Source organism: Nocardia vermiculata NBRC 100427 (assembly GCF_001613265.1).
In the GTDB taxonomy this organism is placed as follows: domain Bacteria; phylum Actinomycetota; class Actinomycetes; order Mycobacteriales; family Mycobacteriaceae; genus Nocardia; species Nocardia vermiculata.
The window spans coordinates 1-57,671 of the sequence record NZ_BDCA01000034.1 but is presented as its reverse complement, the minus strand read 5'-3'; the positions used below and the strand labels follow the sequence as shown (position 1 = coordinate 57,671).

The window sequence follows — 57,671 nt, the reverse complement described above, 5'->3', positions numbered from 1 at the left end:
AGAAGTGGATGAAGTCCGGGTGGTCACCGGGGCCCCACCCCAGCGCGCATGTTGCGTGGACGACCGGGAAGCCGAGGACATCTCGGTAAAAGGTGATGGTGGCGCGCGGATCGAAGGTTGGGAACGCCGCGTGGTCGACGCCCCGCACCGTGTGCGCTAGCGGCCTGTGCTCCGCGGATGTCATCTGCGTACTCCTCTCGATGACGAACTCTGCGTGGGAAGCGTAAAACGACCCTGTCATATCTGTCAATATTCTGACGCATATGTCAGACCGGCTTAGCGTACTGGCACACAAATATGACGTTGGGTTATCGCCAGCCATCGCGAAGGAGATGCGGGATATGACGAGAACACCTCTGGACTTCGCTGTCGGCGGGCGCAGGATCTCCGGAATCGCGACAGACAGCGGCGCCGCAGAGACACCGCTGGTCATCGCCCTGCACGGCGGTGGCTACAACCACGGATACTTCGATGTGCCCGGACACTCACTGCTCGACATCGGCAGCGCCGCAGGGTTTTCCGTATTTGCGCTCGACCGACCCGACTACGGCGGCAGCGATCCGCTTCCCGAAGGCCGGCGAACCTTCGACGACAGCGCCACGGCCCTCTGTGCCGCGATCGGTACGCTCTGGGCCACCCACGGCGAGAACCGCCCCGGGGTGGTCCTGCTCGCGCACTCCATCGGCGCGGCGATCGCGGTGCACATCGCCGCGCGTCGCCCAGACTGGCCCTTGCTGGGCATCTCGATACACGGCGTGAGCGATCGGTCTCCCGACTACATCGTCGATACCTGGAAGAACCTCCCGGCAAGCGGCCCCGTCGAGCTTGCACCCAACCAACTACGCGGCCTGTTGTACGGACCGGAGAGAACCGTCGAGGTCGACATCGTGGAGTTGGCGAAAGGTTCGGTCGAGCCCGTCTCCCGTGAGGAGATGCTCGAAATCGTCGGGCGCTGGCCGAATGACGTGGCGAGACTAGCCGCCTCGGTCGTCGTCCCCGTGCAGTACACACTCGCCGAACACGACGGCCTGTGGATCGTCGACAAGGGCCGGGTGGCGAATTTCGCCAGGTACTTCACTTCCGCTCCCTGGGTGGACGCCAAGCTCCAGGCGGACGCCGGACACAACCTGGACCATCACCGGCTCTCCCATGCGCTGCACCTTCGGCAATCGGCCTTCGCGTCGGAGTGCGCAACGCGCGCAACCGTGGCCGCCAACTAGCATGATCCGACAACCGCACAGTCTGGCCGCGCGCCACGACCTAGACAGAGGGTGGAGATGGCAACCGCAGAGGGGCCCGAGGCACGGAAACAGACCGGTAGGCGCCCGGAGACCCGACGCGGCGCGGCTCCCCGGCGCAAACTGCTTATGAGCGAGATCATCGATCAGGCCATGCGACTGTTCGCCGAACGCGGCTACGACGGAACCACGCTGCAGGACATCGCCGATGCGGTCGGGTTGAGCCGCCCCAACCTCTACAACTATGTGAAGAGCAAAGAAGAGTTGCTCGTCGCAATGGTCGAGGCGACGACGCAGAGCGCGGCGAATTCCTTGCGAGAGGTCCGACAGCGCTCCGATCTCGACGCGGCCGAGAAGCTGCATGCGCTCGTGCGCACCCTGGTCTTGAATCGCGCCGAACAGCCGGCGCAATTCCGAACACTCGACCGCAGCGACCAGGCCTTGCCTCCGGAGATCGCGAGGAAACACCTCGAAGGCCGACGAACCGTTCTTCGCGAGGTCACAACCGTCATCGAAGAGGGCATCACCGGCGGCCGATTCCGCCCAGTCGACGTTCGCATCACAGCACTGTCGATCATCGGCATGTGCAACTGGGTAGCCTGGTGGTTCCACCCATCTTCGACGCACCCCGCCGATCCGGTGGCCGAACAGATCGCGCACAACGCGGTCGCGATGGTGGCCCAAGAGCCCGGACGCACCCCGGATGCACCGACCCCCCTCGGCGCGGTGGCACTGATCCAGCAGGACCTCGACTTTCTGACCCGCCTTCTCAGCGCAGAGGGCAGCTGAGCGATCCCCCCCCCCGCAACGGCGCGGCGCCGACAGGACTAGATGTCATCGAACACATGGTTCAGGAAAATCTGCCGCAGTGAGGGAGCAGTGAGGGATACGAGAGTCCCCACTCGCACACAGAAGTCTGGCATTTCTGCTACGCGGCCCTCCGGGTGACGAAACGTCGGCTTACGGTCCGCAACCGCGCTACCCTCGACTACCGCAGCCGCAATCTGCTCTGTTCACCCGCCGCGCCCACTCGGATGCCCGGCCGCGACCCGGGGCCGCTGGGGTGATCTGCGACAGTTTCCGATACAGATTAGAAGCACGAAATTCCGACCTATACAGGACGTCACAGGTCCACAAACAGCCACCAACAACAGCGGACAACAACCACGAAACCGCAGGTGGACGCCATTCCCGAGACAGACGCGGCAGGTCGTAAGTAGCATCGAACGCATGCGGTCGATCTGGAAGGGTTCCATCGCGTTCGGGCTGGTGAATGTCCCGGTGAAGGTATATACCGCCACCGAGGACCATGACATCAGGTTTCATCAGGTCCACGCCGAGGACGGCGGCAGGATCAAGTACGACCGCGTTTGCACGGTGTGCGGCAAATCTGTGGCATTCGCCGATATCGATAAGGCGTACGAGTCGCCCGAGGGTGACAAGGTGGTTCTCACCAACGAGGACTTTGCGAAGTTGCCTGTTGCCGAGAAGCACGAGATTCCGGTGCTGCAGTTCGTGCCGGCGGACCAGATCGATCCGATGCTGTTCGATCGCAGCTACTATCTCGAGCCCGATTCGAATACGCCGAAGGCGTACGTGCTGCTGGCCAAGACCCTCGACCAGGTCGATCGGGTGGCGCTGGTGCATTTCACCCTGCGGCAGAAGACGCGGCTGGCGGCGTTGCGGGTGCGCGACGGAGTGCTCGTGTTGCAGACGCTGCTGTGGCCGGACGAGGTGCGCAGCGCGGAATTCGAATCGCTGGACGACGTCGCGGCTCCCCGCTCCCAGGAGGTGTCGATGGCACAAACACTGGTCGACAGTATGTCCGACGATTTCGATCCCAGCCAGTACACCGACGAGTACCAGATCGAGTTGAAGAAGATGCTCGACGAGGCCATCGAATCCGGGTCCGATCGGGTCACCCGTCGCGAGGAAGCCGAGCCGGAGCAGGCCGACGCCGAGGTGGTCGATCTGGTGGCCGCGTTGCAGCGCAGTCTGGACGCCAGCGGGCGCGGCGACGAGAAGAAGTCCGGTACCCGGAAGTCGACGAGCCGGGCCTCGAAGTCGAGCGGACGGCGTACCGCATCGAAGTCGTCGAAATCCTCGAGCTCCTCGTCCGGCGGGCAGAAGAAGGCCGCCGCGAAGAAATCCTCCACCACGAGCAGCCGCCAGACCCGTAAGGGCGCCTGAACCGATTCGCGTTTCCCGCCAGTCGTGGTATACACGACTGGCTTCAACGCGCCGATTCCATTCGGGTCGGCCATACTTTGGGCGGGGGCTTCTTGCGGTTGCCGTACGGCGCACCCACCTGTTTCGACCCGGTCGGGGCCCGGATCCCGCACCACCATCTGGAGGAATTACATATGACCAATCCGTCGGACCCGAACGGCCCGTACGGTCAACAGCCGGGCTACGGTGCCCCACCGCCCGGCTACGGTGCGCCCCAGCCCGGCTACGGGGCCCCGCAACCCGGTTACGGTGCGCCGCCACCGGGATACGGTGCACCTCAGCCCGGTTACGGTGCGCCCCAACCGGCTTACGGCGCTCCCCAGCCGGCCTATGCCGCACCGCCGCCGGGATACGGCCAGCCGCAGCCCAATCCGGGTACTCCGCCCCCACCCGGCCCGGGCTATCCGCCGCCGGGCCCCGGATACGGCCAGCCCCAACCAGGTTTCAGCCCGTTCGGCGCCTATGCGGAGTGGGGTTCACGGGTGGGGGCCTACCTGATCGATGCCCTGATCGTCGGTGTTGTCCCCACCATTTTGTACATCCTCGCCGGTGTGGTGGGCACCGATGATCTGGACTGCTCCTTCGACTCCGATTCGTACAGCAGCTCGTACTCGTATTCCTCCTCGTCGGTCTGCACGGGTGGCGGAATCAACGGGTTGGGCATCGTGCTGTGGCTGGTAGCTGCGGCGGTCGGCATCGGCCTGTTCCTCTGGGTGGCCCACCAGGAGGGCACCACCGGTCAGACGCCCGGTAAGCGGACACTCGGCATCCGAGTGATCAGGGAGGCCGACGGACAGGTCCTCGGATTCGGAATGGCCGTGGTGCGCAAGCTGTGCCACATCCTCGACTCGGCAGCCTGCTACCTGGGTTTCCTGTGGCCGCTGTGGGACGACAAGAAGCAGACCTTCGCGGACAAGATCATCAGCACCGTCGTGGTGCAGGCACCGAAGTAGTCCTTCGGTCGTCGCACGGCCCCCGCTCCCCTACCCGGGCAGCGGGGGCCGTGGTCGTTCATACGCCTTTGGGCGCCCGCGCCGACATGAATCCGAACAGGTACCCGGCCACCCGCCGCATCTGAATCTCCTCCGCGCCCTCGGTGATCCGGTAGCGGCGGTGATGGCGGTAGATGTGCTCGAACGGTTCGTGTCGCGAATAGCCGAGACCGCCGTGCACCTGCATGGCGCGATCGGCCGCCTCACAACACAACCGGTTGGCCCAGTAGTTGCACATCGACACCTGTTCGGAGGCGGCGAACGTGCCGTGGTGATCCATCGTCCACGCGGTCTTGTAGATCAGCGTCCGCAGCATCTCGCACTGGGTGTGCAGTTCGACCAGCGGGAACTGCACGGCTTGATTGTCGGCCAGCGGTGTGCCGAACGGCTTGCGCTGCTTGGCATAATCCACGGCCTGATCGATGCAGTACTGCGCGGCACCCAGACTCGACGCGGCCTGACGGATCCGGTTCTCGTTGAAGAAATGCTGCACCACCGCGAGTCCGCGCCCTTCCGGCCCGAATACAGCGTCGGCGCCGACCCGCACCTCACGCAGGGTGACGCGACCGTGGTCGGTGGGCATATTGAATGTCCACAGATACTCCTCGACGGTGAAACCCCGGGAACCCGCCGGCACCAGAAAAGCAGTGATACCGGCGCCGTCACCGGACGAGCCGGAGGTGCGGGCGAAAATGAGATCTGCATCAGCGGTGTGGATCCCGGTGTTCCAGGTCTTCTCGCCGGTGATCACCCAGTCGTCACCGTCGCGTACCGCGCGGGTCTCCATATGGGTGACGTCGGAGCCGTGCTCTGGTTCGGTGATGCCGAAAGCGAAGAACTTCGTTCCGGCCGCAAGTCCTTCGACCCACTCGGATTTCTGCTGTTCGGAACCATATTCCAGCATCAACAGCAGGCCGACGTTGTTGGCGACGACGGCGTGTTCGTTCTGCAGATCGCAATGCAGGCCCAGTCCGCGGTGCGCGAGATGTTCACGGATCACGGCCATATCGAGGTTGGTGCCGCCGCGGCCGCCGAACTCCGGCGGGAAAGCGTAGCGGTAATGACCGGCCGCATCGGCTACCCGGCGCGACTGTGCCAGCAAATCCTCCCATTCCGCGCTGGGCAGGCCGCCTCGATCCCAGTCGGTGCGCGCATCCTCGCGACGATGGTCGAAGAAGCGGACGTTGTCGTCGGCGCGCTCGAGCGGGACGATCTCGCGGTCGATGAACTCGTCCAGTTCGGCGAGATAGTCGGTGAGCCCACGAGGTAAATCGAAATCCACAGCTGCTCCTGCCTTCTCGGGCGGACCCACATCGCAGGATCGGCGTTCGATCCGCGGCGCCCACCGACCGCACGCAGCTCTCACGATATCGTGCGCCCGGCCGGGCGGCGGTGTGTCCGGACGGAGAGCCGATATTGCTTCTCCCGCTGGGACTGTGGGCAGCCCGGGCGCAAGATACGTCGACGGCCGACCCGCCGTTGCGGATCGGCCGTCGAGACAGCATGATCGCCACCCGGACCGCAAGCAGCCAGGTGTAGCGAATCGCCGCGCACCGCAGTTGTGTCGGACGCGTCTCGTGCTACCGCTTGCTCAGCGGGCGTTGGCGGTGCAGCTGGTCAATGCGATGGTAGCCGGGCGCGGGCTGGCACTGCCGAGGTCGGGGAACGGCGGAGCGCTCGGTCCGAGGAACTCGATCGCCTGCTTCTCCGATTCGGTCTTGGTGGGCCCCCAGCCGACCGCGATCTTGCCGTCAGCGCCTTGTGCCACCGAACCGCAGCCGTTGGAAAAGTCCAGAATGACACGGCAATCGCCGCCACCACAGTGCGCGATGGCCGCCGAGTCCGCGCTGGGCGCATCCGAATAGTTGGCCGCCGCGGCAACGGTTCCGGAGCTGTCGGAATAGGCGATGGCACCGTGCTGATCACCGTCGGCGTGTGCGGCGCCGGCTCCGCCGACGACAGTGAGGGCCGCACCCGCCAGCACGGCCACCGCCGCGGACCGCCCCGGCCGGGTAAACATATGAGACATTCGAGAATCCACCCCGATCAGTTTGCGTACGTTGACGCAGGCGATCCTCGTCCACTCCGGCCCCGGATGTCCAATTCTCGGACCGTACGGGCGGTTTCACGATATGTTTCGCCTCGCGAAACCGCCGTCACCGGTGTCGTCAGACCGTGAACCCCAGGGCGCGCAACTGCTCGCGGCCGTCGTCGGTGATCTTGTCCGGGCCCCACGGCGGCATCCAGACCCAGTTGATCTTCAGATCCTCCACCAGGCCGCTGCGCACCAGCGCATTACGGGACTGATCCTCGATCACGTCGGTGAGCGGGCATGCAGCCGAGGTGAGCGTCATGTCGAGGACCGCGACATCGGCTTCGAGTCGCATTCCGTAGACCAGGCCGAGATCGACGACATTGATGCCGAGTTCGGGGTCGACGACGTCACGCATCGCCTCTTCCAGGTCGTCGAGCAGCTCGATCTGTTCCTGGGTGAGCTCGGCGGCCGGCGGCGCGGCGGTCTGCTGTTCGGTTTCCTGAGTCTCACTCATGAGGTTTCCCCATTTCCCGCGGAACCGCTTCCCATGGTCCGCGTGGTCTCTTCGGCCGAGGTTATCCGGACCACGGCGTCCTTGAACGCCATCCAGCCCAGGAGCGCGCACTTGACTCGTGCCGGATACTTCGCGACGCCGGCCAGGGCGATACCGTCGCCGATCACGTCTTCGTCGCCCTCGATGGTGCCGCGGCTCGAGATCATCTCGTTGTAGGAGTCGACCACCTTCAGCGCCTGCTGCACGGGTTGGCCGATGACCTGATCGGTGAGGATCGAGGTAGCGGCCTGGCTGATCGAGCAGCCCTGCCCGTCGTAGGACACATCGGCGACATCCCCGTTGTCGTCGATGTGCACCCGCAGCGTCACCTCGTCACCGCAGGTGGGGTTGACGTGGTGCACTTGGGCACCGAACGGCTCCCGCAGCCCGCGATGATGTGGGTGCTTGTAGTGGTCCAGGATCACTTCCTGGTACATCTGTTCCATACGCATTGCGATATCTCACGCCCCGTTCACTGGTAGCTCGCGCTCACCGAGTTCAACCGCCGGTCACACCGAAGAATTTCTGTGCCTTACGCACCGCGGCGACCAGCGCTTCCACCTCGTCGAGAGTGTTGTACACCGCGAACGAGGCACGTGCGGTGGCGGGCACGCCCAACCGGCGCATCAACGGCCATGCGCAGTGATGTCCGACGCGGATCGCCACACCCTCGTCGTCGAGAATCTGGCCCACATCGTGCGGGTGGATACCGTCGACGACGAACGACACCGCACCACCGCGGTCGACGTTCTCGGTCGGTCCGACGATCCGTACACCGTCGATCGCGGCGAGCCCCTCGAGCGCCGCACCGACGAGTGTGTGCTCGTGCGCGGCAACGTTGTCCATCCCGATGGCTTCCAGGTAGCGCACCGCCGCACCCAGACCGACGACCTGCGAGGTCATCGGCACACCGGCTTCGAACCGCTGCGGCGGCGCCGCGTAGGTGGTGGCCTCCATGGTGACCGTCTCGATCATCGACCCACCGGTGATGAACGGCGGTGTCTGCGCGAGCAACTCGGCCCGCCCGTACAGCACGCCGACGCCGGAGGGACCGAGCATCTTGTGCCCGGAGAACGCCGCGAAGTCGATGCCGAGATCCCGGAAGTTCACCGACATGTGCGGCACCGACTGGCAGGCGTCGAGCACGGTCAGCGCGCCGACCGCCTCGGCCCGGCGGACCAGCTCGGCCACGTCCGCGACCGCACCGGTGACATTGGACTGGTGGGTGAACGCCACAACTTTGGTTGCGGGCGACAACTCCAGCGAGTCCAGGTCGATGCGACCGTCGTCGGTGATGCCGTACCACTTCAGGGTTGCCCCCGTGCGGCGCGCCAGTTCCTGCCAGGGCACCAGATTCGCGTGGTGTTCGAGCTCGGTGACGACGATGTCGTCGCCGGGGCCCACGTGGTACGGGAACCGGTCGTCGGAGAACGAGTACGTCACCAGATTCAGTGATTCGGTGGCGTTCTTGGTGAACACGATCTCGTCGGCCGACACCCCGACGAAGCGCGCGATATCCGCGCGCGCACCCTCGTAGGCGTCGGTCGCTTCCTCGGCGAGCTGATGCGCGCCCCGGTGCACTGCGGCATTGGTGTGGGTCAGGAACTCGCGCTCCGCGTCCAGTACTGCCAGCGGACGCTGCGAGGTGGCCCCGGAATCCAGGTACACCAGCGGTTTCCCGTCACGCACCGTCCGGCTCAGGATCGGGAAATCGGCCCGGATCCTGGCGACGTCGAGTGTGCGTGTCACAGCTGTCATATCAGGCTCCCGCGGTCGCCGGCTGCGTGAAACGGACGTAACCGTTGGCGTCGAGCTCCTCGGCCAGTTCGGCGCCGCCCTCGGCCACGATGCGGCCGCCCACGAACACGTGCACGAACTGCGGCTGGATGTAGCGCAGGATGCGGGTGTAGTGGGTGATCAGCAGGACGCCGCCGTTCTCGCGCTCCTTGTAGTTGTTGACGCCTTCGGAGACGATGCGCAGCGCGTCGACGTCGAGGCCGGAGTCGGTCTCGTCCAGGATGGCGATCTTCGGCTTCAGCAGGCTCAGCTGCAGTACTTCGTGGCGCTTCTTCTCACCACCGGAGAAGCCCTCGTTCACGCTGCGGTCGGCGAAGGCGGCATCGATGTCGAGTTCGCTCATCGACTCCTTGACTTCCTTGACCCAGTGCCGCAGCTTGGGTGCCTCGCCGCGCACTGCGGTCGCGGCGGTGCGCAGGAAGTTCGACATCGACACACCCGGCACCTCGACCGGGTACTGCATGGCCAGGAACAGCCCGGCCCGAGCGCGCTCGTCCACGGACATGGCCAGCACGTCCTCACCGTCGAGCGTGATCGAACCCTGCGTCACGGTGTACTTCGGGTGGCCGGCGATGGCGTAGGACAGCGTCGACTTACCGGAACCGTTGGGACCCATGATCGCGTGGGTCTCGCCGGAGCGCACGGTGAGGTTCACGCCCTTGAGGATCTTGATGGGCTCGCCGTTCTCGTCCGGATTGGCGACTTCGGCGTGCAGGTCCTTGATTTCGAGGGTGGTCATTGCATTCCTTCTGGGCTGATGGAGGTTTCGGGCTACCGGGTGGCGCCGGCGCTAGACGCCGACGGCGGCGAGTTCGGCCTCGACGGCCGCCTCCAGCCGCTCCCGGATCTCGACGACCGCGATCTTCTGGATGATCTCGTGGAAGAAACCACGCACCACCAGCCGGCGGGCGTCCTCCTCCGCAATTCCGCGCGAGCGCAGATAGAACAGCTGCTCGTCGTCGAAACGACCCGTGGCCGAGGCATGTCCGGCACCGAGAATCTCGCCGGTTTCGATCTCGAGGTTCGGCACCGAGTCGGCGCGGGCACCGTCGGTGAGCACCAGATTGCGGTTGGCCTCGTAGGTGTCGGTGCCTTCCGCGGCCGCGCGGATCAGCACATCGCCGACCCAGACGGTGCGCGCATCGGGCTTCGACGATTTCGGGTCACCCTGCAGTGCACCCTTGTACAGCACATTCGACTTGCAGTGCGGCTGGGCGTGATCGACCAGCAGGTGCTGTTCGAAGTGCTGGCCGTCGTCGGCGAAGTACAGCCCCAGCAATTCTGCGTCGCCGCCGGGGCCGTCGTAACGCACGGTCGCCGTCAGGCGCACCAGCTCGCCGCCCAGGGTGACATCGGTGTGCCGCAATACCGCATCCCGGCCCAGCTTGGCGTGATGGGATGTGACGTGCACGGCGTCGTCGGCCCAGTCCTGGACCGCGACGACGGTCAGCTTCGCGCTGTCGCCGAGGACGAATTCCACGTTCTCGGCGTAGGTTCCGCTTCCGCGCTGATCGAGGACCACGGTGGCGGTGGCGAAATTGCCGAGCCGGATCTGCAGATGTTCGAAGGCGGTCTTGTCCGCACCGGGGCCGGTCACCCGGATCACGACCGGACGAGCCACCTCGGTCTCGGCACCGACCGACACCACGGTCGCCTGCTCGAAACCGGTGTAGGCCTGCGCGGCGATCCGGTCGGTCGGGACCCCACCCGCACCGAGGCGGGCGTCGTCACGGCCGACGGTCTCGACCGTGACACCGTCGACGTCCTCGACCTCGATACCGGCACTGCCGTCGCGCACCGCGGTGCCGTCGTGCAGGCCGCGCAGCCGGCGCAGCGGGGTGAACCGCCACGCCTCGTCGTGCGCCGAGGGGACCTCGAACGCGGCGACGTCGAACGAGGCGAACAGTTCGCCCTTGTTGACCGCGGGAACGCGGGCCTCGCCCGCGACAGCAACATTGTTCACAGGTGTACCGGCGGCATTCTTCTGCGTGCTCGCAAGCTCGCTCACTAGCCGACCGCTCCTTCCATCTGCAGTTCGATCAGGCGGTTCAGCTCGAGGGCGTACTCCATGGGCAGTTCCTTGGCGATGGGCTCGACGAACCCGCGCACCACCATGGCCATCGCCTCGTCCTCGGTCATACCGCGGCTCATCAGGTAGAACAGCTGATCCTCGGACACCTTCGAGACGGTGGCCTCGTGGCCCATCGTCACGTCGTCCTCACGGATGTCGACGTAGGGGTAGGTGTCGGAACGGCTGATGGTGTCGACCAGCAGCGCATCGCATTTCACGGTCGACTTGGAACCGTGCGCACCCTTGTTGATCTGGACCAGGCCGCGGTAGGAGGACCGTCCGCCGCCGCGCGCCACCGACTTCGACACGATGGACGAGGAGGTGTTCGGCGCCAGGTGCAGCATCTTCGAACCGGTGTCCTGGTGCTGGCCCTCACCGGCGAACGCGACCGAGAGCACCTCGCCCTTGGCGTGCTCACCGGTCATCCAGACCGCGGGGTACTTCATGGTGACCTTGGAACCGATATTGCCGTCGATCCACTCCATGGTCGCGCCCGCACCGGCCTTCGCCCGCTTGGTGACCAGGTTGTAGACGTTGTTCGACCAGTTCTGGATGGTGGTGTAGCGGCAGCGGCCACCGTCCTTGACGATGATCTCCACGACCGCCGAGTGCAGCGAGTCCGACTTGTAGATCGGCGCGGTGCAGCCCTCGACGTAGTGCACGTAGGCGCCCTCGTCGACGATGATCAGCGTCCGCTCGAACTGGCCCATGTTCTCGGTGTTGATCCGGAAGTAGGCCTGCAACGGAATGTCGACGTGCACGCCCGGCGGCACGTAGATGAACGAACCGCCCGACCACACCGCGGTATTGAGCGCGGAGAACTTGTTGTCGCCGGCCGGGATCACGGTGCCGAAGTACTGCTTGAAGATCTCGGGATGTTCCTTCAACGCCGTATCGGTGTCGAGGAAGACCACGCCTTGAGCTTCCAGATCCTCGCGGATCTGGTGGTAGACGACTTCACTCTCGTACTGGGCGGCGACACCGGAGACCAGGCGCTGCTTCTCCGCCTCCGGGATACCCAGCTTGTCGTAGGTGTTCTTGATGTCCTCGGGCAGATCTTCCCAGGTCTCGGCCTGCTTCTCGGTCGAGCGCACGAAGTACTTGATGTTGTCGAAGTCGATACCCTCGAGGTTGGAGCCCCAGCCGGGCATCGGCTTGCGATCGAAGATGCGCAGCGCCTTGAGGCGAATGTCGAGCATCCACTCCGGCTCGTTCTTCTTCGCCGAGATATCGCGCACGACATCCTCGGACAGGCCGCGCTTCGCACTGGCGCCTGCGACATCCGAATCCGCCCAGCCGTAACCGTAGGTCCCCAGCGAGGCGATGGTCTCCTCTTGGGTCAACGGCTGATTCTGGGTGGCATCGGATTCACGGCTCGCCGCGGTGGTCGACGTCATTCGGCACTCCTTCCGGAGTCGTTCGGAGCTCCCGCTGCGGGCTGTGCAACGGTGCGGGTATCGGGCTGAGCGGTACTCGCCGGAGAGGGGTGAGCGCTGCTCGTCGGGGGCACGGACAGAGGAACATGGGTGGTGCAGGCGCAGTCCCCGTTGGCGATGGTCGCCAGGCGCTGCACGTGGGTGCCGAGCAGTTCACGCACGGCTTCGAGTTCGGCCGCACACAGCTCCGGAAACTCCTCGGCCACATGTGAGACCGGGCAGTGATGCTGGCATATCTGCACCCCGGAACCGACCTCACGGGTGGTGGCGGCGAAACCGGCGTCGTTGAACGCCTCCGCGATCTCCTCCGCCTTGGTGGCGGTCGCGGAGGGAGTGCTCCGGGCCAGGCGGTCGATTCCGGAGATGATCACACCCACCCGCCGGCGGGCGAAATCCATGACCGCCTTGTCTCCGCCGAGTTCCCGCAGCTGCCGCATGGCGGCACCGGCGAGGTCGTCGTAGGCATGCCCCAGGCGGCCACGCCCGGTGGCGGTGAGCTGGAACTGCTTGGCGGGACGACCACGGCCCTGCTGCTGCCACGGCGCCGAGCGGGCGGACCTGGCCTCCCCCGATTCGATCAGGGCATCCAGATGCCGACGCACTCCCGCCGGGCTCAGGCCCAGCCGGCGCCCGATCGCGGTCGCGGTGATCGGCCCCTCCTCCAGCAGCAGCTGGACGACGGCGGCCCGGGTATGTCCCTCACCGGCGGCCGCAGGCGCGACGGAAGGCCGGACGTCGCGTTCACGCCCGGTATTCACCTCGTTCCCCTGCAAACCCACGGTTTTCACAACATCAGTGTGACGGAATTCCTTCCAGCATTCTAGTAAGGGTGCCCTGAATAACCCCTGTACACGGCTGCGACCTGGGCACGGACCAACGGTTTCACCCACCCCGAGGGGCCGCGCGACGGGGTGCCGACCTGCGGTAACCCGCGTCCCGGAGGCAGCGCTCGACCGGTAGCCGGATCAGCGTGCGATACACCACAGCGCGGCCCCGACGGCGTGATCGGTGGGCGCCGCCGCCCCGGCTACCCTTGTTCCCCGTGGCGGTTGTGGCAGGCGCATGGCGCAAGAGCATCGGGGTCGGACGCCGGGCACTCGGCTTGGATGTACCGGCCTCGGAACACACCGTGGCGGTGCTACACACCACCGAAACCGACGCACCCGGTCTCGACGCGCGAGAAACCGCCCAGTTCGGCCGGATACGCCTGCTCGGCGCCACCGGATCGGTGCTGATGGCGATCAGCGCCCTGGGCGTCGCGGCCCAGCCGGTGCTGCAGAACCCGGTTTCCGGAGTACGGGTGATCGGCGTGTTCGCCCGCTGGCAGACCTCCTCGCTGGCGCTGTGCATGATCGGCACGGTCTTCGTGGTCATGGCCTGGCTGCTACTCGGCCGGTTCGCCGTCGGCGGCCTGGGCGGCTCCCCGGTCCACCGGCTCAGCCGATCCCAGCTCGATCGCACGCTGCTGCTGTGGATCATTCCGCTGTCGATCGCGCCACCACTGTTCTCCAACGACGTCTACTCCTACCTCGCACAGAGCGAGATCGCCGCGCGCGGGCTGGACCCCTACGAGGTCGGCCCGGCAACCGGACTGGGCCTGCACAACGTCCTGACCTACAACGTGCCCAACATCTGGCGCGACACCCCCGCCCCCTACGGGCCACTGTTCCTGTGGATCGGTCGCGGCATCGCACATCTGACCGGAGACAACATCATCCTCGGCGTCTGGGCGCATCGGCTGCTGGCGATGGCGGGGGTGGCGCTGATCGTCTGGGCGCTGCCCCGCCTGTCGCGTCGCTGCGGGGTGGCGCCGGTAAGCGCGCTGTGGCTGGGCGCCGCCAATCCGCTGGTGCTGTTCCACCTGGTCGCCGGCGTACACAACGACGCGCTGATGCTCGGACTGATGCTCGCCGGTATGGAATTCTGCCTGCGCGCCCTGGACACCGCACGAAGTCCCGGATTCGGCGGATTCGACCAGCACGGCTGGGCCCTGTTGATATTCGGAACCGTCGTGATCACGCTGTCGTCGTCGGTGAAGCTCACCTCGATCATCGCGCTCGGATTCGTCGGCATGGCACTCGCCCGACGCTGGGGCGGCGGGATACGCAGGATACTGGCGGCCGCCGCGGTGCTCGGCGCGATCGCGCTCGTCGCGACCTTGCTGGTCAGTTATGCCTCCGGTCTGGGATTCGGCTGGACCCACACCCTCGGCGTCGCCGGCGCGGTGCGCAGCTGGATGTCGATACCCACCGCCATCGGCATCATCACCGGATTCGGTGGCGTGCTGCTGGGATTGGGCGACCACACCACCGCACTGCTGTCGATCACCCGTCCGATCGCCGGCGCGGTGGCCGCCTTCATCACCGTGCGCATGTTGATCGCCACCTGGACCGGGCGCCTGCACCCGGTGGGTGCCATGGGGGTGTCGCTGGCCGCGATCGTGCTGCTGTTCCCGGTGGTGCAGCCGTGGTATCTGCTGTGGGCAATCGTGCCCCTGGCCGCATGGGCGACGACTCCCGCGTTCCGCGTGCCCGCGGTGATCTTCTCCGCGGTGGTGAGCGTGATGCTGATGCCGCGCGGGGCCGATTTCGGTGTCTTCCAGATCATCGAGGCCGCCGTCGCCGTGGTCGTCGTGTCACTAGGATTCATCGCGGTGACCCGGAACCTGTTGCCGTGGCGTAATCCCGCGGGGGTGTCTGCTCCGTCACAGCCGGGTCCGGCATACGGTGTCTCATCGTGACTGACTCGGCCGTCCGCATCGACGGCGTCGTGAAACGCTACGGCGGCACCACTGCCGTGGACGGGATCGCCTTCGAGGTGGAGCGAGCGCAGGTACTGGCACTGCTCGGCCCCAACGGTGCCGGCAAGACGACCACCGTCGAGATGTGCGAAGGCTTCCTGGCTCCGGACGAGGGTTCGGTGCGAGTTCTCGGCCTCGACCCGATGGCCGACAGCGACCGGCTGCGCCCACGCATCGGCGTGATGCTGCAGGGCGGTGGCGCCTACCCCGGCTCACGCGCCGGCGAAATGCTCGACCTGGTCGCCTCCTATTCCGCCGACCCGCTGGATCCACAGTGGCTGCTCGACACCCTCGGGTTGCACGATGCGCACCGCACCCCGTATCGGCGACTGTCCGGCGGCCAACAGCAACGGCTTGCCCTCGCATGCGCCCTGGTGGGGCGGCCGGAACTGGTATTCCTCGACGAACCGACCGCCGGTATGGATGCCCAGGCTCGGCACCTGGTCTGGGATCTGATCGATGCGCTGCGACGCGACGGCGTCGGCATCCTGCTCACCACGCACATGATGGACGAGGCCGAACAACTCGCCGACCGGCTGGTGATCATCGACCACGGCCGGATCGTCGCCGCCGGCACGCCGGCCGAGGTCACCTCGACCGGCGCCGAGGGGCAGCTGCGCTTCACCGCCCCGCCGAAACTCGACCTCACCCTGCTGGAGTCCGCCCTGCCCGAAGGTTTCGCGCCGTCGGAGACGACACCGGGCTCCTATCTGCTGCGCGGAGACATCACCCCGCAGGTGCTGGCCACCATGACCGCCTGGTGTGCGCGCATCGATGTGCTGCCCACCGATATCCGCATCGACCAGCGCCGGCTGGAGGATGTGTTCCTCGAACTGACCGGACGAGAGCTGCGCGGATGATCGAGTCAGGCCCGGAGGAGGCAGCCTGCGTAACCACGGAGGGCCCTCGAGCATCCGCCGAAGGACACAGCATGAACGAGTCAGGGCCCGGAGGAGCCGGCCTGCGTAACCACGGAGGGCCCCTCGAACATCCGCAGAAGGACACACCATGACCCGGACCGCCGATCGTTTCACCCCGGGCACCTTCAGCCCCGCACCACGCCCGGCCCCGCGCGCGGCGATGCTGGCGGCGCAGACCCGGATGGAACTGCGACTGCTGCTACGCAACGGCGAGCAACTGCTGCTGACCATGTTCATCCCCATCACGCTGCTGATCGGGCTGACCCTGTTACCGCTGGGCGACAGCTTGGGTGAACACCACAAGGTGGACCGGATCGTGCCCGCGGTGATGATGGTGGCGATCATGTCCACCGCCTTCACCGGCCAAGCCATCGCTGTCGGATTCGACCGGCGTTACGGAGCCCTGAAACGGCTGGGCGCCACCGCGCTACCGCGCTGGGGCATCGTCGGCGGCAAGTGCGCGGCGGTGCTGATCGTCGTGGTACTGCAATCGATCCTGCTGGGCCTGATCGGCGTCGCCCTGGGCTGGCGGCCTTCGATCGGCGGGCTGCTGCTCGGTGCGATCGTGATCGCGCTGGGAACGGCGTCCTTCGCCGCGATGGGTCTGCTGCTCGGTGGGACGCTCAAGGCCGAGATCGTGCTGGCGCTGGCGAACATCCTCTGGTTCGCGATGCTCGGTATCGCCAGCCTGATCTTCGCCGCGGACGATCTGCCGCAGGCGGTGACGGTGATCGCCCGGCTGGTCCCCTCCGGCGCACTGGCCGAAGCGCTGGACCGTGCCCTGCACACCGGTGTCGACTGGTACGGGATCGTCGTCCTGGCGGTCTGGGGTGTGGTCACCGGTTGGGTGGCGGCACGGCTGTTCCGTTTCGACTGACCGACGAGAGCAACGACACAATGTAGTAGCCCCGATGCGGCGGTGGCAGCGGCGGCGTCTACCATCATTTCGTGCTGTCACGCGCGTTTGTGCGACTCGTCGACTATTTGCCCCTGCCCTCGCTCCGGGTGCAGCGGATCATCGCCCTGGCGGTGATCCTCTCCCAGGCCGGTATCTCGGCCACCGGCGCGATCGTGCGCGTCACCTCCTCCGGGCTGGGTTGTCCCACCTGGCCGCAGTGTTTCCCGGGCAGCTTCACGCCCGAGGCACATCCGGAGGTCCCGGCGCTGCATCAGATCGTGGAGTTCTCCAATCGGCTGCTCACCTTCGCGGTGACGCTGTGCGCCGCCTTGGTGGTGCTCGCGGTGGTGCGGGCCCGCCGGCGGCGCGAGGTACTCGTCTATGCCTGGCTGATGCCCGGTGGCACCGTGCTGCAGGCAATCATCGGCGGGATCACCGTCCGCAGCGGATTGCTGTGGTGGACGGTGTCGGTCCACCTGCTGGCCTCGATGCTCATGGTCTGGCTCGCGACGTTGCTGTTCGCCAAGATCGGAGAACCCGACGACGGGGTGGACGTGGCTCAGGTCCCCGCACCGTTGCGCTGGCTCACCGTCCTCAGCGGTCTCGCGATGACCGGCACGTTGATCGCGGGAACGCTGGTGACCGGCGCCGGGCCACACGCCGGTGACAAGAGCATCGACCGCCCGGTGGAGCGGCTCCAGGTCGAGATCGTGACCCTGGTGCACGCTCACGCCGAAATGCTGGTCGCCTATCTCGCGCTGCTCGTCGGCTTGGGATTCGGGCTGGCCGCGGTGGGGATGAACCGGGCGATCCGGCGACGGCTGATCGTGGTGATCGCAACGGTGTGCGCACAGGCGCTGGTCGGCATCGTGCAGTACTTCACCGATGTTCCGGCGGCACTGGTCGTCATCCATGTCGCCGGTGCCACCGCCTGTATCGCTGCCACCGCCGCGTTGTGGGCAGCGCTGCGTACCCGCGAACAGATCACCGCACCGGCCGCCGAAGCCGCCGCCAGTTCCGCCTGATCGGCCCTCGGTTCACCCGGGCCGGCGGCTCAGTGCCTCCCAGTCCCGGATCGCCGCGCAGCCGCGGCGCGCCATGGCCGTGAACATCCGGGCGCCGCGCGGTGTCGGTGTCCCGTAGGCGGCGCCGAACACGGCGATGAGCGGAATCTGCCGCAGCGCGAAGGCGTAGTCGTCTCGGCATGCCTGCAGGGAATAGCCGGTGACGCCGTACTCCCCCAGCGCCTGTCGGTAGGTCTCGATGATCGCGTCCTCGTAGCGGCGGCGCACCGGTGGTTCCAGGCTGGTCGCGAGGAAATACGACAGGTCGCGGGCCGGGAGACCCAAGCCGAGGGTCTGCCAGTCGACCGCCCAGACGTCGATGTCGCGGCCGGACCCGTCGGCACCGAAAAGCAGATTGTCGAGCCGATAGTCACCATGGGTCACGGCGAAACGATCCGGGGCGGCGAGCAGCCATTCGGCGATCCCGGGCACACATGCCTGCAGGGTGTCGTGATCCTCCGCGGACAGGCCGGCCCCGAGCCGCTCGAGGAAGATCTCCGTCGCCGGTCCGAAGAACTCGGTCAGCATCGCGGCTTCCTCCGAGGTGCTCGGATGCACACCGTCGAGCTGCAGCAGTGCCGGATCGCACCATCGGGGACCGTGCAGGCCGGCGAGATTGCGGACTGCCGCATGCGCCTGCGCGACGGTGCATCCGCCGATCTGATCACCTTGGACGGCAGGCGCGAGATCGTCGAGTAACAGTGTGAACTCCGCACCGTCGCCGCGGAACCCGACGAAGTGGCAGCCGGGCGCACGGACCGCCACCGTCGGCGCGAGTTCGGCGTAGAAGCGGATCTCCTGACGGTAGGCCCCGGACACCATCGCGCGCGCGGCCGGATCCGTCGCCGGCAGTTTCGCGACCAACCGCTCCGGCCCGGCCGCGCCGGTGATGTCGAGCCGGAACACCGAGCCCATCTGCCCCGTCCCCACCGGCGTACACACCACCGTCTGCACGGGCCGGCCGAGCGCTCGGCTCAGCCACTGCGGGGTGATCTGATCGGCGTCGACCACGACACCGGCGGTATCGGCCATCCGCACTCCCAGAACTCAGCAGCACTCCAGGCACTGCGACAGTCCGGACAGTGGACCGGACACCAGTCCAGGACATTAACACGTCGGTCTCGACCGGACAGGCGAATGCATCGCATGCCACGGAATTCCCCGCGCGGCAGACGAACCCGCGGGATGGGCCATAATCCATCCATGCCGATCTACGCCTACCGCTGCCGCGAATGTACGGAATCGTTCGAGGTGTCGCGGCCGATGAGCGAAGCCGGGGACCCGGCGACCTGCCCGGACGGGCATCACGACACCGTCAAGCTGCTGACGACGGTCGCACTGACCGGACATGCGGCGGTCTCGGCACCGGCACCGGCTGCCGCATCGGGCGGCTGCTGCGGCGGTGGCTGCTGCGGGCTGAGGTAACCGGTGCTCAGGCGGTCGCGCGCGGTCCGATCCAGTCCGCGAAGCGGCGGTCTATATCGCCGGTCGCCAGCCGGCTCGCAAGCCATCCGTTCACCATCGCCGCGGTCACCATGTCGCCCTTCGGGAGCAGGAATACCTTGCCGAAGGAATCGAACGGCGTCTCGGGGTGCAGCACACGCAGGTCGGGGTGCTGCCGTACCCGGTAACGGCCCTCGACCGAATCGGTGACGAACACGTCGGCATTCCCCGCGCCGATCTGATCGAAGATGGTCACATTGTCCGGCCACACGGTCAGCCGGGCATGCGGAAAGTGGGTGCGGGCGAACTGTTCGTTGGTCCCACCACGATTGACGATCACCCGGACCTGCGGCTGATCGATCTGCTCGATCGTGTCGTACTTCCCGGCATCGGCAGCCCGCACAATCGGGGTCTTCCCGTCGGTTCCGTAGCGCAGCGAGAAATCGGCGTAGGCGCCCCGGGCCGCCGAGTCGGAGATACCGCCGACGGCGAGATCACAGGCGCGCGAACCGAAGTCGTCGCCCATCGCGGCCCAGGTGGTCGGCACGAACCGCACCTGCCGATGCACCGCGTCGGCCATATCACCGACCAGGTCGATATCGATCCCGCGATAGCCGGAACCTTCGGCCACCGAGTACGGCGGGTAGTCGCCGGTGGTGCACACCCGCAGCGGAGGCGCGTCCTGGGCGCGCGCCGGCGCGATCAGGCCCAGTGTCACGGCGAGCCCGGCGGTCACGACCGCCAGCACCCGACGTCCGAATTCTCCGCGGTGGCGTATCAACGCTCGTTGCGTGCCTTCGGGTACCGGCTCTGACCGGCTACCCAGGCAGCCATCCGCGCCCAGTGCCCCGGGGCTGGTGTCGCCGCGGCGCTCAGATCGCGGTCCCAGTGCTCGGTCTCGGCGAGTCCGTCGACCGCTGCCACGACGGCCTTGGCGGTGGCCAGATCGTCGACCACGCGATCGCCGAGCACGCCGTCGGATCCGACCAGGGTGATACGGACGCCGATCCGGCCGATCGGCTGCAGCACGGCCGTCCCCGAGCCTCCGTGCGCGGCGACGAACTTCTTGACCGAATCGATGACAGCGGACGACGGCTGCACCGTGGTCGCGGTGGCGGTTTCGCTCATGGAGCGTGAGTTTACCGTCCGGTAGTACGCGCCGGGCGGCCCTACCGATCCCAGGGTTGCGGCGCGGGTGTAGAACTGGATTCCATGCGCGCCATCCAGGTCAGCGAACACGGCGGTCCCGACGTCCTCGTCCCGGCCGAGGTCGACGATCCGGTCATCGGGCCGAACCAGCTGCTCGTCGACACCGAGGCGGTCGGGGTCAACTTCATCGACACCTACATCCGCACCGGCACCTATCCGCAAGAGGTTCCTTATATCCCGGGTTCCGAGGGCACCGGGGTGGTGTCCGCCGTCGGCGCCGACGTGAGCGATTTCACCGTCGGCGATCGCGTGGCGTGGGCGGCAGCGCCCGCCAGTTACGCGGAGAAGGTCGCGGTGGATGCCGCGGTCGCGATCGCGGTTCCCGACGGTATCGAGCCGGCCGTCGCGGCATCGGTGCTGCTGCAGGGAATGACCGCGCACTACCTGATCGAGTCGGTATACCGGCCCGAACCGGGCGAGACGATCCTGGTCCATGCCGGTGCGGGCGGGGTCGGGCTGCTGCTGACCCAGTTGGCCGCCGCGCGTGGCATCCGGGTCGTCACGACCGTGTCCACCGACGAGAAGGAGACACTGTCACGGGAGGCCGGCGCGGCGCAGGTCTTGCGTTACGGCGACGATCTCGCCGATCGGGTCCGCGAACTCACCGACGGAGCCGGTGTCGCCGCGGTCTACGACGGTGTGGGAGCGCCGACCTTCGAGGCGAGTCTGGCCTCGCTGCGGGTGCGCGGCACGCTGGCCTTGTTCGGCGCCGCCGGCGGCCAGGTGCCGCCGTTCGATCTACAGCGGCTCAACCCGGCGGGATCACTGTTCGTCACCCGGCCGACGCTGGTCCACTACACCCGGGACCGTGCCGAATTGACCTGGCGCGCGGGCGATGTGCTCACCGCGATCGCCGCAGGCACACTGCAGGTGCGTGTCGGTGCCGAGTATCCGCTCGCCGAGGCTCCCCGCGCCCATCGCGATCTGGAGGCGCGCCGGACCACCGGCTCCATCGTGCTGCTGCCCTGAACCCGGTCAGTAGTCGCGCCCGGTGAGCCCGCGGTAGGAGAATCGGGTCAGCGCCGCGACCGCATCCCGGTCGTCGAGCGGCAGCACCCCTTCCTCGACCGCGTCGACCAGGGCCTGCACCAGCAGGAACATCATCGATACGCTGACCTCGGGCGTACTGGGCAGCCGCAGGCCCGCCGCGTCGAAACCATCCACGTGGTCGACGACTTCCTCGAGCTGCTCGGCACTGAACTTCCCTGCGATCCGTGCGAATTCGTCGTCGACCAGGGCCGCCTGCGCCACCGCCCGCAGCACCGGCCGATGCTCCCGGGCGAAGTCCCAGTACTGCTCGACATGAAAGGCCACGGCCTCGGGCTTGGTGAAGTCCGGATCGTGGTCACCCGCCTCGGCCGCGGCATCCCCGGCAGCGCCGAAATCCTGCAGTAGCGCCTGCAGTAACTCCTCTTTGCTCGCGAAATGGTTGTAGAACGACCCCGCCGACCGCCCCGCCGCCGCGGTGATATCGACGATCTTGGTGTTCAGATAGCCGCGCTCGGCGAACAGTTGCCGTGCCGCGCTCTTGAGCGCCCGCTCGGTCTCCGCAGACCGCTCCTTACGGCTCCCACCACGCTGCTCTCCGGTCGCCATCTCGCCTCCTTGACACCGGACAGTATCAACCTAAATACTGAATCCAGTTTCAGTGAACTCAGATTCAGCCATCGGAGCACTCATGCCAGTACAGGTACTCATCGCCGGTGCCGGCCCGACCGGCCTCACCCTCGCCATCGATCTCGCGCGCCGCGGAATCGGTGTGCGGATCATCGAACGGGCGCCCGCGCCGCAGGCCGGGTCGCGCGGTGACGGCATCCAGCCGCGGACCCTCGAGGTCTTCGACGACCTCGGCGTCCTCGACGCCGTACTCACTGCGGGCATGCCACCCGCCGCCATGCACATCCACATCGGTGGCGCGCAGGTGGCCGAACGGCGGATGAGCGAAGTTCGCGCAGCCACCCCGGCGGTGCCGTATCCGAATCCGTGGGTACTCGGCCAAGCCGACACCGAACGATTGCTGCGGCAACGGCTCGCCGACCTCGGTGTGCACGTCGAATTCGGCACCGCGCTGACCGAGTTCACCTGCGACGAGACCGGGGTGTACGCCACCCTGAGCAGCATCGGCGGCACCACCAGCGAGCAGGCGGACTACCTGGTCGGCGCCGACGGCGGCGCCAGCACGGTGCGCCGCACGCTCGCAATCCCGTTCGAAGGGACCACCGACGAGTCCATCCGGATGCTGCTCGGCGATGTGACCGTGGACGGGCTCGACCATGATTTCGGGCATTGGTTCGCCACGCCGGAAGCGCCGATGGACGGCATCGCGCTGATGCCCCTGCCCGGCGGCGCGCTGTTCCAGTTCATGGCACCGATGCAGCGCGATACCGAGGCCACCCGCGCGGTGCTGCAGCAGTACCTCGACCACCGGTCCGGGCGCGACGGCCTCGAGGTGGGAGAACCCGTGTGGTCGACGGTCTGGCGGCCGAATATCCGGCTGGCTCAGCGGTTCCGGTCGGGGCGCGCGCTACTCGCCGGTGACGCCGCGCACGCCCATCCACCGAATGGCGGCCAGGGAATGAACACCGGTATTCAGGATGCGTACAACCTGGGCTGGAAACTCGCGGCCGCACTCGCCGGCGACGACGGGCCGCTGGATACCTACGAGCCCGAGCGCCGCGCCGTGGCGATGCGGGTCCTCGGGCTCAGCGCCGAACTACTGGACAAACATCTGGAGGGTGCCGAGAACGCGATGGACCGCGGCCCGGAGACGCAGCAGTTGGACATCAGCTATCGCGCACCGGGTGATACCGCGGTGCTGACTGCGGGGGATCGTGCTCCCGACGCTCCGCTGCTGCGCAGCGACGGCAGCGAGATCCGCCTGTTCGACCTGCTCCGGGGCCCGCATGCCACCCGTTTGACGTTCGGTCTCCCGGCCGAGACATCCGAAACCCCGGGAATTCACGCGTATTCGATCGTTCGGCCCGGCGCCCGGACCGATGCGACTCAACTGGTAGCGGTCGGCGGGCACGCCTTCACCGACTACGCCGCCGCCACTGGCACACGGGTCCTGGTGCGGCCGGACGGTTACCTGGACTGGTACCGCCAGTGGTAACCCGCCGGTGCGCGCCACGCCGCCATAGTGGATGATCTGTGCTGCCGCCCAAGCCGATTCGCCCGCTCATCCGTACCGTCGTACGGTGGTCGGGCCGCCGCGCGGGGCGGTGTGTACAGCAGGCATCGGTCAGGGGTTGATCCAGATGTTGGTGAAGGTTCGCAACGACGATCCGTCGCGGCTGTCCAATTCCGAACGGACGGTGGCGAACTGGCTCAAGACCTGGACCGGTGCGAATGCACTGCCAGGCGTCGCGGTGGTCGCGGCCGGCGCCGCCGACGTGCTCGTGTGGACACCGAAAACGTGTGTCGTGGTGGTGATCAAGGACTTCACCGAACGCGTGAGCGGCACCCTGACGGTCTCGGGATACCGTCCCTGGACGGTTGGCGACGGCGTCGCTCCGCTGACCGGCACCGAAGCCGGGACCGAGCCGATGACCGAGATCCGTGCGCGCACCGGGGAGGTCGCCGAGGTACTGCGCGGAGCTCCCGGACGGGAACGCGTCGCGGTGACGGGCCTGGTCCTGGTGATGCCACAACTGGGCAGCAGGCTGACCCTGGAGCGTGGTGACCTTCCCGACGGCATCGACGTGGTACTCGGCGACGGTCCGGCCGCGCTGCGCAACTACTTCACCACCATCACTACCGACGCCCCCGACACCTGGGATGCCACCCAGGTCGGCCAGGCACTGGGCACTCTGGGTTTCGCGGCGGCAGCTACACACTCGGACCTGACCAACGACGGATTCCCGGCCCGCCTGGTACGCACTCCCCCACCGCCCAGGCCCGCACCGGCACCGGCACCGGCCGCGGCACCTATTCCCGGAACCCGCCCGCCCGCAGACCGGCCACCGGCACCGGTGACAGGCGGCCCCGTATCGATGGCGCGCCCGGCGCCCGGGCCGGGACAGCCGCCGCCCCAGCCCGGCTCGATGATCCAGCCCGGCTCGATGCCCGCACCAGGCTCGGCTCCGCCGCCCGGCCCCCGGCCCGGCCCGGCTCCTCAGATGCCGCCGCGTGGTCCCGGAACTCCCGGCGGTCCACCCGCCGCCACCCGCGCGGCGGCCGGATACGCACCGACCTCGCAGCCGTACTCCGTGCCGTTCGATCCGCGGCCGCCGCAGCCGCCACGGCGTCGCCGCCGCAGCCTGGTGCCGTTGGTGCTATTGGGCGTGCTGGTCGTGGTGCTCGCCGCCGCGGCGATGTGCACCGCGGGCGGTGGCGGTTCGGACGACGAGCCCGCCGGCGGACCGGCCCCGACGCGCACCTCGACGACGACGGTGCCGTTCACACCCGCACCCGAGCACACGGTGCCGCATCCGACGCCCGGACGCGCCTGCTACCCGTTCCAGCCCGGCTGCACGAACTGATGCACTACTCCGTCGGCGGCGCCGGAACAGACGACGCTCCGGCACCCAAGACCCGGTAGTTGCGGAATCTCATCGGCGTCCCCTTCGGGCCGCAGTCGCGCGACGTCGACAGTTGATGTGCACCGGCATACGGGAGAATTCGGCGGTCATAGCCCCCTCCGGCCGGACGGCACAGCGGTGACCATGCAGGTCCGTTGCGAAACGTCGAGGGAAGCGGAAGCTCACGCCGTACCGCATCGGAGCTTGTTCAGCAGTCGAAGCACGCGACACGGGCCGCGATGGTGTCGGACGTCGGTGCCCGACACCAGGGGATATCAGCCGAACAGCGTCGATCCGATGGTGTGCCAGCCGAGGACCGAGTCGACCGCGAGGCCGCAGAACACCACCGCGAGATAGTTGTTGGACTGCAGGAACAAACGCAGCGGTTTCACCGACGCACCACGGCGTACACCCGAGTAGAGCTGGTGCGCCATCAGCAGGAACCAGGCCCCGGCGGCGATCGCGACCGCGGCGTACACCACGCCCGCCGCCGGAACCAGCGCGAGTGTCGCCAGCACGGTGAGCCAGGTGTAGATGACGATCTGCTTGGTCACCGCCTGCTCGGTCGCGACGACCGGCAGCATCGGGACGCCGGCGGCGCGATAGTCGTCCTTGTAGCGCATGGCCAGCGCCCAGGTGTGCGGTGGCGTCCAGAAGAAGATCACCGCGAACAAGGCGATCGCGGGCCAGCCGATGGTTCCGGTGACCGCGGACCAGCCCACGAGTGCGGGCATACATCCTGCGGCGCCACCCCAGACGACATTCTGGGCGGTCCGGCGTTTGAGGCCGAGGGTGTAGACGAAAACGTAGAACAGGATCGTGGCCACGACCAGCAGCCCCGACAGCAGATTCGCCTGCCACCACAGCCAGCCGAACGACCCCGCGCCCAGCAGCACGCCGAAGACGAACGCGTGCCGCGTCGGCACCGCGTCCCGTGCCAGCGGCCGCTTCGAGGTGCGCTTCATCACCTTGTCGATATCGGCGTCGGCGACGCAGTTGAGCGTGTTGGCACTCGCCGCGCCCATCCAGCCGCCGAACAGCGTGGCCACGATCAACCGGATATCGACGTGTCCGCGGTCGGCCAGCAGCATCGTCGGGATGGTGGCGACCAGAAGCAGCTCGATAACCCTCGGCTTCGTGAGGGCGATGTAGGCGAGCACTCGACGGAACAACGCCGACAGCGGGCCGCTGCCCTGGACACGGTCGGCGAGCGCGGTCGCGGAGGAGCCATGCGCATCACCCGGCTGTTGCCCAATCCGCACTGTCTCTCCTCGCAGGTGGTGCATCGATCCGATAGGAAGCAGCGTTTCCGGCCTGGTGGCGGGGCATCCCGCGCGCAGTCGTTTCCGCTGTCACGGCAGAGCGCGACGCGGGCGGCGCGGCCTCTACTACACACGATGGTAGACCCCCGCGTATTGCACTCGGGCACCGCCCGTCGCGAGACCCGTGGCGGCACAGGCGATCGGCGTCGTGCGCGGTGTGATCGTTCACCGTAACGCCGCACACATGGAGGGGGTGCGGGTGGCGGGTTACTCACTCACGCCGATCCGGTGACCTCTAGGGTGGGGGGTACACAGCCCGCAAGCCGCCGTTGTACCCACACGAGAAGGTCAGGAGAACCTCGGTCGTGTCAGTCACAGACGACATCCGCGCCCTCATCCAGCCCGCACATCCGGCCGACTGGACCGAACTGGACACCAAAGCTGTCGACACCGTCCGGGTGCTCGCGGCGGACTCGGTCCAGAACGCCGGCAACGGCCACCCCGGTACCGCGATGAGCCTGGCGCCCCTGGCCTATTCGCTGTATCAGCGGGTGCTCGACTACGACCCGAGCGATCCGGAATGGGTCGGCCGCGACCGCTTCGTGCTCTCGTGCGGCCATTCCAGCCTCACTCAGTACATCCAGCTGTATCTGGCCGGTATCGGGCTCGAACTCGACGACCTGAAGCATCTGCGCCAGTGGGGCTCACTCACCCCCGGCCACCCGGAGTTCCGGCACACCAAGGGTGTGGAGATCACCACCGGCCCGCTCGGGCAGGGCATGGCGTCCGCGGTCGGGATGGCGATGGCCTCGCGCCGCGAGCGCGGCCTGTTCGACCCGTCCGCCCCGCAGGGAGCCAGCCCGTTCGACCACTTCGTCTACGTCATCGCCTCCGACGGCGATATAGAAGAGGGCGTCACGTCCGAGGCCTCCTCCCTGGCCGGCACCCAGCAGCTGGGCAACTTGATCGTCTTCTACGACGACAACAAGATCTCCATCGAGGACGACACCTCGATCGCGCTGACCGAGGACACGGCCGAGCGCTACCGCGCCTACGGCTGGCATGTTCAGGTCGTCGAGGGTGGCGAGAACGTCACCGGCATCCTGGAGGCCGTGGCGGCCGCCAAGGCCGTCACCGACAAGCCGTCGTTCATCCTGCTGCGTACCGTCATCGGCTACCCCGCGCCCACCAAGATGAACACCGGCGCCGCGCACGGAGCCGCACTGGGCGCCGACGAGGTCGCGGGCATCAAGAAGGCCCTCGGATTCGACCCGGACCAGAGCTTCGCCGTAGACGACGAGGTCATCGCGCACACCCGCGGTAACGCCGCCGACCGCGCCAAGGGGCTGCGTGCCGCCTGGCAGGAACGCTACGACGCGTGGGCCGCGGCCAATCCGGAGAACAAGGCCCTGTTCGATCGCCTCACCCAGCGGAAGCTGCCGCAGGGCTGGGCCGAGTCGCTGCCCTCCTTCGAATCCGATGCCAAGGGCATGGCCACGCGCAAGGCGTCCGGCAAGGTGCTGGCCGCGCTGGCCCCGGTGCTCCCGGAACTGTGGGGCGGTTCGGCCGACCTCGCGGAATCCAACAACACCACCATGCCGGGGGCGCGCAGCTTCGGTCCGGAGTCCATCTCCACCGGTATGTGGACCGCCGAGCCCTACGGCCGCACCCTGCACTTCGGTGTGCGCGAGCATGCGATGGGTTCGATCCTCAACGGCATCGCCCTGCACGGCCCGACCCGCCCGTACGGTGGCACCTTCCTGGTGTTCTCCGATTACATGCGCCCCGCGGTGCGGCTGGCCGCGCTCATGCGGGTGCCGGCGATCTACGTCTGGACCCACGATTCCATCGGCCTGGGCGAGGACGGCCCGACCCATCAGCCGGTCGAGCACCTTGCCGCACTGCGCGCCATCCCGGGTCTCAATGTGGTCCGCCCCGGTGACGCGAACGAAACCGTCTACGCCTGGCGTACCGTGCTCGAACTCGAGAGCGCCGAGCAGCATTCTCATTTCGTGCCGGCCGACCACCCGCACACCGACGGCCCCTCGGCGCTCGCGCTGACCCGCCAGGACGTGCCGACGCTCGAGGGCACCAGCTACGAAGGTGTCTCGCGCGGCGGGTACGTCCTGGCCGAATCCTCCACCGCCACACCGCAGGTAATCCTGATCGCCACCGGATCGGAACTTCACCTGGCGGTGCAGGCGCGCACTACGCTGGAGGAGCAGGGCATCGGCACCCGGGTGGTGTCCATGCCGTGTGTGGAGTGGTTCGACGCCCAGGACCAGTCCTACCGCGACGAGGTGCTGCCCCCGCAGGTCACTGCCCGCGTCACGGTCGAGGCCGGTATCGCGATGCCGTGGCAGCGCTTCACCGGCAACGACGGTGAGAACGTGTCGATCGACCACTTCGGCGCGTCGGCCCCCTACAAGGTGCTGTTCCAGGAGTTCGGCTTCACCACCGAGGCCGTCGTCGATGCCGCACAGCGCTCACTTGCCAAGGTGAAGGGATAAGCAATGGCACAGAACGAGAATCTCGCCGCACTGTCACAGGCCGGCGTATCGGTATGGCTCGACGATCTGTCGCGGGACCGGATCCGCTCCGGCAATCTCGCCGAGCTCGTCGCCACCCGCAGCGTCGTCGGTGTCACCACCAACCCGACGATCTTCCAGGGCGCCCTGAGTCAGGGGCACGCCTACGACGAGCAGGTCAAGGAGCTCGCCGGCCAAGGTGCCGACGCGGACGCCGCGATCCGCACCATCACCACCGACGACGTCCGCTCGGCCTGCGACGTGTTCGCCGAGGTGTTCGAGGCGACCGGTGGCGTGGACGGCCGGGTCTCGATCGAGGTCGATCCGCGCCTGGCCTTCGACACCGACAAGACGGTGGCGCAGGCCGTGGAGTTGTGGAAGATCGTCGACCGGCCGAATCTGTTCATCAAGATTCCGGCCACCGAGGAAGGTCTGCCCGCGATCACCCGGGTGATCGCGGAAGGAATCAGCGTCAACGTCACGTTGATCTTCTCGGTGCAGCGCTACCGCAGCGTGATGGGGGCCTACCTGGACGGTCTGCGTAAGGCGCGCATCGCCGGCCACGACCTGGGCCACATCCATTCGGTCGCCTCGTTCTTCGTCTCCCGGGTCGACTCCGAGATCGACAAGCGCCTGGAGCAGATCGGCACGCCCGAGGCGCTGGCACTGCGTGGCAAGGCAGGCGTCGCCAACGCGCGACTGGCCTACGCGGAGTACCAGGACGTGTTCGACGGCGGTAACCACACCTCGACCTACTCGCATCTGGCGTCGGCCAGCGGTAACCGGCAGCGGCCGTTGTGGGCCTCGACCGGTGTGAAGAATCCGGATTACCCGGACACGATGTACATCACCGAACTGGTGGCGCCCAATACCGTGAACACCCTGCCGGAGAAGACCCTCGAGGCCTTCGCCGACCACGGTGAGCAGCGCGGTGACACGGTATCGGGCACCGCCGCCGAGGCACAGGGCGTGTTCGACGCGCTCACCGCGGTCGGGATCGACCTCGCCGACGTCTTCGCGGTGCTGGAGCGCGAAGGCGTGGAGAAGTTCGAGAAGTCGTGGGAAGAACTGCTCACCGCGACGACCGCCGAGCTGCAGACCACCGGGAGCAACTGACCCCGATGGCCGGCCAGAAGAAGACGGCCGCCCCGGGGAATCCGCTACGCGAAGAGCGCGACAAGCGGCTTCCCCGGATCGCCGGCCCATGCAGCATGGTGATCTTCGGGGTGACGGGCGATCTGTCACGCAGAAAGCTGATGCCGGCCATCTACGACCTCGCGAACCGGGGCTTGTTACCGCCCGGATTCGCGCTGGTCGGCTTCGCGCGGCGCGATTACGCCGACGAGGACTTCGCCGCGGTCGTGCTCGAGTCGGTCAAAGCGCACGCGCGCACCCCCTTCCGGCAGGAGGTGTGGGAACAGCTGTCGGAGGGCATCCGCTTCGTACAGGGCACCTTCCAGGACGACTCGGCCTTCGAGACGCTGGCCAAGACGTTGGAGAAGCTCGACGCCGAGCGCGGTACGGGCGGTAATCACGCCTTCTACCTGTCCATCCCTCCCAACGCGTTCCCTGTTGTGCTGCAACAGCTTTCCCGTACCGGCCTGGCCAAACCCAGCGACCTGGCCACGGGTAAGTCCCCGGCGTGGCGGCGGGTGGTCATCGAGAAACCGTTCGGCCACGACCTCGACAGCGCACGCGAGCTCAACGCCCTGGTCAACCGGGTCTTCCCCGAGGAGACGGTGTTCCGCATCGATCATTACCTCGGTAAGGAAACGGTGCAGAACCTGCTGGCACTACGGTTCGCGAACGAGCTGTTCGAACCGATCTGGAATGCCAACTACGTCGACCATGTGCAGATCACGATGGCCGAGGACATCGGATTGGGCGGTCGCGCAGGCTATTACGACGGAATCGGTGCCGCACGCGACGTCATCCAGAACCATCTGCTGCAACTGCTGGCGCTGACCGCCATGGAGGACCCGGTCAACTTCCAGCCGCGGCAGCTGCAGATCGAGAAGATCAAGGTACTCTCGGCGACCAAACTGATCGAACCGCTGGAGGAGACCACCGCACGCGGCCAGTACACGGCCGGGTGGCAGGGCAGCGAAAAGGTGGTGGGTCTGCTCGAGGAAGAGGGCTTCGATCCGCAATCGCGGACCGAGACCTATGCCGCGATCACGCTCGGGGTGGACACCCGTCGCTGGGCAGGTGTGCCGTTCTACCTACGCACCGGAAAACGGCTGGGGCGCCGGGTCACCGAGATCGCGGTGATGTTCAAGCGCGCCCCGCACCTCCCCTTCGACGAGACCATGACCGAAGAGCTCGGGCAGAACGCACTGGTCATCCGAGTGCAGCCGGATGAGGGCATCACCATGCGATTCGGGTCGAAGGTGCCCGGTTCGAGCATGGAAGTCCGCGACGTGAACATGGATTTCAGCTACGGCGAATCGTTCACCGAATCCTCGCCCGAAGCCTACGAGCGGCTCATCCTGGACGTACTGCTCGGCGAACCTTCGCTGTTCCCGGTCAACGAGGAGGTCGAATTGGCCTGGCGCATTCTCGATCCCGTCCTCGAACGGTGGGCCGCCGAGGGCACACCCGAACCTTACGAATCCGGCACCTGGGGTCCGTCCTCGGCCGACGAGATCCTCGCCCGCACCGGGCGGGAATGGCGGCGGCCGTGATAGTGGACATGCCCGATACCGGGACCCGTGAGGTGAGTAAACGGCTGGTGGCGCTGCGCGAATCCAACGGCGTCATCGCCATGGGCAGGGTCCTCACCCTGGTGGTGTGCACCCTGGATTCCTCCGAGGCCGAGGACGCCATCGATGCCGCCAACGATGCGAGCCGGGAACATCCGTGCCGGGTCATCGTGCTCGCCCGGGGGGACCGCTTCGCCGAGACGAAACTCGACGCTCAGATCCGGGTCGGCGGTGACGCCGGAGCGGCCGAGGTGATAGTGCTTCGGCTGCAGGGTGAACTGGTCAACAACGAGAGCAGCGTCGTCGTCCCGCTGCTACTCCCCGATACCCCGGTGGTGGCGTGGTGGCCGCGGGGCGCACCGGAACACCCGTCCCAGGACTCGGTCGGGCGGCTGGCCATCCGGCGCATCACCGATGCCACCTACGCAGCCGATCCACGTGCCGCCATCACGCGCCGCCTGGACTCCTACGCACCGGGCGATACCGATCTGGCGTGGAGCCGCGTCACCTCGTGGCGGGCGCTGCTGGCCTCGGCACTCGATGTGCCACCGTACGAGCCGATCGAGTCCATCACCCTGTCCGGGCTGGCGGAAGAGCCGGCCCTGGACATTCTCGCCGGCTGGCTCGCGGCCAGGCTCGACTGCCCGGTTCGGCGGCTGACCGGCGAGCTGAAGGTCGAATTGCATCGTCCGTCGGTGTCGATCACCATCGCGCGGCCCCAGACCGGTCGCACCGCGACGCTCGGCCGCACCGGTGAACCGGATCAGCGGTTCGCCCTGGCCCGGCGCGAGACCAGGGATTGTCTGGCCGAAGAGCTGCGGCGGTTGGACGCGGACGAGGTGTATGCCGAAGCACTCGCCGGAATCGGAAAGGTGGTCTATGAGTAAGCCGCGGACAGAGGTATTCGCCGGAACCGACGAGCTGGTCACGGCGGCCGCCGAGCATTTCGTGGAGATCGTCACCCGGGCACAGGCCGAGCGTGGTTCGGCATCGGTGGTGCTCACCGGAGGGAGCACCGGGATCGCCCTGTTGGACAAGGTACGTCGGTCTCCGGGGAAGGTCGACTTCGCGCAACTCGACGTGTTCTGGGGCGACGAACGTTTCGTCCCCGCGGGCGATCCGGAGCGCAACGAATTGCAGGCCCGCCAGGCACTGCTCGACCACGTCCCGGTCGATCCGGCCCGCGTGCATGCGACGGCCACCTCGGACGGTGAATACCCGGACCCGGTCGAGGCGGCAGCCGAATATTCGGCGGCGGTGCACGCCCACCTGGCCGAGCACGGCGCCTTCGATCTGCATCTGCTCGGGATGGGCGGCGAGGGACATGTGAACTCGTTGTTCCCGCACACCGATGCGGTCGCCGAGAAACACGAACTCGTGGTGGCGGTGACGGATTCCCCCAAGCCGCCGGCCGTCCGCATCACGCTGACACTTCCCGCGGTGGCGCTCACCCGGCATGTGGTGCTGGTCGTCAGCGGCGGAGCCAAGGCCGATGCGGTCGCCGCAGCGGTATTCGGCGCGTCCGCCGTGGATATTCCCGCGGCCGGTGCGCAGGGCAGTGCGAGCACCACCTGGCTGCTCGACGAAGCCGCCGCCGCGAAGCTGCCCAAGCCTTAGACGCGGCTCCACGGCACCGGGTTCGGCGCCGAGGCGGGGCGGCGGAGACCATCGTGTCCTCCGCCGCCCCGTCGGCGTTTTACGGCGCCACGGCGCTTCCGGGGCGATCCAATGCGGCCAGATGCCTCAGCAGGAAGTCGTTCACCTCGGCCGTGCGCTCGAGCTGGACGAGATGGCCTGCGTCCGCCACCTTCTCGACCGCGCGCAGATCGCTGACATGCGCCCGCAGTACCGCGAGCGGATCGCGGCCGCTGAAGCCCTCCATATCCGGATCGTTCTCGCCGTAGAGGAAGTGGGTCGGCACGGTCACCGTGGTGGGTAATCCCTCGGTGAGTTCCCAGTTGCGGTCCAGCGCGCGGTACCAGTTCAGTCCGCCGGTGAAACCGGTGCGTTCGAATTCCGTGGCGAGCGCATCGAATTCGGCCTCCGACAGCCACGACCACGGTAGTTCGGGCGCCTGCGGAAGGGCTTCGAGGTAGCCGATGCCGGGCGGATTCTTCCACGTGTCGAGATAGTGGAAATCACCGCTGAGCGAGTAGAAGACCCGGGCGAGGAATTCGCGCGGGCGAGCGGCGAGTTCGGCGTCGGCGACTCCCGGTTCCTGGAAATACGACAGATGCAGGAAGTGTCGTTGCGCGGCACGCGTCCAGAACGCCGACGGAGCCTTGGGCGGGCGCGGCGCGTAGGGGTTGTTGAGCACCATGATGCCCGCGATCCGCTCCGGTGCCCGCAACGCCAGTTCCCACACCAGCTGGGCGCCGAAGTCGAGGCCCACGAACACCGCACGTTCGGCGCCGATGTCGTCGAGCAGCCCGAGCAGATCCGCGATCACGGCCTGGTTGGTCGAGGCATCCACCCCCTCGGGCGCCTCGGTGCGGCCGTACCCCCGCAGATCGGGTGCGATCGCATGATATCCGGCCGCTGCCAGCGCTCGCAGCTGCCGATGCCAGACGAACCAACCGTGCGGGAATCCATGACAGAAGATCACCGGGGCACCTGTTCCCGCTTCGGCGATATGCAACCGAATCCCGTTGGTCTCCACGAACCGATGTGTCGGCTCCACTACGCCTCCCTGGTACTAGAACACGTTCCTATTTCACGGTAGTGTCCCGGAGTCGTGAACGGAATACTCAGCGACCGAGTCGCCGTCGTCACCGGCGCGAGTCGCGGCATCGGCAAGGGCATCGCACTCGAGCTCGGCGCGGCCGGCGCGACGGTCTACGTCACCGGACGTTCCGAGACACCGGGACAGCTCCCGGGCACGGTCGCCGGAACTGCCGCCGACATCGACCGGCTGGGCGGACGCGGCATCCCGTTCGTCTGCGACCATCGCGACGACGACGCGGTGGCACGACTGTTCGACACCATCCGCACCGAACACGGTCACCTAGACGTGCTGGTCAACAACGTCTACAACTCCCCTGCCTCGGCCCGGTGGCTCGGCAAGCCGTTCTGGGAGGTACCTCCGAAGGCCTGGGACGAAGGATTCGACATCGGCGTTCGCTCTCATTACGCGGCCGCCCATTTCGCGGCGCCGCTGCTGATCGAATCCGGCGGGCTGATCGTCGACATCTCCTCTCCCGGTGCCGATCATTTCACGCACAATGTGGTCTACGGCGTCGGAAAGGCGGCCGTCGATCGACTCACCGCGGATATGGCACACGATCTGGCCGAGACCGGGGTCACCGTGGTCTCGCTGTGGCCCGGCATCGTCAATACCGAGCTGCTGCAGATGGTTCCGGCCGATGCGCAGGGCCGGCGGTTGATCACGTTGCCCGGTGAGGGCACCTTCGACCTCGAGGATGCGGAGACCCCGCATTTCGCGGGCCGTGCGGTGGTCGCACTGGCCGGTGATACGGACCGTCGTGCCCGCACCGGACGGGCGTGGCGGGTAGCCGATCTGGCCGAGGCCTACGGCTTCACCGATATCGACGGCCGCGTGCCGCGCACCGGATAAGCGATTGTCGGCCCCGGCTCCCTTAGCCTGAGGCAGCGAAAAACGATTCGCTACGGCGGGCGAAGGAGAAGCCGATGGATACCCGGGCCGATTTCGATGCGGTGCTTGCCGCTGCCGACGCCCCGATCTATGTCGTGACCGTCGCCACCGATACCGAACGCGCCGGGTGTGTGGTGGGTTTCGCGTCGCAGGTCGCCATCGAGCCGCGGCGATTCCTGATCTGCCTGTCCACGCTCAACTACACCTATCGGGTCGCGACCGAGGCGACGCACGTGGCAGTACATCTGGTCCACTCCGGCTCCCGCGCGCTGGCCCAGCTCTTCGGTGCCGAGACCGGGGACGATGTCGACAAGTTCAGTTGGTGCCGGTGGCATCACGGGCCCGGCGGAGTAGTGGTACTCGACGACGCCGCGGCCTGGTTCGCCGGGCGCATCCTGTCCCGGCACGACTTCGGCGATCACGTCGGACTGCTACTCGAACCGCTGGGCGGCACGCCGCCACCGCCCGACACCACCGGGCTGCGCTACCACGATCTGGCCGACCTGCACCCGGGTCATCCCGCCTGATCGGTGCCGCCGGCGACCAGAGCGATATCGAGAAAGCTCCGCACCGATCTGCCCGGGGCCGGGCGTCTGCGCCAGGCCAACCGCACCGCCGAGGCCGGCGCATCGACGATGTCGAGGTAGGTGACCCCGGGGTGCGGCGCGCGCGTACGGGCAAGTTCGGGGACCGCACCCACCCCGCGGTCCGCGGCGATCAGCTCGATCCATTCGTCGAAGTTGGTGCAGGTCACGACCGGACGATCCAAGTCGGCGCCGGCCCAGCTGCTCACGTCGGTCGTGCCGGAGACGGTATTGACCACCAGTGGGTACCGTGACAGATCTGCCCAGCACAACGCGGGCGAACCGGCCAGTTCCGAGCGGGTGGACACGGCCGCGACGCGGCGCTCGGCGCCGATGATCCGCCCGGTCAAGGCGGTGGGCAGCGCACTGTCCTTACGGTACAGAGCCACGTCGATGCGACCGGCCGACACCGCGGCGACCGGGTCGTCGATACGAAGGATTTCCACGGCGCCGCCCAGTGCCTCGAATCTGGTTCGCACCGCGGCGAACCAATCGGGAAGCAGCCACGAGAAGCCGACCGACACCCGTGCCCGGGAGCGCAGCCCGGTAGTCACGGAGTCGAGGTCGGCGACGATGCGTGCCGCAGCGGCCAGGAGTTCCTCGCCTTCGGGAGTGAGGGCGAATCGGCGCGCGCTGCGCTCGACCAGTCTGCAGTCCAGAATCCGCTCGGCCTGCTGCACAGTGCGGGTCAGCGAGGGCTGGGTGGTGCGCAGGCGGACCGCGGCACGGGTGTAGTTGCGTTCCTCGCACAGCACCAGGAATGCGCGCAGGTGCCGCAGCTCGAGATCCATACGTCCAGCGTATACATGGTGCACCGTAGGCATTTCACAGCGTCGGGTCCGGCCCCGTACCGTGCGAACGTGACCATCGCTCCCACCCGCAGTACCTCCCTGACGCCGGCCCTGCGCGCTGCCAGTGGCCTGGCCGCCGCGATGGGTTTCGGCCGCTTCGCCTATACACCACTACTGCCGGTCCTGATCGACGCCGGGCAATTGAGCACCCGGTCCGGTGCGGTCGTGGCCGCCGCCAACTACGCCGGATATCTGATCGGCGCGGTAGCACTGGCACGCGTGCCGCAATACAACGGGCGCACCGTCTTCCGCTGTTCGGCACTGGCCTTGATCGTCAGCCAGGCGATCATGGCGGTCCCCGCCCCCGTAATCGTCCCGATCCTCGCACGCACGGTCGCCGGTGTGGCCAGCGCGGTGCTGTTCATCGGCTGCGCGCAGATCGCCGCGAGACAAGACAATCGCCGGCGCGCGGCGGGTATCGCGTTCGCCGGCGTGGGCGCGGGTATCGCCGCCACCGGGGCGCTGGTCTTCGCCGCGCAGTCGGTCCTGTCCTGGGAAGCGCTGTGGCTCGTCACCGCGGCAGGTACGGCACTGCTGGTGTGGCCGGCACTCGGTCTGGAGATCCGGCCGGGCACCCGGTCCGGTGCGGCCTCGGTACGAGCCCGCCGCGCATGGCACCTGCTGCAGACTACGTATTTCCTCGAGGGACTCGGCTATATCGTGCTGGGCACATTCCTCGTCGCGGCGGTGCAAGCGGCCGGACATCCGACGGCGGGAACCGCCGTCTGGATCGTGGTCGGCGTGGCAGCAGCGCCCGCGACGGTGATGTGGGGTGCGCTCGCACGGCGCGGATCGCCCGTGGTCGCACTGGCGGGGGCATTGGTCCTGCAATGTGTCGCGGCTCTGCTCCCGACGTTGTCGGGTGGAGTATGGCCGGCAGTTGCCTCGGCCGCGCTGTTCGGCGCCACCTTCATGGGCATCACCCTGCTCGCCCTGGAAATCGGTGACGATCTGGCCGGCGCGGGCGCCGCGGCCACGCTCACCGCGGGCTACGGGGTGGGTCAAATGTTCGGGCCGCTGGTCGTGGCGCCGGTACTCGGTGACAGTTACGGTCCGGCGTTCGTCATCGCGGCGGTGGCCCTGGCGGTGGCCGCCGGATCGGCTGCGGCCATCGCGGCCGGGTGGCGGCGCGACGGCGGTGGCGGTCCCGCCGGGGCGGGACCCGTGGTACGGATCAGGCGAACTTGATCTCGAAGCCGATGCCCAGTACAGCGATGAACCAGATCAGGCCCACGAAGATGGTGATGCGATCGAGGTTCTTCTCGACCACCGTGGAGCCGGACAGGCTGGACTGCACGCCACCGCCGAACAGGCTGGACAGGCCTCCACCCTTCGCGCGGTGCAGCAACACCAGCAGCACCAGCAGCACGCTGGTGATGATCAGGAGGATATCCAGGAACATTTGCATGGCGACAGTTTATGCGGACGGCCGGTCCTGAATCGAACCGGCCGTCGGCGATCCGCTATCGTGCGAGCCCGGCTCCGGGCTACTGCAGGCTCAGCCCCTCGGGGATGGCGACATTGTCCAGGCGCAGCACGCATCGGGTGCCGGTGTAGATGCTCGGCATGCACTCGTTGCAGTGCGTGCACGCCGAGCGGGTGGTCACATCGGCCTGGATGCGCTGCAGCAGTTCCGGCTGGCGCAGCAGCGCCCGGCCCATCGCGACGAATTCGAAACCCTCACTCCGGGCGCGCTGCATATCCTCGTATTCGGCGACACCGCCGAGCAGCACCAGCGGCATCGAGAGCTCGCGGCGGAACTGGCGCGCCCGCTCCAGCAGGTAGGTGCCCTGATACGGGTATTCGCGCAGGAAGCCCCGGCCGACGACCTTGAAACCGAGGCGGGTCGGACCGGGCAGCACCTTGGCGAAGGCCTTGCGCGGCGCATCACCGTGGAACAGCAGCATCGGGTTCAGCAGTGAGCTTCCCGCGGTCAGTTCGAGCGCGTCCAGTCCGCCGTCGGCCTCGAGCCAGGACGCCACCTGCAGCGATTCCTCGAGTCCGAGCCCGCCGGGGGCACCGTCCTCCATGCTCAGCTTCGCGAGGATCGCGAGCCGGCCGCCGACCGCCTCCCGCACCGCCATTGCGATTTCACGGGCCATCCGGGCACGATTGGCCAGCGAGCCGCCGTAAGCATCTTTGCGCCGGTTCAGCAGCGGACTCAGGAACGAGCTGGCCAGATAATTGTGCCCGAAGTGCAGTTCGACCGCGTCGAATCCGGACTCCTCGGCGATCAGCACCGCCCGCACGAACGCCTGCACCAGCTCCTGGATCTCGGCGACCGAGGGCGACTGCATCATCTTCATGCTCAGCGGCGAGAACAACTTCGTCGGAGCCAGCGCGGGCGCCCGATTGGAGGCGGCATTGGCCACCGGTCCCGCATGGCCGATCTGTGCGCTGGCCTTGGCGCCTTCGGCGTGGATAGCGTCGGTGAGCCGGGTCAGTCCCGGTACCGCCTCGGGCCGCATCCAGATCTGGTGGCGGTCGGTCCGGCCGCCGGGAGTGATCGCACAGTAGGCGACGGTGTTCATACCCACGCCGCCGGCGGCGACCTCCCGATGGAAGTCGATGAGCTCGTCGGTGACCAGCGCATCCGGGGTGCGCCCCTCGAAGGTCGCGGCCTTGATCACCCGGTTGCGCAGGGTGATCGGGCCCAGGTCGACGGGTTCGAAGATGTCGTTCACGGTGATGTCTGCTCCTGTGTTGCCGTGTTGGTTGGTGCCGGACCGGCGCTCGGCTCGGCCGAGGGGGCTGCCAGTCCGGCGATGACGAATTCCCGCAGCGTGGCGATCGACGACGGTGCGAGGTCGTGGTCCGAGGTACTGCCGAAACGCATCAGGATGAGATCGAAGGCCAGCAGCCAGCGGCGCTGTTGCTCGGCGGGCCGTACTCCGGGCAGCAATTGCGACCAGGAGTCCATCCGGAACCATCGGTGCTGCCAGGCCAGCGGGCGGCGGCGCAGAACGAGCCCGGCCAGTAGCCGGAGATGAAGCCGCCCGGTGGGGTCGGCTGCCAACTGCACGAACGGTTCCAGCACGGCGTCCACCAGCGCGGGCACGGACCGCGGTTCGGTCGCGGTGGCCGCGGCCAGGCCTTCGGACCACAGCGGGCCCAGTCGATCCTCGAGCAGAGCCGCTACCAGCGATTCCTTGGAGCCGAAGTGGTAGTGCACCGCAGCCGGATTGACTCCCGCAGCCACACAGATACCCCGGACCGACACGTCCTCGTACCGTTCGTCCAGCAACAACTGCTCGGCGGCGGCCAGCAGCTTCACACGCGTCGCCGATGCGGCTCTGTCTCCCACGGGAGCTAGTGAACCACGACACAGAACAGGTTTCAATCAGTGATTGAAATAGATTGTCCCGGTCACCAAGAATCCGCGATCGGTGCCCGGGGCCCGGTTTTACAGTCCAGCTATGTCGATCACCCTCGAAAACAGGATCGCGGTCATCACCGCGGCGGGCCGTGGAATCGGGCGCGCCAGCGCCCTGGAGTTCGCGGCCGCCGGCGCCACCGTGGTACTGGGCGATGTGGACGGTGACTCGGTCTCCGGCGTCGCGAGCGAGATCGTGGCAGCCGGCGGACGTGCCCTCGCGATGCCGTGCGACGTCACCTCCGCCGAGCAGGTCGCCGACCTCGTTCACGCGGCCACCAGCACCTACGGCCGGCTCGATATCCTTTTCAATCATGCGGGCGGATCATCGCCGGGCCCACTGCACGAGATGTCTGTCGAGCGCTTCGAGCACCTCGTCGGCCTCAACCTCGGCTCGATGTTCTACGGGGTTCGCGCAGCATTGCCGATCATGATCGATCAGGGGGCGGGCACCATCGTGTCGACCACGTCCGGCGCCGGGCTCGGCGCGGTGCGAGGTCTCGCGGTGTACGGCGCCGCCAAAGCCGGGATGATCGCGTTGACCCGCAGCATCGCCGCGGAGTACGGCGGACTGGGCATCCGCGCGAACGTCATCTCCCCGGGCTCGATGGACACTGCGGGTTTCCGAGGCTGGCTCGACGCGCTGCCCGGATCCGACCGCGACTACTTCGAGCAGATACCGTCCGGCCGCCTCGGTGTCGCAGCGGACATTGCGAAAGTAGCCTGCTTCCTGGCCAGCGACTACTCGGCATACGTGAACGGGGTCACCGTCCCGGTCGACGGGGGCATAGCCGGACTGCTGGCGATCCCCCACGTGTGAGCACGTCCCGGACCGACGCGTCACTGTACGGACAGCATCGGAGATCCGCACAGTGACGCGACCGCGTCGTCAGCTCGCAGGCATCGAATCCTGGTACGCACGCACGAACGCCGAGATCCGTTGCGCGACTTCGGGCCGGCAGACGAGAAGGTCGGGCAACAGGACGTCGGCCTGGTTGTAGCGCAGCGGCGAGCCGTCGGCGCGGCTGGCATGCAGTCCGGCGGCCCTCGCCACCGCCACGGGTGCAGCCGAATCCCACTCGTACTGGCCACCCGCATGCACGTAGGCGTCCGTCAGATCCCGGACGACAGAGATCACCTTCACGCCCGCGGACCCCATGGGGACGAGTTCTGCACCGAGTTCCTCGGCCAGTGCGGTGACGAAGTCCGGTGGTCGGGAGCGGCTGACCGCGATCCGGAGCGGCCCGGTCGTGCGGGCCGGCACTGTCGGCGCATTATCGGTCGCATAGGTCAGCCCGGCCGCCGGCAGCGCCACGGCTCCCGATACCAGCTCGCCGCTCTCCCACAGAGCGACGTGGACCGCCCAGTCCTCCCGGGGCGGCTCGGAGAACTCCCGTGTCCCGTCGACCGGATCCACGATCCATGTCCGGCGCGCCTCGAGCCGCGCCCGATCGTCCTCGCCTTCCTCGCTGAGTACGGCGTCGGCCGGGCGATATCGCGCCAGCAGCCTGATCAGGAGGTCGTGCGCGGCGGCGTCGCCCGCGTCCTTCAGGGCCGCTCCCGTCGAACCACCGCCCCGCACCTGCAGGAGCAGATCACCGGTCCGATCAGCGAGCCAACGTGCGAAGGCGTCGTCGTCGGCGACGATGTCGTCGGGGCAGGTCGGCAAGGCCGCCCTCATCGAATAATCCTGACCTGTACCCGGCCCCTACAGGTCTCGGGCGATATGCGGGTCTCGAACACAGCAAACAACCTCCACGAATCGGATCGGACCTGGTGATCTACGCACACCTGTCGGCTCGCTACGGCCGCTGTGCCGCAGAGTGGGACCGGGTCCCGGGCGAACAGCGGCGCCCCCGGTCACGTAGAGCCCGCCCCGGCGTTCCTTGCTCGAGGTGCCCCGCTGTCTCGAGCGCCGCGAGCACCGTGGCCAGTGCCTCATCAATCGTCCGGCCGGCCGTGTCCACCCGGACATCGGGGTCGTCCGGCTCTTCGTACGGTGAGGAGATGCCGGTGAAGTCGGGGATCTCGCCACGACGAGCCTTGGCGTAGAGGCCTTTTCGATCACGGTGCTCGCATTCTTCGAGTGATGTGGCCACGTGGATCAGGAAGAAGGAGCCACCCGCGTCCGCGACCATCCGGCGGACCTGCTGACGGGTCTGTTCGAACGGCGCGATCGGCGAGCAGATCGCCACTCCCCCGTGACGGCTGATCTCTGCTGCTACCCAGCCGATCCGGTAGATATTGGCCTCACGGTCGCGCCGGGAGAATGTCAGTCCGGCCGAGAGCGTGCGCCGGACGATGTCGCCGTCCAGCGATGTCACGGTCCTGTGGCCCTGTTCGAGGAGCACGTCGTGCAGGGCGCGGGCGAGCGTCGACTTGCCACTGCCCGAAAGGCCGGTGAAGAAGACGACGAGACCACGCTGATGCGTGGGAGGCCGGTCGACATCGATGACGTCCGCGATCTCCACGGGAAGCTCACCCTCCCCGGCGACTCGATGGACCCGTCCGGGGGCATACGCCGCCACCACACGCTCACGAAAGAGCCGGTCCGCCTCGCGATCACCGCGCGAGGCAAGGGGTGCGGTACCGACGACTGCGTCGCCGAGCAGTTCGGCAGCCGCCAGCGTTGCCCGGATCAGCCCCGCGACGGATCCAGCGGCCACGTCACCGGATTCACACAGCACCAGCAGGACGACGGATCGGCGCAGGGCGCGGATGTCCTCGAGATCGGTGTGGGTGAGCGGGCCCGAGACCGGTATCGTCGGCCACCCGTGGTACTGCTCCGCGAGTTGGGCCGGGCTCAGGTGCAGCTGCCGGAACGCGCCGTGTTCCGGGCGGGTCAGCAGCGTTACCGGCCCCCAGACGTGGGCGCCGTCATTGCCTTCCACCTCGACCGTCGCGAGCGGGACACCTTCCGGATCGACGAGTTCCAGTTGCGTGGCGGTGATCTCGGCGGCGTCCAACACCACCTGCCCGCCGGGCGGTTCGAACACCGGCGCGACCACCCCGTCCGCCATCAGCGCCAAGTCGGCCAAGACTCGCTCGGCGGGACAGTACTGGACAGGCAGGTCATGCGACATGGCTTCATGGTCGGGCGAACCGCATCCGCTACTCGGGCAAGTCCCGCCCAACGAGACCTCGTACATTCCGGTGCCGTCCGCGAGGGTGTTGCTCCATGTCGGGGCCCGCGCTATCGGCGACAGTGACTCGACCGTTCCCACATTCAGTGGGTGGGTGGTCTGCCGGGGCAGTGACACCGTCGAGGAAGATACGGGCCGTATCCTCGGCGAGGTCCTCGATGCGGTAGGCCGCGGTGGGTCGGTGCCAGCGTGAAGCCAGGAACACCGCGTCGCGAAGGAAGCGATGGAAGACCCGCGGGTCGATATCGGCCCGGAACGCACCCGCCGCGACGCCGGTGTCTATCACCTCCGTCCAGGTCTCGTGCACGGACGAGGCAAGATCACGCACGGTCCGGAATCGTTGCCGCCCTTCGAAGAAGTCGCGGTTGTCCTGGTAGATCTCGCTGGCGTGCGGATGGTCGTGCATCACCCGCAGGGAGGCCAGCACCAGCTCGTGCAGTCGCGCCCGCGGATCGGACCGGGCCAGAACCACATCGGTGTAGCGCCGAGTGAGGGCCCGTAGGTACTCCACCACGATGGCCTCGACTATCGCGTCCTTGGAGTCGAAATAGTGATAGAGGCTGCCCGAGAGAAGCCCAGCGGCACCGGCGATCTCCCGAACCGTACTGGCGTCGACCCCCTTCTCGGCGAACAACACCGCAGCATGTTCCATGATGGAGGATCGGCGATCGGTGTCGGGCACGTGGCGACCTTGTCTGGCGAGCGGGATCCGGCTGTGTCGTAGCCTACCGAGCGACGCGCACGACCACCGGACCCGCTCGGCCGGCAGGTCCGGCGGGATCACCGGCTCGTGAAAACGAATCCCTCGTAGTCGGATTCGGCGATCTCCCGGCAGGTGCCCAGGTAGGTCCCCATCCCGCGGGTGTCGAGCATGAAACGACGGGGTTTTCCCTCGATGTTCGATCCGAGATACCAGGAGTCGGTCCTGACGAAGACAGTTCCCGTGGCTGCCTCGTCGACCTCGGAGGTCCACTTCTGTGCCGCGTCCGCACGTGGCTCCACCCGGTCTGCCCCGCGGTCCTCGGCCGCACGGATGAGCCCGAGGATCCAATCGAACTGGAGCTCCGCGTGCATCACCATGTTGGCGAGAACTCCGGGAGACCCGGGCCCGTTGACGATGTGGAGGTTCGGAAACCCCGGCACCTGGACACCGAGATAGGTGACCGGACCGTCCGCCCAGGCCTGCTGAATCGACACGCCGCCGACCCCTCGGAGGTCGATCCGTGCCAATGCTCCGGTCAGGGCGTCGAATCCGGTCGCGAAGACGATGACGTCGACCTCGTAGGAAGCAGCGCCGGTCTTGATTCCCCACGCGGCAATCGACGAGATCGGCTCCTCCCGCAGGTCGACCAGCGTGACGTTGTCGCGGTTGAAGGTCTCGAAATAGCCGGAGTCGGTGCAGATCCGCTTGCCGCCGAGAGGCTGGTTGCGAGGAATCAGATGACGCGCGACCTCGGGGTCTTCGATGATCGAGGTGATCTTGGCCTCGGCGAACTCGCGTGCGTAGTCGTTGGCGGCGATATCGGTGTACTGGTCCGGGAAGGTCTTGCCGAAAAGTACGCCACCGGTCTGCCATCCCTTCTCCAGTGCCGCATTTCGTTCCTCCGGCGTGCAGTCCAGAGCGCTCTTGGGGTATGCCACGTGCGGCGAGCCGCCGCCGCTGAGCCGTGACTTGCGGCGACGCTCCGGATACTCCGCCCGGATCCGCCGCTGGTCCTCCTCGGTCAGTTTCCGGTTGAAGGCGGGCACACTGTAGTTCGCGGTGCGTTGGAAGACGGTCAACGCGGCGGCTTGCTGCGCGATCAACGGAATCGATTGGATGCCGGAGGATCCGGTGCCGATCACCGCCACGCGCTTGCCGGCGAACGACGGCTCCGTGTCCGGCCATTGCGCGGTGAACAGCACCTCGCCCTCGAAGTCGTCCACCCCGGAAATGGCCGGTTTGTTGGGGATCGAGAGCGATCCGGTCGCGCAGACCACGTGACGCGAGGTATGGACATCGCCTGCTTCGGTGACCACGCGCCAGACTGCCGCGGTCTCGTCCCATTCCGCGCTCGCGACCCGGGTGCCGAGCCGGATGCTGCGCAGCAGGTCGAACCGTTCGGCGACGTGGTTGATGTAGGCCAGGATCTCGGGCTGGGTGGCGTAGCGCTCACTCCAGACCCAATCGTTCTGCAGCTCTTCATCGAAGGAATAGGAGTAGTCGATACTCTCCACATCACACCGTGCGCCGGGATAACGGTTGAAGTACCAGGTGCCGCCCACACCGGCGCCCGCTTCCACGCAGAGCACGTCGAGCCCGGCCCGGCGACTGGCGTACACAGCGTAGATGCCCGCGAAGCCCGCACCGATCACCAGGACATCGAGTACGTCCGGCCTCACTGCAGCAGTCATGTGATCTCTCCTCTGTTCTGAGCTCTCGGATCGGTCGGCACGGCACCTTCGGGGTCCCACGCTCGTGCTCCTGTGTCGAACGATTCATCCACTCGGACAACAAGTGTCGAGCACAGGGTGTCGGCCCCACCGCGCGCTCTTACTCAGCGAGACGGCCCCGGACGCAGGCTGCCGGTCAGGTTCCGAGCGTGCGCTGGAGCGGAGCCATCGCGGTCATATCGATGTGGATCAGGCTCGGGCCGTCATGACCGAGAGCGGTGCGGAACGCCTGCTCGAACTCGTCCGGATCGGCGGCCCGCGCACTCGCAGCACCGAATGCGGACGCGACCGTGGCGAAATCCGGTGTGGCGAGTGCGAAGGAGTCGGTGCTCACTCCTGAGGTCTCGGCGTCGATCGCTCGCAGCATTCCGTACCCGCCGTCGTCGAACAGGCAGACCACAATCCTCGATTTCGCCTGGACGGCAGCGGCGAGCTCGCCGATCCCGAGCATGAAGCCGCCGTCTCCCTGGAGGAGCACCGTATGAGCGCTCGATCCGGCCGCAGCGCCGAGTGCCATCGCCATGCCGGGACCGATCCCCGCGGCCGCTGACCGGATCGACGTGCGCGGCCGGTGAATCGGCACCAGCCGGTCGCCCCAGACGTAGGCCGGGACCGTCGCGTCGCACACCAGCACACCGTCGGGCGGTCTGTGCCTGGCCACGGCTCGGCTGATCCGGAGGTGGTCGGGTCCGGCCTGCGCCGCGACGATCTCGCGTGCCGCGGCTGCCGCCCGTTGCCCTGCTACGACGTGTGCGCTACGGCCGTTGTCGCTCGACCCGTCGGCGAGCACTGCGGACAGCTCGGCCAGACCGGCCTTCGCGTCGCCGACCAGGGCGATGCCGGCGCGATAGCTGCGTCCTATCACGGTCGGATCGATATCGAGGTGTACCAGCGCATCGGGGATCGGGAGCTGCCACTGTGCGGTCGGATACATCTGGAAACGCGTCCCGACTGCCAGCATGACGTCGCATTCGCCGAGGAAGTCCCGTACCGGCGGCAAGGTGGCGTATGCGCCGATGCTCAGCGGATCGAGCTCACTGATCGCCCCGCGGCCCTCGCGGCTGGTCAGGACCGGTGCATTCCAGCGATGAGCCAGGGCTAGTAGTTCCCTGCTCGCCTCGGAACGGATCACACCGCCACCGGCCCAGATCACCGGTCGCCGGGCTGTGGCCATCAGCCGTGCGGCTTCCTCGACCGGCCCTGCGGACGGCCGGCTACGCCGGGTCGGCGCAGCCACACCCACGCCCGGCCCCGGTCCGTCGAAAGAGGCCACCGAAGCGGTCTGGATATCGAGCGGGACCTCGAGCGCGACCGGTCGGGGCCGGCCCCGACGGGCCTGCCGGGCGAGCCGCAGTACGGTGTCGGCAAGGTCGTCCACCGAGGTCTCGGTCACGACCTCGCGGGTGACGGTGGCGAGCATCTCCCGCTGATTCTCCGCCTCGTGCACGTAACCGCGTCCGCGGCCGAGATGGGCCGACTCCACTTGGCTGGTGATCAGCAGTACCGGCGAGGACGCGAAGTGTGCCTCGTACATTCCCCCCATGGCATTCGCCGTGCCCGGCCCGCCGCTGACTACTCCCACGCCGAGCGAGCCGGTGGTACGCGCATAGGCATCGGCCGCATGTGCGACGCCCTGCTCGTGCCGGCAACCGATGATCCGGATCGTCGTGCGGCCCTCGATGGCACGCAAGATGGGCATGTTGTGTGCACTCGGGATGGCGAAAACCGTTGTGACCCCCAGCTTCTCCAGGGCGATCGCGATCGCGTCGCTGCCGGTGGTCCCCGCGCTCACAGCGTCGACTCCTCGGGCACCCGGGTGAATCCGTCGAGGAATATCCGCGAAATGTCTGCCGCGAGGTCTGCCAAGAGGTACGTCTCCGTGGGTACGAACCAGCGTGAGGACAGAAAGACCGCATCCCTGAGGTAACGATGAAAGACGCGCTTGTTGGTGTCGCCGCGGAAAGAACCTTCTCGAATACCCGCCTCTATGACGTCCATCCAGGAGTGCTGCACCTGAGCGGCCAGCAAACGAATCCTTGCGAACCGCTCGTCGTCGGCGAAATAGCCGCGATTGGCCTGATAAATATCGCTCGCGGCCGCATTCGCGTGGGAGACCTCGAGCGAACCGGCCACCAATTCCTGTAATCGGGTGCGTCCGTCGGTGCGGGTCGCAACCACCTCGGCGCACCGGTCCGCGAGCTGGGCGAGATAAACGGCAACGATCTCCTCGACAATCGCGTCCTTCGAATCGAAGTGGTAATAGAGACTGCCGGCAAGAATCCCGACCTCTTCAGCGATGCCCCGAACCGTGCACCCGGTAATTCCACGCTGGGCGAGCAGTCGAGCGGCTCCGTCGAGGATTTCCTGACGGCGATCCGGACTTTCCACGTGTTCAGTCTCCTCGGATTAGTACGAACATGGGCACCGGGCCGGTCGCCGGTGTGAGGGCGAGAAGCCCGTCAGGCATGGTGCCCGCTGACAGCACCGTCGAAGCGGCGCTGCCGGGGGCTACGGCCGGGGATCGCGGCCAGGAGTTCCCGTGTGTAGGCGTCCTCGGGTTCGGTGAACACCTGTTCCGCGGGGCCGGTCTCCAACAGCCGGCCGTGTCGCATCACCGCCACATCATCGGCGATCAGTCGAACCAGCCGAAGGTCGTGGGAGATGAACAGGTAGGAGATACCCCGCTCCTGCTGCAGGTCGTTGAGCAGGTTGATCACCTGTGCCTGGGTGGACACGTCCAGCGCGGCGACCGGCTCGTCGCACACGATGAACGACGGATCGGTGATCAGCGCACGGGCGATGGCCACCCGCTGCAGCTGGCCACCCGACATCTCGTACGGGAAGCGCTCCATGTGGACGGCATCCAGTCCGACGCGCCGGAGCAATTCGTACGCCCTGTCGTATCGGGTGGCCCGGGAATCGTCGGTGTGCATGATCAGCGGCTCGGCGACCGAATCCTTGATCAGCATCCTCGGATCGAGTGAGGTGTACGGGTCCTGAAAGATCATCGTGGCGTGCGAGCGCATCCGCCGCAGGTCACCGCGCGACAGCTCGGCCATGTCGGTACCCAGTAGCTCGATCGATCCCTCGTCCGCCTCGATCAATCGCAGGACCAGCCGGCCGACCGTCGACTTTCCCGCACCGCTCTCACCGACCAGGCCCATGGTCTTACCCGCCGCGACGTCGAAGTCGACATGGTCGACCGCGGTCAGCCGATGCGGCCGACGGCGCAGCATCGTGGCGCGCCGCCCGTACACCTTCGTCAAACCTCGGACCGACAGCACGGTGTCGTGGGAATTCATGCTTTCACCCCCGGCAAGGCGAGTTCGTCGAACCGTGCGCAACGGCTCGTGTGCTCGGACGTGATGGAATGCAGCGCAACCGGCCGCTGACACGGGTCGTCGGCGGCGTGCCCGCATCGGTCCCGGAACCGGCAACTGATCGGAAACTGGTGTGGCGCGGGAACCAGACCGGGGATGTACCCGAGCGGCTCACCCCGGCGGGTGGGCTCGAGCATCGATTGCAGAAGCGCGCTGGTGTAGGGATGCGCGGGATGATGAAACACCGTGTCGACGTCGGCTTCCTCGACTACCTGCCCCGCGTACATCACCGAAACCCGGTCACACATCTCGGCAACCACGCCGAGGTCGTGCGTGATCAGCATCAGCCCCAGACCGAGGTCGGCCTGCAGCCGGCGGATGAGCTCGAGCACCTGGCGTTGCACGGTCACGTCGAGTGCGGTGGTCGGTTCATCGGCGATGAGCAGCATCGGCTCACAGGCGAGGGCCATTGCCAGCATGACCCGCTGGCACATACCGCCGCTGAACTCGTGGGGATACTGTCCGACGCGTCGTCGTGCCTGCGGAATCTCGACCAGTTCGAACAGTTCCACCGTGCGCTGCATGGCGCGCTTGCGGGACCAGCCTCGGTGGCGCCGTAGCGATTCCGCCACCTGATCGCCGACCGTGAAGGCCGGGTTGAGACAGCGTCGCGGCTCTTGAAAGATCATCGCTACCTGGGCACCCCGCACGTCGGCGAGCTCGCGCTCGTCCAGGCCGGAGATCCGTCGGCCCATCACCTCCACCGACCCCCGGCTGATCCGGGCGTTCTCGGGCAGCAGTCCCATCACCGCGAGCGACGTGACGGTTTTGCCCGAGCCCGACTCGCCGACCATACCGACCACCTCGTTGCGGCGGATGGTGAGATCGACGCCGTCGACGATCGTCACCCAGCCGCGCTCGGTGCGGACCTCGACCGTCAGATCTGTCGCAGCCAGGACGACATCGCCGGTGTGGGCGGTGCGGGAAGTATCGATCGCAGTCATTGTCAGCGCCCATCCGTGCTCTGGCGCCCGAGGGCGTCGCGGAGGCCGTCACCCAGAAGTGAGAAGGCCAGGATTGTGATCGCGACCATGATGGTCGGCGGATAGATCAGGTAGCTACTCGTGGTGATGCTCGCCGATGCATCGCTGAGCATCAGCCCCCACGTCGCCTGCGGCGCACGGGCACCCAGCCCCAGAAAAGACAGGCTCGCCTCGGCCACGATCACCACCGACGCGGAGAACGATGCCTGTACCAACAGGGCCGGCAGCACCGCGGGAAGGATGTGCCGCCACAGAATGCGCCAACTGCTGCAGCCACTGGCTCGCGCACTCTCGATGTAGAGCTCGCTGCGAGCCCCTTCCGTGGAGGCCCGGACGATGCGATAGAAGCTGGGCACGATGAGAATCGCGATCGCAAGCATCGCGTTGTGCAGGCCAGGACCGAGGATAGCGACAACCACGACCGCGAGAATCAGCGGCGGCAGCGTCATGAGTGCGTCGATGATCCGGCTCAACAGTGCGTCGGTCACCCCGCCGACGTACCCGGCGACGATCCCGAGCGGTACACCGATCAGTAGCGCCAGCCCGACCGCCTGGGCGGAGGCGAGCAGGTCGACGCGGGTCGCGACGATCAATCGGCTCAGCACGTCGCGTCCCAGTTCGTCGGTGCCGAGCCAGTGAGCACCGGACGGGCCGGTGAGCCGCAGTGACAGCGAGACCGCATTCGGATCGTAGGGCGCAAGGATCGATCCGGTGGCCGCAATCACGACGAGCAACAGCAGGACCACGATGGATGCCATCGCTACCTTGTTGTGCAGCAATCGCTTCAGCACTCGGCTTTCCCGGCGGCGTCGCACCTTCGGGCGGGTGCCCGTTGCGGGAGCCGGGGTGTGTGAAGTAGTCATCGGACCCTCAGTCTCGGGTTGAAGTAGCCGTAGGACGCATCGACGAGGAGATTGACGACGGTCACGATGATCGCGATGAGGAGCACCAGCCCCTGCAGGGTGACCAGGTCACCATTGAGGACGGACTCCACGCTCAGGGACCCCAGACCTGGTATCGCGAAGATCTTCTCGACGACAACGGCGCCACCGAGCATGCTGGTGATCACCAGGCCGAGCACCGTGACGACCGGAACCGCGGCGTTCTTCGCGGCATGTTTGCCGATCACCATGCGACGCCGCAGGCCCTTCGCCCGGGCGGTGCGTACGTAGTCCTCCTCGAGGGCGTCGACCAGCGCGCCGCGCACCTGCCGGGTCAGCAGCGCGCCGGGGATGATCGCGAGCGCCAACGCGGGCAACGTGGTGTATTGCAGCCACGGGCCGATTCCGGCAGACAGGCTGGCATAACCGGTCGCGGGAAAAACCGGTGACATGATCGCGAGGAAGAGCACCAGGAGCACGGCGGCCACGAACGGCGGAATCGCCATCAGCAGGTTGGCGATCCCGTTCATGATCCAGTCGATGACGCCCCCTTTGTTCAGGGCCGCGGCCGTGCCCAGGCCGATACCCATCACCAGGCTGAACACGAGCGCCAAGACCAGGAGCGAAGCGGTGATCGGCAGGCGGAACATCAAGTCCGAGATCACCGACTGATGTGTCACCGCCGACTCCCCGAAGTTGCCGTGCAGCGCGTCCCACACCCAATCCCAGTAGCGAGTGAGAAATGGTTTGTCCAGTCCCAGCATCCGGTGCAATTCCGCCAGACGTTCCGGTGTCGGATTGTCGCCCGCCAATACCGCCGCCGGGTCCGTGGGAGAAAGCTCCATGAGTACGAACACCAGCAGTGTCACAAGGATGATCGTCGGCACCGCCAATAGCAGGCGTTTGGTGATGAATCTGGTCATGGCACTCCACCATCGTTATGGGGCCGGACGTCGCAGACGCCCTCTTCGACTGTCTCTAGCTGCGGCGGCGCCTGCCGCAGGCCGAATATAAGTCGCGAGATTCAGCTCACATTTCGCACTCTCAGTGACTGGGAGTACGAGATGTGAGTACGAAATCGCCCGACAGCGAAAGAGATTCGGTCGGCCGCGGTCAGATCCAGTCCGAGCCCGAGCCGACGGTCAACAGCGAGTCCAGTAGTTCGGCAGACCATCCCTGCGCTACCGGAGCCACCGTCCGGCAACGGGACGCCTTGCGGCGCGGGAACAGTTCCTCCGACACCGAGCGGGCAGCGTGCGCGACCAACGGCGCCACGCTCTCCAGGTTTGCACTGATATTCCCGCACAACGAAATTCCGGCGACCGGCCCTTCGGGCGATCGGATGGCGGCGGCTACGCATGCCACCTCCGGGAAGCACTCGCCGCGTTCGAAGGTCAGGCCGCCGACGCGGTTGCGAATCCGGGCGAGTTCCTGGTGCAGCGTGGAGATACGACAGATGGTCCGGTTCGTCAGCCGGCCGATCGCCCCCTCCAACTGGCGGTCGACCTGTTCCGGCGGCAACCACGCGAGCATCGCCTTCCCCAGACCCGTCGAGTGCGCGGGCGCTCGACCACCGACCCGGGAAGGTACCTGCGTGGCGAAACGACCTCCCACCTTGTCCAGATACAGGATGTCGGTGTCGACCAACACGGCCAGGTGGACAACCATGCCGGTGCGGAGGGCGAGATCGTGCAGGGTTTCGGCAGTGACTTCGCGGAGGCGGCCGTTTCCGGCGTTGCCCTGCAGTGCCAGTGGCCGAGTGCCCAGGCCGTAGCCGTCCTGTGTCCGCCCCAGCCAGCCCAGCCGCACCAGGTCCACCAGAATCCGGTGGGTGGTGGACCTGGGCAGCTGGGTGGCCGTGACGACGTCCTCGAGCGTCAGGCGAGCCGGTCCACTGGTGAAGCACTCCATGATCAGCGTCATCCGATCGAGCATCGACGGAGGCGTGGCCGCGGGGGTACACCCGACATCCGGGATCAGTGTTGTCATGAGGATCCTCCTGTTGTCGCTGCTGCGGTCCTGCCGGTGATCCGTCCGAAGGCGAGTGCTTCGGTACTGTGCAGGCCGCGGTCCTCGTGCCGTCTGTTTGTGCTCGTCACCCCTCGGTCCAGCGGTGCTCCGGGCGATGAGTCCCGGGCTCGCGGCCACAGGGCGCGGCAGCCGATGGGTTGCCGCGGAGTCGTCGAGGTAGCCCGCGGCCCCGTGGAGTATTCGATATCCCGTTCCCCGGTCTGCACGTCAGCCGTCATATGACGGTGCAGGTCCTCTCACATTTCCTGATTGCCTGGCGTGATCTCGGGTCCGATGAATCACCAACGGGCGACGTTCTCGTCGCTCAGCCGTGGTTACCTAACAAGCGCTTGGAAGGTTAGATTAGCAGCCCGGCCGTGCGGGCGATGTGTTTCCAGCAAAACGGTGGCAGACACTGTAATTCGGCGGTTCACGCATGCTTTCTCCTCCGGAACCGGATCTGCGGGCACTCATACCAGGGTGTCCTCGACGGTGAAGCCGAACTCGCCTCGGCCGTACATGGCCAGGGCGCGCTCGACGTCGTTCGCGACATGAACGCTGCCCGCATGCGCATCGCGCCAGGAACGCTCGATCGGGTTTCCCCGCGCGAGGGAAGTGCCACCGGCGATCTTGAACAGGATGTCGATCGCCCCCAGAGCCCGTTCGGTGGCGCGGACCTGATCACGACGCGTGCGCAATCGCAGTTCGGCGGGAATCTCGGTATGCCGCACCGCATGTGCGTAGAGCTCGGTGAGATTGCGATCCATTTGCAGTATCGCGGCGTCGATCTCGGATGCGGCGCGGGCGACGGCGACCTGCACGAATTGGTCTTCGGAGTAGCGGCCACCTCCGTAGCTGAGCCGAATCCGATTCCGCATCTCGGAGATATAGGCCTCGTAGCAGCCGGAGACCGCGCCGATCACCGGAGCGGTGACCGCCGAGGTGAATATCGAGGCAAACGGCATCCGGTAGAGCGGGCCGGTATTGACCTTCTGCCCCGGGCCCCACAGCTGAGCCTGCTCGTAGTTGCGGATCGTGCGGTGGGCGGGGACGAACGCCTTGTCCACCAGGATGTCGTTGCTCGCCGTGCCGCGCAGTCCCGTCACATCCCAGACCTCGTCGATCCGGTAGTCGGTGCGCGGTACCAACAGCGTGACGACGTCGACGGGCTTGCCTCCGAGATCGGTCACCAGTCCCCCCAGCACAGCCCATGACGCGTGGCCGCAGCCCGAGGAGTAGCGCCAACGGCCGCTGAGCTCGAAGCCGCCGTCCACCTGTTTGAGGCGTCCCACGGGCGCATACGCCGATGAGACCAGCGTGTCCGGGTCCTCGCCCCATACTTCTGCCTGGGCCCGCTCGTCGAAGAGACCGAGTTGCCACGGATGCACGCCGAGGATGGAGGCGACCCAGCCGGTCGAGCCGCAGGCGCCCGAGATTGCCCGGACCACCTCGTAGAACTGCACCGGATCACACTCGAGACCACCGAAGCGCCGCGGCTGGAGCATCCGGAAGACTCCGGCCATGGTGAGTTCGGCGATGGTTTCGGGCGGTATGGCGCCCTCGGTGTCGGTCGCCTTGGCGCGCTCGATGATGCTGGGCAACAACGGCCGAACCTTGTCGAGAATCTCGTTGGTCATCGTGCTCCGTCCTCAGTCCCTCCGCAGTTCTCAACCGGATGGTGTGCTTTTCGACACCCTGCCCGTGCGGGATGTCCCAGCCAGTGAGAAACCTTCTCCTTCCGCCGACGAGAACACACACTTTTCGGGACCGAAGAGGCTGAGGGCTGGACCGACCGGGTCTGGACGAGACGTTGGTGCACACCGGCGTAGAGCGCCGCGTAGCGCCCCGGTATCCGAGGAGGTGCCATGCAGACCACGAGAACCGCGCCGGCACAATCTGATTGATCGCCCGGCGGATGATCCGGACACGGCGGGTCACGACCCCGCTCGGCGCCCGCCGTGGTGGCGCGCGCCGAGCGATCGACCCGAGGTCAGTACCTCGCGATGACCTCGTCCGCGAACCGGTGAAGTGCGGCGATCCGGCCGACGGTGGTCTGCTCGACGTCGTAGATATGCCAGGGCGTGACCCGGCAGACGGTCGCGCCGGCCGACTCGATCGCGCGGTAGCCGTCGAGATCTGTTATATCGGTCGGTGACACGTCGATCTCGAACGGCAATTCCGAGCGGCCGTACTCGGCGCGGAGGTCCGACAGCCGGGCGATGGACACCTTCAGCTGATCGGTCGGAACGTTCACCGAGATCCAGCCGTCCCCTGCCCGCGCAGCACGTCGGAGGCCGGGCTCGCTGTGCCCGCCCACGTAGATCGGGACCGCCCGGTCGGGCGCCGGGCTGATCATCAACCGATCGAAGTCGTAGTGCTTCCCGTGGTATTCGACCCACTCCGGGCCGTTGCCGGCACAGACGGCCTTGATGATCTCGATGGCTTCGTCGGTGCGGGCACCACGGGTGCGCATGTCGGTCCGCGTGAACGTGAACTCCTCCGGAATCCAGGACACCCCGACACCGATCCCGATCCGGTTACCGGACAGGACCGCCATGGTCGCCACCTGTTTGGCGGTGAGCAGCGGATCGCGCAGCGGCAGTTTGAGTACGTTGGTGGAGAACTCCAGCCGCTCGGTGACCGCGGCCATCGCCGACATCATGATGAACGGGTCGGGCATCGGCATCTCGGCGTTCCACATCCGCTTGCCGTCCGGGGTATACGGGTAATCCGCCGACACCGTCTCCGGATAGAACACCGAATCCGGCATCGCAATGCTGTGATAGCCGGAGGATTCGGCTGCGGGAGCGAGCTCGAGCAGCTCACGCGCACCGAGCATCGCGCCGGACAGTGCCCATTTCATCAGAAGGCCTCCTCACCGCGTACGACGGCTTTCGGTGCCGCCGTGGACGAACCCCACCCTGTTCATCATTTCCATGCGTCCTCAACCTAAGGACGAGTCCATCAGGAGCCGGCAGTGATCCCGATCACCGAGATCCCGGAGCCAGGGCTTCGAAGACATCCAGCGCGGCGAGCGCTTCGAGCTGCTCGAGGTAGTGCTCCAGCGACCGGCTGACCGGCCGGAACGGGACCATCGTCACGCCGGCATCGGCCATCGTGCCGAGCGCGTCCGCCGCCCGCTCGGGGTGTGCCAGCGGGTCCATCGCTGCCCCGACGCCCGCGACGACCTCGAATCCGTCAGGCCGGTCGGGGTAGGCGGCCAGCATCGTTCGAAGGGTCTCGACATCCGGGGCGCCGGGAATCCATCCGTCCGCGAGTGTGACGGCCCGGCGGAGCGCGCGTTCGGTGTGCCCGCCCACCCACAGCGGTACCCGCGGTTGCACTGCACACGGATCGACCACCAGACCAGCGAAATCATAGAATTCACCGTGGTATTCGGGATCTGTCCGGGACAGCGCCGCCCGCAGTGCCCGAATCGCGTCGTCGGCCCGCGCCCCTCGGTCCTCGAATTGCGCACCCAGCGTCCGGAATTCCTCCTCGGCCGTGCCGACACCGAGACCGAGCCGGACCCGGCCGCCGCTCATCCGGTCGAGCGTGCCGTACCGCTTGGCGACGGCCAGCGGATGGTGGTAGCCGAGCACGAGGACGTTGGTCAGCAGGCGGATGTTCTCGGTACGAGCGGCCAGCCAGGACAGGGTCGCCAGCGGGTCCCAGTAGCGGGTGCCACGGCCTTGCGGCAGTTGCGGCGACGGGATCCCCGGCGGCATCGCGATGTGTTCGCTGCAGGTGAGGAAATGGAATCCGAGCCGGTCGGCCCGCTCGGCCACCCGGGTGATCTCCGCGATACCCGCGGTGTCCTCCCACTCCGCAGTATGGCCGGGCACTGTAAGGACCACGGGCGTGGCCAGACCCAGCCTCATCGGCCGACCCACACGTGCGGCACTGCGCGCTCACCTGACATCACCGGTCCAGGGTAGGAATCCCGTTGTGTCCGAGCAGCCGTCGTCCTGACCAGCGGGATGTCCTGGTGACCGAGACCACACGACAGCAGGCCCAGCTCACCGCATACATTGCTGAGGGCAATCGTCGACGAACCGGAGGATCCGATGACCGTGAACAAGGCCTGGAACGACTTCTGTGACGAACTGCGTGACGCCGGACAGGCATTGATCGACGAGGCCGCACCGCAGGACCCGCTCAATCAGGCCGAAGGGATTCGCTACCTGATCCGTCTGCTCCGGTGTGCCTCGCTCAACTCGATCGAGAATTCCGATCCCCTCTACCCTGCCATCACCAACGCCCTCGACCCTCATCTCAAGTGCAAGATCGGCGCCGACAACCCGGACAACATCTATATGGGCGCACGGATTTCACCCAAGTACCGCTACCGGATCAGTGGGAAGCGCGGCACCGTCCCCTTGCTGACCTTCGGCTCGAAGGCCAGCCGCTACCATATCGACGGCACCATGGCCTCGACCGGCGAAATCAGCACCGACGAGATTCCGGTCGACGACGAGGGCCGGTTCAGCATCATCGCCAGCGTCGACAAGCCCGCCGAGGGCGCCTGGCTCCCCCTCGGACCGGACACCACCAACTTGGTCGGCCGCCAGTCCTTCCAGGACCGCAGCACCGAGACCGCGGCCGAGGTCGGTATCGAGCTGATCGACGAGATCCCCGCACCCAAGCCCCTCGACCCCGAGGTATTCGCCCGTCAACTGAAGAACACCACGGCCTTCGTCAAGGGCACCGCCGCAACATTTCA

General features: G+C 67.1%; 55 protein-coding genes and 1 pseudogene (1 of these 56 running past the window's edge). 22 read left to right on the top strand and 34 right to left on the bottom strand.

Annotated elements, in window-relative coordinates; all coding sequences use genetic code 11:
* Positions 1–184: the start of a VOC family protein gene (locus NV2_RS26540; protein WP_067880206.1), read on the bottom strand. 428 nt of this gene lie to the left of the window's left edge; 184 of the gene's 612 nt are visible here — the first part of the coding sequence; it begins with the start codon at positions 182–184; its stop codon lies beyond the left edge, outside the window.
* Between the two features lie 157 nt (positions 185–341).
* Here NV2_RS26540 and NV2_RS26535 point away from each other — a divergent pair, with 157 nt between their 5' ends.
* The 4 genes from NV2_RS26535 (at position 342) to NV2_RS26520 (ending at position 4,420) form a co-directional block, all read left to right on the top strand.
* Complete coding sequence (locus NV2_RS26535) at positions 342–1,220, top strand: alpha/beta hydrolase (protein ID WP_168436125.1); 879 nt, start codon at positions 342–344, stop codon at positions 1,218–1,220.
* Between the two features lie 147 nt (positions 1,221–1,367).
* Positions 1,368–2,027, top strand: coding sequence for a TetR/AcrR family transcriptional regulator (locus tag NV2_RS26530; protein ID WP_210749252.1), 660 nt, complete (start codon positions 1,368–1,370; stop codon positions 2,025–2,027).
* 441 nt (positions 2,028–2,468) lie between these two features.
* A complete protein-coding gene (ku, locus tag NV2_RS26525) occupies positions 2,469–3,428 on the top strand; it encodes a non-homologous end joining protein Ku (RefSeq protein ID WP_067880198.1) in 960 nt (319 codons plus the stop codon).
* A gap of 173 nt (positions 3,429–3,601) precedes the next feature.
* Positions 3,602–4,420, top strand: coding sequence for an RDD family protein (locus tag NV2_RS26520; protein WP_084475519.1), 819 nt, complete (start codon positions 3,602–3,604; stop codon positions 4,418–4,420).
* 58 nt (positions 4,421–4,478) lie between these two features.
* Here the strand turns inward: NV2_RS26520 and NV2_RS26515 are convergent, their stop codons facing one another.
* The 9 genes from NV2_RS26515 to NV2_RS26475 form a co-directional block, all read right to left on the bottom strand.
* Complete coding sequence (locus tag NV2_RS26515; protein ID WP_067880238.1) at positions 4,479–5,741, bottom strand: acyl-CoA dehydrogenase family protein; 1,263 nt, start codon at positions 5,739–5,741, stop codon at positions 4,479–4,481.
* Positions 5,742–6,050: 309 nt separating this feature from the next.
* Positions 6,051–6,488: a DUF4189 domain-containing protein gene (locus tag NV2_RS26510; RefSeq protein ID WP_084475511.1), complete on the bottom strand. Its 438-nt coding sequence runs from the start codon at positions 6,486–6,488 to the stop codon at positions 6,051–6,053.
* A gap of 139 nt (positions 6,489–6,627) precedes the next feature.
* Positions 6,628–7,008: a metal-sulfur cluster assembly factor gene (locus NV2_RS26505; RefSeq protein ID WP_067880191.1), complete on the bottom strand. Its 381-nt coding sequence runs from the start codon at positions 7,006–7,008 to the stop codon at positions 6,628–6,630.
* The gene (gene sufU, locus NV2_RS26500; protein ID WP_067880187.1) at positions 7,005–7,499 is read right to left on the bottom strand and encodes a Fe-S cluster assembly sulfur transfer protein SufU; all 495 of its coding nucleotides are present in this window, start codon (positions 7,497–7,499) and stop codon (positions 7,005–7,007) included. Before sufU ends, NV2_RS26505 begins: the two co-directional genes overlap by 4 nt.
* A gap of 46 nt (positions 7,500–7,545) precedes the next feature.
* The gene (locus NV2_RS26495) at positions 7,546–8,805 is read right to left on the bottom strand and encodes a cysteine desulfurase (protein WP_067880183.1); all 1,260 of its coding nucleotides are present in this window, start codon (positions 8,803–8,805) and stop codon (positions 7,546–7,548) included.
* Between the two features lies 1 nt (position 8,806).
* Entirely contained in the window at positions 8,807–9,583 is a 777-nt protein-coding gene (gene sufC / locus NV2_RS26490; RefSeq protein ID WP_067880180.1) for a Fe-S cluster assembly ATPase SufC, read from the bottom strand.
* A 51-nt stretch (positions 9,584–9,634) separates the two neighbouring features.
* A complete protein-coding gene (sufD, locus tag NV2_RS26485; protein ID WP_067880235.1) occupies positions 9,635–10,807 on the bottom strand; it encodes a Fe-S cluster assembly protein SufD in 1,173 nt (390 codons plus the stop codon).
* Positions 10,808–10,851: 44 nt separating this feature from the next.
* Positions 10,852–12,312, bottom strand: a complete 1,461-nt coding sequence (sufB, locus tag NV2_RS26480) for a Fe-S cluster assembly protein SufB (RefSeq protein ID WP_067880177.1) — start codon at positions 12,310–12,312, stop codon at positions 10,852–10,854.
* Complete coding sequence (locus NV2_RS26475; protein ID WP_067880232.1) at positions 12,309–13,130, bottom strand: helix-turn-helix transcriptional regulator; 822 nt, start codon at positions 13,128–13,130, stop codon at positions 12,309–12,311. The genes sufB and NV2_RS26475 overlap by 4 nt, the downstream gene beginning before the upstream one ends.
* Positions 13,131–13,393: 263 nt before the next feature.
* Between NV2_RS26475 and mptB the strand changes: the two genes are divergently transcribed.
* From mptB to NV2_RS26455, 4 genes are all read left to right on the top strand, one after another.
* Positions 13,394–15,091, top strand: a complete 1,698-nt coding sequence (mptB, locus tag NV2_RS26470; protein WP_067880174.1) for a polyprenol phosphomannose-dependent alpha 1,6 mannosyltransferase MptB — start codon at positions 13,394–13,396, stop codon at positions 15,089–15,091.
* Positions 15,088–16,011 carry an ABC transporter ATP-binding protein gene (locus NV2_RS26465; protein WP_245662791.1) on the top strand — a complete coding sequence of 308 codons (924 nt, stop codon included), beginning with the start codon at positions 15,088–15,090 and terminating at the stop codon, positions 16,009–16,011. Before mptB ends, NV2_RS26465 begins: the two co-directional genes overlap by 4 nt.
* A gap of 148 nt (positions 16,012–16,159) precedes the next feature.
* Entirely contained in the window at positions 16,160–16,948 is a 789-nt protein-coding gene (locus NV2_RS26460; protein WP_067880168.1) for an ABC transporter permease, read from the top strand.
* Between the two features lie 71 nt (positions 16,949–17,019).
* Positions 17,020–17,994: a COX15/CtaA family protein gene (locus NV2_RS26455; RefSeq protein WP_067880165.1), complete on the top strand. Its 975-nt coding sequence runs from the start codon at positions 17,020–17,022 to the stop codon at positions 17,992–17,994.
* Positions 17,995–18,006: 12 nt separating this feature from the next.
* Here NV2_RS26455 and NV2_RS26450 read toward each other — a convergent pair whose 3' ends face one another.
* Positions 18,007–19,065 (bottom strand): phosphotransferase, encoded by a 1,059-nt coding sequence (locus NV2_RS26450; protein WP_067880162.1) that lies wholly within the window; start codon positions 19,063–19,065, stop codon positions 18,007–18,009.
* Between the two features lie 105 nt (positions 19,066–19,170).
* Between NV2_RS26450 and NV2_RS26445 the strand changes: the two genes are divergently transcribed.
* Entirely contained in the window at positions 19,171–19,458 is a 288-nt protein-coding gene (locus NV2_RS26445; protein ID WP_307613580.1) for an FmdB family zinc ribbon protein, read from the top strand.
* A gap of 7 nt (positions 19,459–19,465) precedes the next feature.
* Here the strand turns inward: NV2_RS26445 and NV2_RS26440 are convergent, their stop codons facing one another.
* Together NV2_RS26440 and NV2_RS26435 are read right to left on the bottom strand one after the other, a co-directional pair.
* A complete protein-coding gene (locus NV2_RS26440; RefSeq protein ID WP_169811555.1) occupies positions 19,466–20,212 on the bottom strand; it encodes a transporter substrate-binding domain-containing protein in 747 nt (248 codons plus the stop codon).
* A 41-nt stretch (positions 20,213–20,253) separates the two neighbouring features.
* Positions 20,254–20,604 carry a hypothetical protein gene (locus tag NV2_RS26435; RefSeq protein ID WP_067880153.1) on the bottom strand — a complete coding sequence of 117 codons (351 nt, stop codon included), beginning with the start codon at positions 20,602–20,604 and terminating at the stop codon, positions 20,254–20,256.
* 84 nt (positions 20,605–20,688) lie between these two features.
* On the opposite strand from NV2_RS26435, the gene NV2_RS26430 reads away from it, so the two are divergent.
* Complete coding sequence (locus NV2_RS26430; protein WP_067880150.1) at positions 20,689–21,654, top strand: quinone oxidoreductase family protein; 966 nt, start codon at positions 20,689–20,691, stop codon at positions 21,652–21,654.
* 6 nt (positions 21,655–21,660) lie between these two features.
* Here NV2_RS26430 and NV2_RS26425 read toward each other — a convergent pair whose 3' ends face one another.
* Positions 21,661–22,281, bottom strand: a complete 621-nt coding sequence (locus NV2_RS26425; protein ID WP_067880147.1) for a TetR/AcrR family transcriptional regulator — start codon at positions 22,279–22,281, stop codon at positions 21,661–21,663.
* A gap of 82 nt (positions 22,282–22,363) precedes the next feature.
* On the opposite strand from NV2_RS26425, the gene NV2_RS26420 reads away from it, so the two are divergent.
* Both NV2_RS26420 and NV2_RS26415 read left to right on the top strand, forming a co-directional pair.
* Positions 22,364–23,797, top strand: coding sequence for an FAD-dependent monooxygenase (locus NV2_RS26420; protein WP_067880145.1), 1,434 nt, complete (start codon positions 22,364–22,366; stop codon positions 23,795–23,797).
* A 145-nt stretch (positions 23,798–23,942) separates the two neighbouring features.
* Positions 23,943–25,166: a hypothetical protein gene (locus NV2_RS26415; protein WP_067880142.1), complete on the top strand. Its 1,224-nt coding sequence runs from the start codon at positions 23,943–23,945 to the stop codon at positions 25,164–25,166.
* 314 nt (positions 25,167–25,480) lie between these two features.
* Here the strand turns inward: NV2_RS26415 and NV2_RS26410 are convergent, their stop codons facing one another.
* Positions 25,481–26,467, bottom strand: coding sequence for a heme o synthase (locus NV2_RS26410; RefSeq protein ID WP_067880139.1), 987 nt, complete (start codon positions 26,465–26,467; stop codon positions 25,481–25,483).
* Positions 26,468–26,832: 365 nt separating this feature from the next.
* On the opposite strand from NV2_RS26410, the gene tkt reads away from it, so the two are divergent.
* From tkt to pgl, 5 genes are read left to right on the top strand one after another with little or no spacing between them, the layout of a single operon-like run.
* Positions 26,833–28,977 (top strand): transketolase, encoded by a 2,145-nt coding sequence (gene tkt, locus NV2_RS26405; protein ID WP_067880136.1) that lies wholly within the window; start codon positions 26,833–26,835, stop codon positions 28,975–28,977.
* 3 nt (positions 28,978–28,980) lie between these two features.
* A complete protein-coding gene (tal, locus tag NV2_RS26400; RefSeq protein WP_067880133.1) occupies positions 28,981–30,111 on the top strand; it encodes a transaldolase in 1,131 nt (376 codons plus the stop codon).
* Positions 30,112–30,116: 5 nt separating this feature from the next.
* Positions 30,117–31,679 (top strand): glucose-6-phosphate dehydrogenase, encoded by a 1,563-nt coding sequence (gene zwf, locus NV2_RS26395; protein ID WP_067880130.1) that lies wholly within the window; start codon positions 30,117–30,119, stop codon positions 31,677–31,679.
* Entirely contained in the window at positions 31,676–32,584 is a 909-nt protein-coding gene (gene opcA / locus NV2_RS26390) for a glucose-6-phosphate dehydrogenase assembly protein OpcA (protein ID WP_174550635.1), read from the top strand. The genes zwf and opcA overlap by 4 nt, the downstream gene beginning before the upstream one ends.
* Positions 32,577–33,314, top strand: coding sequence for a 6-phosphogluconolactonase (gene pgl / locus NV2_RS26385; protein WP_067880124.1), 738 nt, complete (start codon positions 32,577–32,579; stop codon positions 33,312–33,314). The genes opcA and pgl overlap by 8 nt, the downstream gene beginning before the upstream one ends.
* A 79-nt stretch (positions 33,315–33,393) precedes the next feature.
* On the opposite strand, the gene NV2_RS26380 is transcribed toward pgl, so the two are convergent.
* Entirely contained in the window at positions 33,394–34,377 is a 984-nt protein-coding gene (locus NV2_RS26380; RefSeq protein ID WP_067880122.1) for an alpha/beta fold hydrolase, read from the bottom strand.
* A 54-nt stretch (positions 34,378–34,431) separates the two neighbouring features.
* Here NV2_RS26380 and NV2_RS26375 point away from each other — a divergent pair, with 54 nt between their 5' ends.
* Positions 34,432–35,271, top strand: coding sequence for an SDR family NAD(P)-dependent oxidoreductase (locus tag NV2_RS26375; protein ID WP_067880118.1), 840 nt, complete (start codon positions 34,432–34,434; stop codon positions 35,269–35,271).
* Positions 35,272–35,345: 74 nt separating this feature from the next.
* Positions 35,346–35,837, top strand: a complete 492-nt coding sequence (locus NV2_RS26370; protein ID WP_067880115.1) for a flavin reductase family protein — start codon at positions 35,346–35,348, stop codon at positions 35,835–35,837.
* On the opposite strand, the gene NV2_RS26365 is transcribed toward NV2_RS26370, so the two are convergent.
* Positions 35,825–36,685, bottom strand: a complete 861-nt coding sequence (locus NV2_RS26365; RefSeq protein WP_067880112.1) for a LysR family transcriptional regulator — start codon at positions 36,683–36,685, stop codon at positions 35,825–35,827. The two genes, NV2_RS26370 and NV2_RS26365, sit on opposite strands and share 13 nt — an antisense overlap.
* A gap of 69 nt (positions 36,686–36,754) precedes the next feature.
* Between NV2_RS26365 and NV2_RS26360 the strand changes: the two genes are divergently transcribed.
* Positions 36,755–37,933, top strand: coding sequence for a YbfB/YjiJ family MFS transporter (locus NV2_RS26360; RefSeq protein WP_245662790.1), 1,179 nt, complete (start codon positions 36,755–36,757; stop codon positions 37,931–37,933).
* On the opposite strand, the gene secG is transcribed toward NV2_RS26360, so the two are convergent.
* The 3 genes from secG to NV2_RS26345 form a co-directional block, all read right to left on the bottom strand.
* Positions 37,920–38,153 carry a preprotein translocase subunit SecG gene (gene secG / locus NV2_RS26355; protein WP_067880109.1) on the bottom strand — a complete coding sequence of 78 codons (234 nt, stop codon included), beginning with the start codon at positions 38,151–38,153 and terminating at the stop codon, positions 37,920–37,922. The two genes, NV2_RS26360 and secG, sit on opposite strands and share 14 nt — an antisense overlap.
* A gap of 79 nt (positions 38,154–38,232) precedes the next feature.
* Positions 38,233–39,429, bottom strand: coding sequence for an NADH:flavin oxidoreductase (locus NV2_RS26350; RefSeq protein ID WP_067880107.1), 1,197 nt, complete (start codon positions 39,427–39,429; stop codon positions 38,233–38,235).
* Positions 39,426–40,049, bottom strand: a complete 624-nt coding sequence (locus NV2_RS26345) for a TetR/AcrR family transcriptional regulator (RefSeq protein WP_067880104.1) — start codon at positions 40,047–40,049, stop codon at positions 39,426–39,428. The genes NV2_RS26350 and NV2_RS26345 overlap by 4 nt, the downstream gene beginning before the upstream one ends.
* Before the next feature lie 112 nt (positions 40,050–40,161).
* Between NV2_RS26345 and NV2_RS26340 the strand changes: the two genes are divergently transcribed.
* Positions 40,162–40,938: an SDR family NAD(P)-dependent oxidoreductase gene (locus NV2_RS26340; RefSeq protein WP_067880101.1), complete on the top strand. Its 777-nt coding sequence runs from the start codon at positions 40,162–40,164 to the stop codon at positions 40,936–40,938.
* Between the two features lie 69 nt (positions 40,939–41,007).
* Here NV2_RS26340 and NV2_RS26335 read toward each other — a convergent pair whose 3' ends face one another.
* From NV2_RS26335 to NV2_RS26270, 14 genes are all read right to left on the bottom strand, one after another.
* A complete protein-coding gene (locus NV2_RS26335; protein ID WP_067880098.1) occupies positions 41,008–41,799 on the bottom strand; it encodes a 3'(2'),5'-bisphosphate nucleotidase CysQ in 792 nt (263 codons plus the stop codon).
* Positions 41,800–41,920: 121 nt separating this feature from the next.
* Positions 41,921–43,201: an adenylyl-sulfate kinase gene (gene cysC, locus NV2_RS26330; protein WP_067880096.1), complete on the bottom strand. Its 1,281-nt coding sequence runs from the start codon at positions 43,199–43,201 to the stop codon at positions 41,921–41,923.
* Between the two features lie 28 nt (positions 43,202–43,229).
* Entirely contained in the window at positions 43,230–43,943 is a 714-nt protein-coding gene (locus NV2_RS26325) for a TetR/AcrR family transcriptional regulator (protein WP_067880093.1), read from the bottom strand.
* A gap of 98 nt (positions 43,944–44,041) precedes the next feature.
* Positions 44,042–45,655: a flavin-containing monooxygenase gene (locus tag NV2_RS26320; protein WP_067880090.1), complete on the bottom strand. Its 1,614-nt coding sequence runs from the start codon at positions 45,653–45,655 to the stop codon at positions 44,042–44,044.
* Between the two features lie 175 nt (positions 45,656–45,830).
* Positions 45,831–47,486 (bottom strand): thiamine pyrophosphate-binding protein, encoded by a 1,656-nt coding sequence (locus NV2_RS26315; protein WP_067880087.1) that lies wholly within the window; start codon positions 47,484–47,486, stop codon positions 45,831–45,833.
* Positions 47,483–48,082, bottom strand: a complete 600-nt coding sequence (locus tag NV2_RS26310) for a TetR/AcrR family transcriptional regulator (RefSeq protein WP_067880084.1) — start codon at positions 48,080–48,082, stop codon at positions 47,483–47,485. The genes NV2_RS26315 and NV2_RS26310 overlap by 4 nt, the downstream gene beginning before the upstream one ends.
* Before the next feature lie 71 nt (positions 48,083–48,153).
* The gene (locus NV2_RS26305) at positions 48,154–48,996 is read right to left on the bottom strand and encodes an ATP-binding cassette domain-containing protein (protein ID WP_067880081.1); all 843 of its coding nucleotides are present in this window, start codon (positions 48,994–48,996) and stop codon (positions 48,154–48,156) included.
* On the bottom strand, positions 48,993–50,018 hold the full coding sequence (locus NV2_RS26300; RefSeq protein WP_084475493.1) for an ABC transporter ATP-binding protein: 1,026 nt from the start codon (positions 50,016–50,018) through the stop codon (positions 48,993–48,995). The genes NV2_RS26305 and NV2_RS26300 overlap by 4 nt, the downstream gene beginning before the upstream one ends.
* A 2-nt stretch (positions 50,019–50,020) precedes the next feature.
* A complete protein-coding gene (locus NV2_RS26295; RefSeq protein WP_067880077.1) occupies positions 50,021–50,920 on the bottom strand; it encodes an ABC transporter permease in 900 nt (299 codons plus the stop codon).
* Positions 50,917–51,861, bottom strand: coding sequence for an ABC transporter permease (locus NV2_RS26290; protein ID WP_067880074.1), 945 nt, complete (start codon positions 51,859–51,861; stop codon positions 50,917–50,919). The genes NV2_RS26295 and NV2_RS26290 overlap by 4 nt, the downstream gene beginning before the upstream one ends.
* Positions 51,862–52,051: 190 nt before the next feature.
* Positions 52,052–52,927 carry an IclR family transcriptional regulator gene (locus tag NV2_RS26285; RefSeq protein ID WP_067880071.1) on the bottom strand — a complete coding sequence of 292 codons (876 nt, stop codon included), beginning with the start codon at positions 52,925–52,927 and terminating at the stop codon, positions 52,052–52,054.
* A 491-nt stretch (positions 52,928–53,418) separates the two neighbouring features.
* Complete coding sequence (gene hsaA / locus NV2_RS26280) at positions 53,419–54,585, bottom strand: 3-hydroxy-9,10-secoandrosta-1,3,5(10)-triene-9,17-dione monooxygenase oxygenase subunit (protein ID WP_067880068.1); 1,167 nt, start codon at positions 54,583–54,585, stop codon at positions 53,419–53,421.
* A gap of 353 nt (positions 54,586–54,938) precedes the next feature.
* Entirely contained in the window at positions 54,939–55,811 is an 873-nt protein-coding gene (locus tag NV2_RS26275) for a TIGR03619 family F420-dependent LLM class oxidoreductase (protein ID WP_067880065.1), read from the bottom strand.
* 124 nt (positions 55,812–55,935) lie between these two features.
* Complete coding sequence (locus NV2_RS26270; protein WP_067880226.1) at positions 55,936–56,829, bottom strand: LLM class F420-dependent oxidoreductase; 894 nt, start codon at positions 56,827–56,829, stop codon at positions 55,936–55,938.
* A 186-nt stretch (positions 56,830–57,015) separates the two neighbouring features.
* Between NV2_RS26270 and NV2_RS26265 the strand changes: the two are divergent.
* Positions 57,016–57,671: pseudogene (locus NV2_RS26265) on the top strand (DUF1214 domain-containing protein); the annotation flags it as partial.

Bases quoted from the DNA above. Each gene is read 5' to 3' on its own strand.
- NV2_RS26415 (WP_067880142.1), top strand. From the start codon at position 23,943: ATGTTGGTGAAGGTTCGCAACGACGATCCGTCGCGGCTGTCCAATTCC.
- NV2_RS26420 (WP_067880145.1), top strand. From the start codon at position 22,364: ATGCCAGTACAGGTACTCATCGCCGGTGCCGGCCCGACCGGCCTCACC.
- sufU (WP_067880187.1), bottom strand. From the start codon at position 7,499: ATGCGTATGGAACAGATGTACCAGGAAGTGATCCTGGACCACTACAAG.
- NV2_RS26340 (WP_067880101.1), top strand. From the start codon at position 40,162: ATGTCGATCACCCTCGAAAACAGGATCGCGGTCATCACCGCGGCGGGC.
- tal (WP_067880133.1), top strand. From the start codon at position 28,981: ATGGCACAGAACGAGAATCTCGCCGCACTGTCACAGGCCGGCGTATCG.
- NV2_RS26295 (WP_067880077.1), bottom strand. From the start codon at position 50,920: ATGACTACTTCACACACCCCGGCTCCCGCAACGGGCACCCGCCCGAAG.
- NV2_RS26300 (WP_084475493.1), bottom strand. From the start codon at position 50,018: ATGACTGCGATCGATACTTCCCGCACCGCCCACACCGGCGATGTCGTC.
- ku (WP_067880198.1), top strand. From the start codon at position 2,469: ATGCGGTCGATCTGGAAGGGTTCCATCGCGTTCGGGCTGGTGAATGTC.
- hsaA (WP_067880068.1), bottom strand. From the start codon at position 54,585: ATGACCAACGAGATTCTCGACAAGGTTCGGCCGTTGTTGCCCAGCATC.
- NV2_RS26335 (WP_067880098.1), bottom strand. From the start codon at position 41,799: ATGAGGGCGGCCTTGCCGACCTGCCCCGACGACATCGTCGCCGACGAC.
- NV2_RS26270 (WP_067880226.1), bottom strand. From the start codon at position 56,829: ATGAGGCTGGGTCTGGCCACGCCCGTGGTCCTTACAGTGCCCGGCCAT.
- sufB (WP_067880177.1), bottom strand. From the start codon at position 12,312: ATGACGTCGACCACCGCGGCGAGCCGTGAATCCGATGCCACCCAGAAT.
- NV2_RS26425 (WP_067880147.1), bottom strand. From the start codon at position 22,281: ATGGCGACCGGAGAGCAGCGTGGTGGGAGCCGTAAGGAGCGGTCTGCG.
- zwf (WP_067880130.1), top strand. From the start codon at position 30,117: ATGGCCGGCCAGAAGAAGACGGCCGCCCCGGGGAATCCGCTACGCGAA.
- secG (WP_067880109.1), bottom strand. From the start codon at position 38,153: ATGCAAATGTTCCTGGATATCCTCCTGATCATCACCAGCGTGCTGCTG.
- NV2_RS26305 (WP_067880081.1), bottom strand. From the start codon at position 48,996: ATGAATTCCCACGACACCGTGCTGTCGGTCCGAGGTTTGACGAAGGTG.
- NV2_RS26285 (WP_067880071.1), bottom strand. From the start codon at position 52,927: ATGACAACACTGATCCCGGATGTCGGGTGTACCCCCGCGGCCACGCCT.
- sufC (WP_067880180.1), bottom strand. From the start codon at position 9,583: ATGACCACCCTCGAAATCAAGGACCTGCACGCCGAAGTCGCCAATCCG.
- NV2_RS26495 (WP_067880183.1), bottom strand. From the start codon at position 8,805: ATGACAGCTGTGACACGCACACTCGACGTCGCCAGGATCCGGGCCGAT.
- NV2_RS26370 (WP_067880115.1), top strand. From the start codon at position 35,346: ATGGATACCCGGGCCGATTTCGATGCGGTGCTTGCCGCTGCCGACGCC.
- NV2_RS26290 (WP_067880074.1), bottom strand. From the start codon at position 51,861: ATGACCAGATTCATCACCAAACGCCTGCTATTGGCGGTGCCGACGATC.
- cysC (WP_067880096.1), bottom strand. From the start codon at position 43,201: ATGTCGCATGACCTGCCTGTCCAGTACTGTCCCGCCGAGCGAGTCTTG.
- NV2_RS26510 (WP_084475511.1), bottom strand. From the start codon at position 6,488: ATGTCTCATATGTTTACCCGGCCGGGGCGGTCCGCGGCGGTGGCCGTG.
- NV2_RS26505 (WP_067880191.1), bottom strand. From the start codon at position 7,008: ATGAGTGAGACTCAGGAAACCGAACAGCAGACCGCCGCGCCGCCGGCC.
- NV2_RS26435 (WP_067880153.1), bottom strand. From the start codon at position 20,604: ATGAGCGAAACCGCCACCGCGACCACGGTGCAGCCGTCGTCCGCTGTC.
- pgl (WP_067880124.1), top strand. From the start codon at position 32,577: ATGAGTAAGCCGCGGACAGAGGTATTCGCCGGAACCGACGAGCTGGTC.
- NV2_RS26535 (WP_168436125.1), top strand. From the start codon at position 342: ATGACGAGAACACCTCTGGACTTCGCTGTCGGCGGGCGCAGGATCTCC.
- NV2_RS26520 (WP_084475519.1), top strand. From the start codon at position 3,602: ATGACCAATCCGTCGGACCCGAACGGCCCGTACGGTCAACAGCCGGGC.
- NV2_RS26460 (WP_067880168.1), top strand. From the start codon at position 16,160: ATGACCCGGACCGCCGATCGTTTCACCCCGGGCACCTTCAGCCCCGCA.
- NV2_RS26530 (WP_210749252.1), top strand. From the start codon at position 1,368: ATGAGCGAGATCATCGATCAGGCCATGCGACTGTTCGCCGAACGCGGC.
- NV2_RS26365 (WP_067880112.1), bottom strand. From the start codon at position 36,685: ATGGATCTCGAGCTGCGGCACCTGCGCGCATTCCTGGTGCTGTGCGAG.
- NV2_RS26320 (WP_067880090.1), bottom strand. From the start codon at position 45,655: ATGACTGCTGCAGTGAGGCCGGACGTACTCGATGTCCTGGTGATCGGT.
- NV2_RS26450 (WP_067880162.1), bottom strand. From the start codon at position 19,065: ATGGCCGATACCGCCGGTGTCGTGGTCGACGCCGATCAGATCACCCCG.
- NV2_RS26275 (WP_067880065.1), bottom strand. From the start codon at position 55,811: ATGAAATGGGCACTGTCCGGCGCGATGCTCGGTGCGCGTGAGCTGCTC.
- NV2_RS26430 (WP_067880150.1), top strand. From the start codon at position 20,689: ATGCGCGCCATCCAGGTCAGCGAACACGGCGGTCCCGACGTCCTCGTC.
- NV2_RS26445 (WP_307613580.1), top strand. From the start codon at position 19,171: ATGCATCGCATGCCACGGAATTCCCCGCGCGGCAGACGAACCCGCGGG.